We start from the raw sequence: 55825 nt of genomic DNA, 5'->3' as shown, positions 1-55825 counted from the left end.
CCGCGGATTCGTGGACCGGGCCCACGCGCTGGGCCTCAAAGTGACTCCGTGGACCGTCAATGATCCCGACGCGATGCGGGCGTTGATCGCAGACGGGGTCGACGGACTGATCACCGACTATCCGACGCGGCTGCGCGGCGTGCTGGCAGAACTGGGCCTACCGCTGCCGCCGCCGTTTCAGCGACTCAGCTGATCCACGGGTCGGATCGTTCCCACACGGTGGGCAGGTGCAGGCTCACATCATCCTGCTCGGCCAGCCGGACCAGGATCCGCATCGACACATCGAGGTCGTCACCGGCGTACGGCAGGGCGCGTAGCGGCTTGTGCAGCGGGCGGAAGAAGTCGTCCCAGTGGATCAGCACCACCCGACGGGCCCCGACCGTGCGCACGGTCTCGGCCCAATAGCTCTCGAAATACTGCTCGGACTGCAGCCCGAGTTGTCCGATCCCGAGGTACACGACCTCGGCGCGTTGCCCTTCCAACGCTCCCGGCACCGCGCCGGCACTACCGACGACCAGCAGGCGGCGGTCGCTCGGCCGGTGGTGCACCAGCGTCGACCAGGCTTCCCCGCACTTGTAGGCCGCGACCTTGACCGGCGGTATGACCGGCGCGGTGATGGTGCCGGGAAACCGGTCCGGCGGGCAGTGCTCGGACTCGAAGAGCGTCACGTCATAGGCGCCGAGCGTCACGGCTTCGCCCGGAGTGACAGTGACGATCCGATCGGTGGCCAGGCCGCCGCCGGTGCCGACCTGGGCGGTCGACGTACCACCCACCAACCGTGCGCCGGTGCGCTCGGCCACGACGGCCGAATCCATGGCGTGGTCGAAGTGGCTGTGCACCGGCAGCACCGCTTCGAGCTTGTCGATGCCGAGGCGGGCCAGACAGCCGTCGATGCGGGGCAGTGACGGCGCCAGCTTGCGGAAGACCACGCTCGGCAGCGGAGGCCGGGAGAAGAACCCGTCGGTGAGCACGGCCGACGTGCCGTCGTTCACCAGCAGGGTGCTGACCCCGGCCCAGGTGACCGTGACAGGGGATTGCGGTGTGGCCGACGGTGCGTCGAAGTACCGCGCATAGGGGGCCAGATCGGGTCTGCCGGGCTTGAGCCGCATGGCCCCACCCTAGAACCAGACCTATCCGTAGCGACGGCGGAACTTCTCCACCTGGCCGGCCGAGTCGAGGTGTCGTGCGGTGCCGGTCCAGAACGGGTGAGAATCGCTGGTGACGTCGACGACGATCAGCGGGTAGGTCTGGATCCCGTCCGGGGTCGGCCACTCGATGGTCCGCTCACTGGTGGCCGTCGATCGGGTCAGGAACTGGGTGCCGGTCGCGGCGTCCTGGAACACCACTGGGTGGTAGTCGGGGTGGATTGCGGGTTTCACTGGGATTCTCCGTCCTGGTGGGCTTCCTGATGGATGGACCCGGCGGGCTCTTCGACCGGTGGCAGACAGGGTTCTTCGTGCCAATCGCCGAACGGGTCGGGGTAATCGGCCCATTGGTCGGGTCGTGCGAGTTCGTCGTCGGTGAGCAGCGCGTCGCGCAGCGCCTCGATGACTTCGCCGGGCCGGGCGCCGCAGACCAGGACGGTCAGCGATACATGACGATCACCGAATTGGTGATGCCAGTCGATCGCCGCGATCGCCACCCGCTCCGGGTCGGTATAGGCCAGCTCGGTGGAATCCATTGCCGCCAACCATTTTCCGGCGTTGCTGAAGTGCATTCCGCCGCCCGCGGATTCGATCCACATGACGTCGGCCGGGCGGTTGGCCAGCCAAGCCCGGCCACGTGTGCGCACCACGCCGTCGAGCAGGTGGTCGACGGCGTCGTGCAGGCGCAGCGGGTGAAACGGCCGGCGCGCGGCGAATTCGACGATGATGACCTCGTCGTCGGGTTCCAGCGGTGGTTCGCCTGCCAGCAGGGGATCGTGCGGGGTGGCGGTGCGCCCGCGCCGGCTGTTCGGTTCCAGATGTGCCAGGCCGAGTTCGACCCGGTCGGGGCCCACGGTGATGCGGGCGCGGGGCGCCAGCCGGCGCAGCACGGCCAGTGTCGTGGCCTCGGGTGCGTCGAGCACCAGCATGTCGGCGAACTCGGCCTGACCGACTACCACCTGGGCGACCGTGCGCCCGTCCGGCAGTTCCTCGTCGCCGACGGACTGTTGCAGCCAGATTGACGCGTCCAGGCAGGCGATCACCGCCTCGACGGTGACGTCGCGGGCGGCAGGCCCGTCGATGTAGCCGGGCCCGACGTGGACCCGGATGGTGTTGATCGCCCAGCACACCGGCTCGGCTTCCAGCCAGGGCATCAGCTGCACGACGATGCGCTCCACGTCGCCCCGCCGGTGCAGGCGCCGCAACAGGATCAGCAGGTCGTCGCGGACCGTGCAGGACACGCAACCGTGGGCGAGCTCGAGGGCGAGCTCGGATGTCCCGCCGCTGTCGGACACGGTCCGCAGGACCACCTGGCCGTCAAAGGTGTGGCGCACCAGCACGGTTCCGGGCTGGCGGCCCAGTTCTTCCGCTACGCCGTCGCTGTCACCTTGACCGGCGATCAGCACCACAGGGGTTCGCACTGCACCTCCCGACGAAGTTGTTGTTGAAAACGATTATCATTATCGTAAGCTACCCCATCCGAAGGAGACCGATGTCTGCCCACTGCCAAGTCACCGGGCGCTCGCCCGGGTTCGGCAACACGGTGTCGCACTCGCACAAGCGCAGTCGACGCCGCTGGAACCCCAATATCCAGACCAAGACCTACTACCTCGCAGGCGAAGGGCGCCGGATCCGACTTCGGGTCAGCGCCAAGGGAATCAAGGTGATCGACCGCGACGGCATCGAGGCCGTCGTGGCCCGGCTGCGTAGCGCAGGGGAGAAGATCTGATGGCCAGCACCGATATTCGGCCGATCGTGAAGCTGAAATCGACCGCGGGGACCGGGTACACCTACGTCACCCGCAAGAACCGCCGCAACGACCCGGACCGGATCGTGTTGCGCAAGTACGACCCGGTCATCCGCCGTCACGTCGACTTCCGCGAGGAGCGCTGATGGCCAAGCGATCCAAGATCGTGAAGAACGAGCAGCGCCGGGAACTGGTCGAGCGCTACGCCGAACGACGGACCGAGCTCAAGGAGGTCATCCGCAATCCGGCCAGCACCCGTGAGCAGAGGGCGGCCGCGGTCTCGGCTCTGCAACGGCTGCCTCGTGATTCGAGCCCGGTGCGGCTGCGCAATCGAGACGCGGTCGACGGCCGCCCGCGTGGGCACCTGCGCAAGTTCGGGCTGTCGCGGGTCCGGGTGCGCGAGATGGCGCACCGCGGTGAACTGCCGGGCGTGCGGAAGTCGAGTTGGTGATGGCGACGAATTCTCGGAAGAACAACAAGAAGCGCCCGCCGGCCCCCGATCTCAAAAAGCCCAGGCGCAATCAGTTGGACGTCCTCGGGGTGACCGAGGTCGACTACAAGGACGTCCACCTGCTGCGCACCTTCATCAGTGAGCGGGGCAAGATCCGCTCCCGGCGTATCACCGGGCTCACTCCGCAGCAGCAGCGTCAGGTCGCCACGGCGATCAAGAACGCCAGGGAGATGGCGCTGCTGCCGGTGGTCGGCCCGGCTTGACCTACCATCGACGGCGATAGGGCGACTGCGGATCGTGGAAGCCGGTGTGAATCCGGCGCGGTCCCGCCACTGTGATCGACGGCCAGCATCCGCTGACCGTCGAGAGCCAGATACGCACCGCAGTCGCCACCTCGCACGTACTGGGGCGGATCTCCCCGGAGAGGATGGGTACGCCCATGGCTGCTCCTCGGCTGATCGCCGGACTGGCGTTAGCGTTACTGATATCGGGGTGCGCCTCGACCGCAGCGCCCGACACCGCAGGAGGCGCGCCACCGGGATTCCCGGTCACCGTGGACAATTGCGGCGTCAGCACCACCTATGACCGGCCGCCGGCCCGCGCGGTGGCGCTCAACCAGCATGCGATCGAAACGCTGCTGGCGCTGGGCCTGCAGCACTCCATGGTCGGCACGTCCTATCTCGACGACCGCATCCTGCCCGAATACCAGGCCGCCTACGACAGCGTCCCGGTACTGGCCAAGGAATACCCGTCGTATGAGTCGCTGCTGGCCGTCGAACCCGATTTCGTCTACGGCGGCTGGGACAGCGCGTTCGACGAGAAGGAGGGCCGCGCCAGGCAGCGGCTGACCGATGCCGGGGTGAACACCTACCTCAACATCGAGGATTGCCGTTCCGGGCCGGTCACCATGTCCACCGTGGATGACGAAATCCGCGGTATCGGAACGATCTTCGGCGTCACCGACCGGGCCGAGCGGCAGATCGACAAGCTGCATCGCGAGCTGGCGCAGTCCGAGGGCAAGCTGCGCGGAGTCCAGCCGGCGCGGGTCGCGGTCTATGACAGCGGCGAGGCGACGGTGTTCACCTCGGGCGGCAAGGGCATCGGCAACCTGATGATCGAGGCGGCGGGGGGCGTCAACGTGTTCGCCGACGTACCCAAGGTGTGGGGTGACGTGTCGTTCGAGCAGTTCGCCGAACGCGCCCCCGAGGTCATCGTGATCTACGACTACGGTGATCAGCCGGTGGCGGACAAGAAACGCTTTCTGACCGAACATCCTCTGCTGCAACATGTTCCGGCGGTCGAACACCAGCGGTTCGCGGTGCTTCCGCTGTCGTCGGTGGTGGTCGGCGTGCGGGTGGGCCGGGCGGTGGAGGCCCTGGCCCGACAGCTGCACCCGGACCGATTTTCGTGATTCCCTACCGGCTGGTCCTCGCCGGGCTCGCGGCGTTGCTGTTGACGGCGATGACCGCCGGTGTGGCCATCGGTTCGGTGTCCATCCCGCCGGGACAGGTGTGGGCCATCGTGCTGCACGCCATCCATCCGGGCCTTGCCGAGCAGAGTTGGCCTGCGGTGCGGGAATCCATCGTGCTCGACGCGCGGCTGCCCCGGGTCGTGCTGGGCGCGGTGGTCGGGGCCGGCCTGGCGGCGTGCGGCATGGCGTTGCAGGCCGTGGTGCGGAATCCGCTCGCCGATCCCATGCTCCTGGGCGTCTCTTCGGGAGCCTCGGTCGGCGCCGTCGCCATGCTGGTGTTCGGTGCCGGCGCGCTGCAGGCACTGACCTTGCCGCCGGCGGCTTTCCTCGGGGCCTTCCTCGCGCTCGTCGCGGTCTACTTTCTGGCTCGCTCGGGTGGGCGGATGACCACTGCGCGGTTGGTTCTGGCCGGCGTGGCGGTGGCCGAGGTGCTGTCGGCGCTGGCGAGCCTGATGATCGTGACCTCTGACGATCCGCACAAGACGCAGTCGGCCGTGCGGTGGATGCTCGGCGGCCTGGGTGGGACAACCTGGCGCATGGTCTGGGTGCCCGCGGCGGCGGTGGTCCTCGGCGTGGTCGTGCTGCTGGCCTTCACCAGATCGCTGAACCTGCTCTACACCGGCGAAGAGGCGGCGGCCTCGCTCGGGCTCGACGTGCACCGTTTCCGGGCGGGAATGTTCGTCGTCGTGGCCCTGATGGTCGGAACCATGGTCGCGGTCAGTGGGACGATCGGGTTTGTGGGGCTGGTCATGCCGCATGTGGTGCGCCTGTTGGTGGGTGCCGACCACCGCCGGGCGCTGCCGGCCGCAGCACTGTTGGGGGCGGCATTCCTGGTGCTGTCCGACATTGTGGCCAGGACCGTGGCCGCACCGGAGGAACTGCCCGTCGGGATTCTCACCGCGCTCGTCGGCGGACCGTTCTTCCTGTGGCTGATGCGACGAAAGACCGCGACGTGACGGCGGGGGTGTCGTTCGGCGCGGTCTCGGTGTCGGTGCGCGGTAGACCGTTGATCGCCGACGTCTCGTTGTCGGTCGCCCCGGGTGAGGTGTTGGCCGTGGTGGGTCCCAACGGTGCGGGCAAGACGACGCTGCTGCGCACGTTGTACCGGGCCCTGCGGCCGAGCGCCGGGCGGGTGCTGGTCGACGGCGCCGACATCTGGAAGCTGCCGGGCAAGCAGGCCGCACGTCGCGTCGCGGCGGTATTGCAGGAAGCAACAGGCGATTTCGAGCTCACCGTGTTCGATATGGTCGCGATGGGTCGCACACCGTACAAGCGCTCCTTCGAGTCCGACAGCCGTGAGGACCGCGAGATCATCGGCAGGGCGTTGGCGGCTCTGGACATTGCGGACCTGAGCGGGGCCGGTTACGGCCAGCTGTCCGGAGGGCAGAAGCAACGGGTGCTCATCGCTCGTGCCCTGGCCCAGCGTACCGACGTCATCGTGCTCGACGAACCCACGAACCACCTGGATCTGCGTCATCAGCACGAGGCCCTGCGCCTGCTACGGGAAACGGGAGCGACGGTGGTCGCCGCACTACACGACCTGAACCTCGCTGCGGCCTATTGCGATCGGATCTGTGTGCTCGACGGCGGAGAACTGGTTACCATCGGAACCCCCGTGGAGGTCCTCACTGTGGATTTGCTTGCCGACGTATACGGAGTCGCAGCCCGGATCACTGTCGATGCCGGCAGACCTCAGGTCACCGTCGTGCCCAAGGCGGTGGCGTCATTGTGAACATCGGTGCCCAGCTCGGCGAAATCGCCTCGTACGGGGGATTCTTCGCCATCACCGTCGGCGGGGATCCGGCCGGCTGGATGCCGGCGCAACGCTGCTATGACGAGGGCTGCGCCGGTCTCGTCGCCAAAACCACCGCCGGGTACCGCACGACGGATCTTCGCATCGGCGCCTCCCTGGTCCAGTTCAGCCACGCCTCGCGGCTGTGGTCACCGTTGCTGGCCTGTGCGCTGCAGTACGGCGTGCTGCCCGATCTGAACGATCTGCAGCGCCGCAGTACCGGTACCGAACTCCGGTTGCCGGTGCCGCTGGGAGGTCCTGTCGACGCCGGAACGGCGATGGTGCGGCAGCTGTATCGGCTGGTGATCACCGACCACCTCGAGCCGCTGGCCGCCGGGCTGCGGGTCAAGATGGCGCCGCGGCTGCTTTACGGCAATGCCGCGGCGGCGTTGGCCGCGGCGGCAGCCGAGCTGGCCCGGGCTCGGCCGGAATTGCAGGAAGACGTCCTTGATGTCACCGAATCACTGTTGGCCACGGGCGAATTGGTTGGGACGGGCAACCTGGCCGGGTTGGCGTTCCGTCGTCGCAGCTGTTGCCTCTACTACCGGGTGCCGGGCGGATCGAACTGCGGTGACTGTTCCCTCACGAGACCACGCGGATAGGTGTCAGTAGGCGTACGGGTGCGGTGGCGGATCGATGCGGGAAACGGTCAGCGCGGTCATCGTCGGAACCGATCCTCGACTCGAATCGCTTTGTCCCGCAGGGATCGTGCCCTCCACCTTGATCCAGGTGTTCTCCGGATAGCCCGCCACTTGGGCGGCGGCCTGGCCGGAGAGGCGAATGCTGGCGAGCTGAGCGTCGGCCGCGCAGCAGATGATCACCACCCGGGCCAGGTCGGTGCGGTCGCCGGCACGCACGGTGAATCCGCTGACCGTGATCCTGCGGTTGTCGAGGGTGCCGGCGGAGTCCTGCGCGACGCGGATCAACACGTCGGGTAGGGACATCTCCGGTGCGCCGCCGTCGGGCAGCGGTGGAAATGGGCGACGCAGCACATCGGTGGACACCTCGGTCACCGTCGCGGCGTCGGGGCGTATCGCCGGTGGCACCACGAAGGCCAGCAGCGCGATAGGGATCAGCAGAAGCCAGGTGACGCCGCGGGAGTGCGGATGATCATGGGCTTCGTCCGTGTCGTGATCGGTGTCGTCGCGGCCGCCGTGCCGGACATCGCGGACGATCGCAGCGAGGGCCAGGGCGATGAGCAGGACCGCGGTGGCAGCCAGGTAGGGCAGCAGTCCCGGCTTGACGTAGCGGGTGAAGGTGCCGGTGATCGCGATGATCGCGGTGCTGACCCCGATCAGCAGCAGCAGTGCGTTCTCGGTCTCGCGGCTCATCGCGGCCCCAGGATCAGCAGGCCGACGCCGGTCGCGACCAGCGTCGCCACCACGAACGTCGCGGGCGCGAAGCGAATCGCGAACGCCCGGCCGAACATTCCGGCCTGCATCGCGAACAGCTTGATATCGACGGCCGGCCCCACCACGAGGAACACCAGCCGGGGCAGCAGCGGCAGCATGGTCAGACTGGCCGCGACGAAGGCGTCCGCCTCCGAGCACAAGGCCAGCACGACCGCGAGCAGCGCCATGGTGATGACCCCGAGCACGACCTGCCCCGCCAGGTGCTCGTACACCCAGGTCGGAACCAGCACGTGCAGCGCAGCCGCGGCGGCCGCGCCGACGACGAGGTAGGACGCCGCCGACAGGAAGTCATGGCGCGCCGCCTCGGTGAAGACGGCCCACCGCGAGCCCGCACCGTGATGAGGCTTGGGCAGGTGGCGGGTGATCCATCCCGGCCTGCCAAACCGCGCCCAGAGTGCGCCCATGATGAGTGCTGTCAGCAGTGATGCCACACACCGGGCCGCCACCATCTGCGGGTGACCGGGGAAGGCGACTGCGGTCGCCACCAACACCACGGGGTTGATCGCCGGTGCCGCGAGCATGAACGTCAGTGCGGCCGCGCCCACTGCGCCACCCTGGGAGCCATCGCCGAAAAGCCGGCGCGCCACCGGTACCGAACCGCATTCGCATCCGGGCAGCGCCGCGCCGCTGACGCCCGCGGCCAGGATTGCCGCGCCGGTGCGTCGTGGCAGCCAACGGGCCAGCCGGTCGGGTGTCGCGAAGACCGCGATCAGCCCGCTGATCACCACGCCGAGGGCGAGGAACGGCAACGCCTGAACGAACACGCCGCAGAACACCGTGGCCGCTGTCGCCACGTCGGGGGTGCCCTCGACGAACGCCCGCAAGGTGTTGCCCGCCAGTGCCAGCGCGATGATCCCGAAGACGAGGATCTGCATGGAACTCGGCCGCCACCGCGTCACCGCCGGGTTCGCCACCACGGGGCCATCATGCCAGGCAAATCTGTCAGCTGAACGCCCTCAGCTCGATCCCCTCGGAGCTCAAGCGTTCGCGCACGGCCGTGGCGATCTCCACCGCGCCCGGTGAATCACCGTGCACGCAAACGGATTCCACTGTCACTCCGATGACGGAACCGTCCACCGCTGTCACCCGGCCGGCAATGGCCATCGAGGCCACCCTCTCGGCGATCTCCGAGGGATCGTGCAGCACCGCCCCAGGTTCGCGCCGCGACACCAGGGTGCCGTCGGGTTGGTAGGCGCGGTCGGCGAACGCCTCGGCGACGGTGCGTAGCCCGCGTTGCTCTGCCTCCTCGAAGAACACCGAACCGGACAGGCCCAGCACCGGCAGGCCGGCGTCGACGGCGTGCACCGCGGCCGCCACCGCGGCGGCCTGTTCCCGGTGACTGACGATTGTGTTGTACAGCGCGCCATGGGGTTTCACGTAGGTCACCGTCGTCCCTGCGGCGCGGGCGATGCCCTGCAGCGCGCCGATCTGGTAGATCACATCGGCGGTCAGGTCTTCAGGCGTGACGTCGATGAAGCGTCTGCCGAATCCGGCCAGGTCCCGATAGCTCACCTGGGCGCCGACGCGCACGCCCCGGGCCGCAGCCGCGCGGCACGTGCGCAACAACAGCGCCGGATCCCCGGCGTGGAAACCGCAGGCCACGTTGGCGCTGGTGACCAGGCCCAGCATGGCCTCGTCGTCACCGAGTTTCCACGCGCCGAAGCTCTCGCCGAGATCGGCGTTGAGGTCGACGGATGCAGCCACGCGATCAGCCTAGGACGACGCGGGGTCCGGCCAGCCGTTCTCCGACACGAATTCGGGCAGCGGCCGCGCTGTGGTCCAGTGCTCGATCTCCAGTACCGGCCGGTCCGGGAAATCGGGCACCGGGCCGAGGCACAGGATCGCCACGGGTTCGGCGCCGGCGGGCATGCCCATCAACCGGGCCAGGGGCAGGGGCTCGAAAATCGACACCCAACCCATGCCGAGGCCTTCGGCGCGGGCGGCCAGCCACATGTTCTGGATCGCGCAGGACACCGAGGCCAGGTCCATCTGGGGCAGGGTGCGGCGGCCGAAGATATGCCGGTCGCGGTTCTCGCCGAGGGCGACCACGAACAGCTCGGCGCAATCGAGGACGCCTTCGACCTTCAGGGCCAGGAATTCATCGCCACGGGCGCCGAGCGCGTCGGCAGTGTGGATGCGTTCCTCGTCGACGAGGGCGTGGATCTTGCCGCGCAGCGCGTCGTCGGTGACGCGGATGAACCGCCACGGCTGCATGAGGCCGACGCTCGGTGCCGCGTGCGCGGCGTGCAGCAACCGGCTGAGGACCTCGGGCGGCACGGTGCTGCCGGAGACGAACCGGCGCATGTCACGGCGTTCTGCGATGGCCCGGTAGACCGCGTGGCGCTCGTCGGGGTTGAAGGCGTGCTCAGACACGGATCGAGCTTAGGTGGGGCGGGAGGGGTGGCCGAACACCCGCCTTATTGAAAATGAATGTCATTAATGATAAGAGTTTGGGGTGTTGAAATCATCGAGGGCTCTCGCGCCGGTCGGCGCCCTGGCGCTGGCGGCGACGCTGGCCGGTTGCGGTGCTGGTGAGACGCAGCAGGCGGCGCGCGAACCGATACCCGATCCGCTGGTGGTCACGTACGACGGAGGGCTGTACGTGCTGGACGGAGGCAGCCTGCAGGTCAGGGTCGAGGTCCCGATGGAGGGATTCCTCCGGGTGAACCCGGCCGGTGATGATGCGCACGTGCTGGTGTCCGCCGACAAGGGCTTTCGATTGCTCGACGCGTCTGCGGGGGAGCTGACCGACACGACCTTCGTGGCCGACGAGCCCGGTCATGTTGTCGCACATGGTGAGCGCACCGTGCTGTTCGCCGATGGCTCGGGTGAGATCACCGTGCTGGACCCGCACACCATCGCCGCGGCTACGCCGCGGATCAGGACCATGAAGGCGCCGCAGGCACATCACGGTGTCGCGGTGGTACTCGATGACGGCAGTTGGGTGCGTAGCGAAGGGGTGGATCACGAAAGCAACGGTGCCGTTGCGTTCGACGCCTCTGATCGTGAGATCGCTCGCAGCCATGAGTGCCCCGGGCTTCATGGCGAGACTTTCGCCGGCATCTCCACCGTGGTCTTCGGTTGTGAGAACGGGGTTTTGGCCTACTCGGGCGGCGCCTTCACCAAGATCGCCGCCCCGGGAGAATACGGCCGGGTGGGAACGCTTCGCGGGCATGAAGATTCACCGTCGGTACTCACCGACTACAAGGTCGATCCCGATGCCGAGCTCGAGCGGCCCAATCAGTTCGCCCTCATCGACACCGCGAGTAAGCAGTTGCGACTGGTGAACCTCCCACAGTCCGTCAGCTATTCGTTCCGGTCGCTGGCCCGCGGCCCGCACGCCGAGGCGCTGATCCTGGGCACCGACGGCAACCTCCATGTCATCGACCCGGCGTCCGGCGCCACTGTAAAGACCATCGCCGTGGTCGAACCGTGGACCGAACCCGAGGACTGGGAGCAGCCCCGCCCGAGTGTGTTCGCCCGCGGTCACGACGTGTACGTCACCGACCCGGCCACGCGGCAGGTTCACGCCGTTGACGTCGAATCCGGCGAGAAAGGCGTGTCGGTGACGCTGGAGAAGGCACCGAACGAACTCAGCGGTGTGATGGGGCATGCGCATTAGTTCTTGAGTCGGCACGCTCGGGCGTCGAGAATGTCGCCATGGCGGTCGATTCCGATGAGGGTGGGCAGTACTTCGCGGCCGATTATGAGTTGGCGCAGGAGCGTGAGCGTCTGCGACTGCTCGAATCGATCGGCGATCCGCGGACCATCCGCGCTTTCGACACCGTCGGGGTGGGGCCGGGCTGGCATTGCCTTGAAGTCGGCGCGGGTGAGGGGTCGATCGCGCGGTGGCTCGGCGGCCGCGTGGGACCCACCGGCCGTGTCGTGGCCGCTGACCTGGATCCCCGGTTTCTCGATGACCTGCCCGCGTTGGGGATCGAGGTGCGTCGCTGCGACATCACGCGCGACGAGATCGAGTCGGCCGCATACGACCTCGTGCATTGTCGGGTACTGCTGGTGCACATGATCGATCCGCTCGCGGTGCTGGGCCGCATGGCGGCCGCGCTGCGGCCCGGTGGGTGGCTGGTCGTCGAGGAGCCCGACTACAGCACGGTGCAGTCACTCACCCCGGACCATCCGGCGACCGCGGGATTTCACTCATACCTGCGGGCACGTGACGAGTTCCTGGTGGCGGCACAGGTGATGGATCTGCACTACGGTGCACGCCTACCGTCCGACGTCGATGTGTTGGGGTTGGAGGCCACGGGCAGTGACATCGGCTCGACAGTGGAGCGGGGCGGAAGCGTGAAATCGGGGTTTCTCGTGCAGAGCTTCGAGCGGCTCGATGACGTCATGATCGCAGCCGGAGTGGTGACCGAAGCGGAATTGGTGGACGCCCGCCGGGCCATGGAAGACCCGGCGTTCGTCTACCAGGCACCGACGATGTACTCGGTGTGGGGCCGAAAACCGCTCAGTGTGAGTGGGTGACGTTCCAGGCAGGTAGGGGATCGCGGTAGCGGAGCCAGGCCTGCTCACCGTCGGCCAGTTCGGCGTCGGTCAGCAGCGCCCCGTCGAGTAGCCGGTGGACCTTGTCCCGGTCGAGCTTGATTCCGATGAACACGATCTCCTGGCCCGGCGCGATCTCGGTGCCCGACCAGTACTGCGCCGGCTCGATCGCCAGGTTCGGGCCGGCCTGCGACCAGATGGCGGCGATCTTCGGGCGGCTGGCGATCCAGCAGAATCCCTTGCTGCGCAACACCCTTGTCACCTGGCCGAGCGCGTCGCCGAGGCGCTGGGGGTGAAACGGCCGATCGGAGCGGAAGGTCATCGAGCTGATGCCGTACTCCTCGGTTTCGGGCGTGTGTCCGTCGGCGATCTCCTCGTCCCAGCCCGGAATCTGGGCGGCGGCCTCCGGATCGAACAGCCCGGTGCCCAGCACCTCGCCGATATCGACGACGCCGTGGTCGGTCCGGATCAGCTTGGCGGTCGGATTGAGCCTGCGCAGCAGCGTTTGGACGGTGTCGAGGGTCGCCGGGCTCACCAGGTCGGTCTTGTTGAGCAGGATCACGTCGGCGAACTCCACCTGATCGGTGAGCAGATCGGCGATGCTGCGGGCATCGCTCTCGCCGGCGGCCAGATCCCGGTCGGCCAGGCCTTCACCGCGAACGACCTCGGTCAGGAACGTGGACGCGTCGACCACCGTCACCAGGGTGTCCAATTTCGCCAGCTCGCCCAGGCTGAAGCCGTCCTCGAATTCCCAGCTGAAGGTGGCCGCGACCGGCATGGGCTCGGAGATGCCCGTCGACTCGATCACCAACTGGTCGAACCGGTTCTGGCGGGCCAGCGCGCCGACAGCCTCCACCAGGTCTTCGCGCAGAGTGCAGCAGATGCAGCCGTTGGTCAGCTCGACGAGCTTCTCCTCGGTTCGGTCGAGGTGGCCCTGTCCGGCGATGAGGGCGGCGTCGATGTTGACCTCGCTCATGTCGTTGACGATCACTGCGACGCGGCGGCCCTCGCGGTTGGCCAGGATGTGGTTGAGCAGCGTGGTCTTCCCGGCGCCGAGAAAGCCGGACAGGACGGTGACGGGCAGCAGGTCGGGCATCGGACTCCTTAATGAAAACGATTTTCAATAAATCATCATCCAGACGTGCATCGGCTAATGCAAACGGTTATCGTTATCGCCGTGCTCCCGCCCCTGAATCTCCGCGCTGTGGCCACCGCGTTGCTGCTGGCCACACCATTCGCCCTAGCCGCCTGCGGCTCCGAAGAGGCCCAACAGCCCGAATCCGCCGGCAACTGCGTGACCACGCCGGTCAACGTGGTCGTCAGCGTCGACCAGTGGGGCGACATCGTGTCCGCCCTGGGCGGTGACTGCGCGAAGGTGACCACGGTGGTCGCCGGCTCGTCGGTCGATCCGCACGACTTCGAGCCCTCGCCAGCGGACGCGGCCAAGTTCCAGGGCGCCCAGCTGGTCGTCATCAACGGCGGGCACTACGACGAGTGGGCGACCAAGCTGGCGCAGAGCACGGCACCCGATGCCATCGTGCTGCGGGCCGTCGGACAAGCCGATGAGCCCTCGGCCAACCCGCACGCCTGGTACAACCCGGCCGCGGTGACCGGCGTCGCCGATGCGGTGACCGAGGAACTGAGCCAGATGGCTCCGCAGGCAAAGGATTACTTTGCGCAGCGTCGCACCGAGTTCACCACCTCGATGCAGCCTTACCAACAGCTGATCACCGACATCAAGACCAAGGCGCCCGGTAAGCGCTACGCGGCCACCGAAACAGTGTTCGACGACATGGCGGCCGCGGTCGGCCTGGTCAATCAGACGCCCGCGGGCTTCCAGGCGGCCTCGTCCAACCACACTGACCCGTCACCGGCCGACCTGGACGCATTCCTGCGTCTGCTCGCCGATCACGGGGTCGATGTGCTGATCTACAACACCCAGACCGAGGGCTCGCTGCCCAAACAGATCCGGACCGCGGCCGAGAGCGCCGGAATTCCGGTCGTCGATGTCACCGAAACGGTGGCGCCCGGAGCGGATTCGTTCGAGGCTTGGCAGGTGAACCAACTGACCGCGCTCGCCAAAGCGCTCGGAATCCAGAGCTAGTGTCGGACACTGCCCAACCGCCTGCCCTCGTCTTCGACGACGTCAGCGCCGTGCGCGGGGGCCGGCTGATCTGGTCGGAGGGCACCTTCGAGATCCCGACCGGTGGGATCGTCGCGCTGATCGGTTCCAACGGATCGGGCAAGTCCACGATGTTGCAGGTCGTGCTCGGCCTGTTGCCGGCCGCCTCGGGGTCGGTGCGGGTGCTCGGCGGCGCGCCGGGTGAACACAACGACCTGATCGGTTACGTCCCTCAGGATTACGCGTCAGGCGCCGGGGAGGCCATCCGGGCCCGCGGTGCGGTGACCCTCGGGCTCACCGGGCGGCGGTGGGGGTTCACCCGCACCTCGGCCGCCGACCGGGCCCGGGTCGACGAGGCCCTGGAGTGGGTCGAGGCGACCGGCTTCGCGACCATGCGGCTGTCGGAGCTGTCCGGTGGTCAACGGCAGCGCATCGCTCTGGCCAATGCCCTTGTCGGACATCCGAAGATGCTCATCCTCGACGAGCCGTTGGCCGCACTCGACCTGCGCAACCAGCATGAGATCGTGCAGTTGCTGGCCAAGCTCAACAGGGACCTGGGCGTGACGATTCTCGTTGTCGCGCATGACCTCAACCCACTGCTGAGCGTGCTCGACAGCGCCATCTATCTGCTCGACGGGCACGCGCACCACGCCGCCATCGACGAGGTGGTGGACGCCGACCTGCTGACCCACCTCTACGGAACCCAGGTGCAGGTGGCCAACACCCCGATGGGGCAGATGTACATGAGGAGCGTCTGATGTCGGCGGGTCTGCTGGCGCAGGGCACATTCGCGATGGGCTATCAGCACAACTGGTGGCAGATCCTGGCTTCGGCGTTCATGCGCAACGCGTTGATCGGCGGCACGTTGGTGGCGCTGGCAGCCGGGTTGATCGGCTATTTCGTCATCGTGCGCAATACCGCGTTCGCCGCCCATGCGTTGGCCCACATCGGTCTGCCCGGTGCCACCGGCGCGGCGCTGCTCGGGCTTCCGGTCGGGCTGGGACTCGGGGCGTTCTGTGTCGGCGGAGCCCTGGTCATCGGGGCGCTGGGCAGCCGGGCCCACGATCGTGAGGTGGCCACCGGCACGGTGCTGGCCCTGGCCACCGGCTTCGGCCTGTTCTTCAACTCGCTGGCCACCAAGAATTCGTCCACGCTGACCAATGTGTTGTTCGGCAACCTGCTGGCCATCACCCACCAGCAGTTGCTGATGTTCACCGCGTTGCTGGTGGTGCTGGCCGCCACGGTCGTATTCGTCTTCCGCCCACTGCTGTTCGCGTCGGTCAACGCGCAGGTGGCCGAGGCCAAAGGGGTGCCGGTCCGGGCGTTGTCGGTGCTGTTCATGGTGCTGTTGGGGATCGCGGTGACCATGGCGGTGCTGGCCGTGGGCACGCTGCTGTTGTTCGCGCTCGTCGTCACCCCGGCCGCGACGGCGATCATGGTGACGGCCCGGCCGATTCTCGCGATGACGATCTCGACCGCGATCAGCGTGGTGTCGGTGTGGGCGGGGCTGGCGGTCTCGGCAATCTTCAACATGCCGCCGAGCTTCGTGATCGTCACGATCGCCTGCGGAATCTGGCTGACGGTGTGGACGGTTGACCGGGTGAGGAATTCGGCCATCGGCTAGCCTCAGACAGCATGCCGAGGAGTCCCCACCCGCCGCGGCGGGCCACCCTGGCTTCGTTGGCGGCCGATCTCAAGGTTTCGCGCACCACGATCTCCAACGCCTACAACCGTCCTGACCAGTTGTCCGCAGAGCTTCGCGACCGGATCTTCGATGCGGCCAAGCGCCTGGGCTATGCCGGACCGGATCCGGTGGCAAGGTCCCTGCGGACCCGTAGGGCCGGCGCGGTGGGCCTGATCATCACCGAGCCGCTCAACTACTCGTTCAGCGATCCCGCCGCACTGGATTTCGTTGCCGGACTTGCCGAATCCTGCGAGGAGGTGGGGCAGGGGCTGCTGCTGGTGGCCATCGGGCCCAACCGCAGTTTCGAGGACGGTTCGGCGGCCGTGCTCGCCGCGGGTGTCGACGGATTCGTGGTGTATTCGGCCTCCGACGACGATCCGTATCTGCAGGTGGTGCGTCAGCGGCAGTTGCCCGTCGTGGTGGTCGATCAGCCGAAGGACGTTCCCGGGGTATCGCGGGTCAGCATCGATGATCGCGGCGGCATGCGGCGACTGGCCGAGCACGTGCTGGAGCTGGGTCATCAAGACATCGGCCTGCTGACCATGCGGCTGGGTCGGGACTGGCCGCACGAGAGCACGAAATCCGCACTGGCAGATCCGGATCGGGTGCAGTCCCCGCATTTCCATGTGCAGCGCGAACGGATTCACGGCGTGTACGACGCGATGACGGCTGCCGGTCTGGCACCGGGCAGGCTGACGGTGGTGGAGAGCTACGACCATCTGCCGACGTCCGGTGGTGCGGCCGCCGAGGTGGCGCTGGACGCCAACCCCCGCATCACCGCGCTGATGTGCACCGCCGATGTACTTGCCTTGTCGGCCATGGATTACCTGCGCTCACGCGGCATCTACGTGCCGGGGGAGATGACGGTGACGGGGTTCGACGGGGTGCCGGAGGCGTTGCGTCGCGGCCTGTCCACGGTGGTGCAGTCCAGTGTGGCCAAGGGGCGGCGGGCCGGTGAGTTGCTGCACAGCCCGCCGCGGGACGGGCTGCCGGTGATCGACGTGCTGGAAACCGAGGTGGTGCGCGGGCGGACGACGGGCCCGCCGGCCTAGGTGGTCGCGCGCGCGTCGAGCAGGTATTTCAGTGCTGCCGCAACATCTTCGGGCTCGTCCACCCGGTAACCGGCCAGGGTCTGGCCGGGCCCGACCTTGACGCCGACATCGCCGTCGTGCAACCGGCGGAACGCCTTCTCGTCGGTGACGTCGTCGCCGAAGTAGATCACCGCGGACGCCTCGTGCTCGTCGCGCAGGATGTCGATCGCCTCGCCCTTGTCGGTGGTGATCACGGCGAACTCGAGGACGGCCTTGCCCTCGGTCAGCTCCGCATCCCAGGTCGTCGACGCCGCACGTGCCTGCACCAGCGCGGAGTCGGCGTCGGCAGGTTCGGCGTTGCGGACGTGCAGGGCCACGCTGGCCGGCTTCAGCTCGACGGTCACGCCGGGCCGGACAGCCGCAATCGCGTGCAGCTCACCGGCGATCGTGTCGAGGAGGGCGCGGTCGATGGGGTGGGCGAATCCGGAGTCGAACTCGGCGCCGTGGCTGCCGACGAGGTGTACCGCCGCGGGCATGCCCGACAGATCCCGCAGCACCTCGAGTGCCCGCCCGGAGATCAGGGCGGTCGCGGTGCCGGGCAGGTCGGCCAGTGCGATGAGCGTCTCGGCAGCGTCGCGCAGCGGACGCGCGTCGGCCGGGTTGTTCACGATCGGGGCGAGGGTGCCGTCGAAATCGGAGGTGATCAGCAGGCGGTCGACGCGGGCCGCAGCCGTCAGCGCTCGGGTCAGGTCGGCGGGCAGCTCGCTCACCCGTCAGATCTTAGGTTTGTCCTCGGCGCCGATCAGCAGCCGCACCGCCAGGTCCAGTCGCTTGCTGACGTCGGTGGCCGAGGCGCGCCGGGTCAGCCAGGCCAGCAGGTTGGACAGCCACACGTCCGAGATGACCCGGGCGATGTGGTACTGGTCCTCGGTCGGCTCGCCGTCGCTCATCGCGCGGGCGAACATCGAGTCCATCAGCTTGCCGACATGATCCACCTCGCCGGCAGCGGAGGCGTCGGCGAAGACGAAGGCCCGCGTCATGGCCTCGGTGAGCAGCGGGTTGCGCTGCATGGCGCGGTTCAGCTTGCCGACCATGAAGCTCAGCCGCTGGTAGGGGGTGCCACCGGCGAGTGCGGCCCGGTCGGTCTTGGCGTCGATGCGCTCGAACTCCCGGCCGAGGGCGGACACCAGCAGGTGGACCTTGGAGGGGAAGTAGCGGTAGAGCGTGCCGACGGCGACATCGGCGCGTTCGGCCACGGCACGCATCTGGACGGCCTCGTAGCCGCCTTTGGAGGCGATGGCCAGGGTTGCATCCAGGATGCGCTTGCGGCGTTCCCGCTGAGCTTCGGAGCCGAGTTCGGATTCGGCGAGGACGGCCACGGTCATGACCTCACGCGGTCGGGTGTCAGACCCGGACGATTCGCTGCCTGCCTGCTGTGGTGCGCTGGACATGCGGTGTGTGGCCCCCTCTCGTCGCGTACCTCGTCGAAAACGATACGCACGGCGATCTCCTTCTACGCACCTCCGCGCCGGTAACCACACGGACGTGTCCTGCTGTGATGCGGGTCGACTTGACGGTCGAACACTGTCACCATTAGAACACGTTCTAGTGGGAAGCACGGACTTCTCGCTTTAGGGGCTAGGAGGTCCACCATGTCCGGCGCATCTGCCACCATCACCGACGAGCAGTTTGCCGCCCGTGACCTGGTGCGTAGCTGGGCGGCCTCTGCCGCTACAGCCACCGCCGTCCGCGACGCCGAACATGATGCCGATGCGTGGCGCCGACCGTTCCAGGGTCTCGCCGAACTAGGGATCTTCAGCGTTGCCGTCCCCGAGGAGCAGGGTGGGGCCGGCGGCACGGTCGAGGACCTGTGCGCGATGGTCGACGAGGCCGCTGCTGCGCTGGTGCCCGGCCCGGTGGCCACCACGGCCCTGGCGACCCTGCTGGTGACCGATGAGGCCGTGCTGGAGGCCCTGGTATCGGGTGAGCGCACGGCCGGTGCGGCCCTGAGTGCGGACCTGTCGCTGTCCGGCGGCCCCGAAACCGGCACGGTGTCGGGCACCGCTGACTACGTCCTGGGCGCGGACGCCGCCGGCGTGCTGTTGCTGCCTGCCGGGGACCGCGTGGTGCTGGTCGACGCGAGTGCCGCAGGCGTGACCGTGGAACTGCTCACCGCCACCGACTTCTCGCTGCCACTGGCCCGGGTCGTGCTCGATTCCGCGCCCGCGCAGGTGCTCGACGTCTCGCGGCAGCGGTTCTCCGACATCACCGCGGCCGTGCTGGCCGCCGAGGCCGCCGGCCTGGCGCGCTGGACCCTGCAGACCGCCACCGAATACGCCAAGGTGCGCGAGCAGTTCGGCAAGCCGATCGGCAGTTTCCAGGCCGTCAAGCACATGTGTGCCGAGATGCTGCTGCGTTCCGAGCAGATCTCGGTGTCGGCCGCCGACGCGGCCCGCGCGGTGTCCGAATCCGATGATTCCCAGTTGTCGATCGCTGCTGCCGTGGCGGCCGCCGCGGGCATGGACGCCGCTGAGGCCAACGCCAAGGACTGCATCCAGGTGCTCGGCGGTATCGGTATCACCTGGGAGCACGAGGCGCATCTGTATCTGCGTCGCGCATACGGGATTTCGCATGCACTCGGTGGCCGGCGCCGGTGGATCCGCCGGGTCTCCGCACTGACCCAGCAGGGTGTGCGTCGTGAACTCCGGATCGATCTGGAGTCGGTGGCAGGTCTGCGTCCGGAGATCAGTGCCGCGGTGGCCGAGGTGGCGGCGCTGCCGACCGACAAGCGGCAGGTGGCCCTGGCCGAGTCCGGTCTGTTGGCCCCGCACTGGCCACGTCCCTACGGCCGCAACGCAACTCCGGCCGAGCAGCTGCTGATCGATCAGGAGCTTGCCGCGGCCGACGTGGAGCGCCCGGATCTGGTGATCGGGTGGTGGGCGGTGCCGACCATCCTGGAGCACGGCAGTGCCGAGCAGATCGACCAGTTTGTGCCCGCCACTCTCCGCGGTGACCTGGCCTGGTGCCAGCTGTTCTCCGAGCCGGGCGCCGGATCCGACCTGGCTGCGCTGCGCATGAAAGCTGTTCGCGCAGAGGGCCCGAACGGTGAGCCGGGCTGGAAGCTGACCGGGCAGAAGGTGTGGACCTCGGCGGCGCAGAAGGCGCACTGGGGTGTGTGCCTGGCACGCACCGACGCCGATGCTCCGAAGCACAAGGGCATCACCTACTTCCTGATCGACATGAAATCGCCCGGCATCCTGATCCGCCCGCTGCGTGAGATCACCGGTGACGAGCTGTTCAACGAGGTGTTCTTCGACGACGTGTTCGTGTCCGACGAGATGGTGGTGGGCACCGTCAACGACGGCTGGCGGTTGGCGCGCACCACGCTGGCCAACGAGCGCGTGGCGATGGCCGGCGGGACGGCGCTGGGCAATCCGATGGAGGAGCTGCTGCGGACCCTCGGCGCGCAGCCTGAGGTGGATCCGGCCGATCTGGACCGCCTCGGCGGGTTGATCCTGACGGCCCAGGTGGGCTCACTGCTGGACCAGCGGATCGCGCAGTTGGCGGTCGGCGGCCAGGACACCGGCGCACAGGCCAGCGCGCGCAAGCTGATCGGCGTGCGTTATCGCCAGACGCTGGCGGAGTTCCGGCTGGAACTGTCCGAGGGCGGGGGTGCGGTGCGCAACCGCGAGGTGCACGACTTCCTCAACACGCGCTGCCTGACGATTGCCGGCGGCACCGAGCAGATCCTGCTGACCGTCGCGGGCGAGCGCTTGCTCGGCCTGCCGCGCTAACCCCGTAGGTAGCCCGCCAGCATCGCGACGATGCCGTCCTCGAGTTGTTCGGCATCGGCGGGCTTTTCACACGCCAACAGTCGGTGTGTCAGCGACTCGACGGTCGCGACCACCATGCGCGCGGCGAATGCGGTGTCGGCCACTGCCACGTCGGAGTGGCTGTCCAGCAAGGCTTTTGCCGCGCTGACGGCGTCCTCTTCGGTGTGGTGCAACCGGTTCAGCAAGGCCTGTGATCGAGGAGCTTCTTCGAACAGCACGCGGTGCAGACGGGTGTCATCGCGGTGGTTGTCGATGGTCGCCCGGACGAACAGCCGAAGCAGGTCTTCGAGTGATTCGGGCAGACCTGCGTCGGTGCGCTCGTGCAGCAGCGCCGCACCGGCGTCGACGTGCGCGTCGGTGAGCGCCGACAGGATCGCGTCTTTGTTCGGGAAGTACTGATACAGCGAGCCGATCGAGAGATCGGCCGCCGCCGCAATGCGGTTGGTGGTGCCCGCGGCATACCCGTATTGGGCGAAAATGCGAGCCGCCGCGTCGAGGATGGCCTGCCGGGTTTCGACGGCACGCTGTTGTCTTGGCTGCTTGCGGGGACGAAATCGGTCGGTCGGGGTCATCGTCACCTCCGCACGAAAAGCGAGTAGTCAGCCGCTGCGCGGCCCTCGAAAATTGGTGACATGCAGCGCATCCACGTTGAAACGATTCTGCCCGCCGACACAGAACGAGTGTGGCAGGCCATGCAGCAGGTCCCGACGTTTCTCTATGTCTGCCGCGGCCTTTTCGGCGTGCCGGCTCTGGCCGGCCGCACCGAACCGTTCGAGGCCGGGGACCAGGGCGCGGGTTGGCTGTTCGCCTTCCATGTGATCCCGGCCTACCGGCACACCATCGAGGTTCTCGATGTCGACGACACCACCCGCACGATCCGCACCCACGAGTACGGCGGAGTGCTGCGGTCCTGGGACCACACCTTGCATGTCGAACCGGTCACCGATCAGTCGTGCCGGTACAGCGACACCGTCGAGATCGACGCCGGCCGACTCACTTCGGTGGTGGTGGCGCTTGCCCGCGGGATCTACGCGTACCGGCACCGCCGGTGGCGCAAGCTCGTTGACATGCATCTGCGCGCGTGAGCGCCGATCAGAACCCGGTCTGCGTGCAGGCGGTTGGCGTGATCAGGTTGACCCCGCCCCACACCACGTGGATGTCCGAGCAGATGATGAACTGATCCTTGGTGTTCGGCTGGCCGGTCCGCCACTCGGTGGGCGTCGACACGCCCTCGATGCTGAAGCGTTCGATCGGCCCGCCGCCGAAGTAGGTCGCCGAGATCTCGACCTTGTTGACCGATCGGTACAACTTCGACAGGACGTTGTCGTGGTTGGAGCCCTTGATCTCCCGCGGCATCCCGGCCGGTGCGCTGTAGGACGCTTCCTGCCAGGTGTCCTTGTTGGTGCTGCGCAGGGTGACGGTCTGACGCGCCCACGCGTCACCCGGGAATCCGGTGGGGCCGTCCGGCGTCAGCAGGTTGGCCGATGTGTTGAACGTGCACTGCGTACCCGCGCAGTCCGCGTTGACGTGCATCTCGATCGTGCCCTGCGGGCTCGGGACCGAGGTGACGGCCGAGTTTGCGGCCGCCGGGGCCGACGCGGGGAACGCCAGCGCAGCCGCGGTCAGCACTGCTGCCGTGCTCGCTGCGGAAAGCCTGTTGATCGTCATCGTCAAGAAAGGTATCCGCTCGTTACTCGTCGTAGGTGACTTCGACTGAATCCGACACCGGCGTGGCCTGGCAACCCAGGATCAGGCCCTCGTCCAGATCGGATGGTTCGAGCACGTCGTTGATCTTCATCTCGACGTCCCCGGACTTCTTGAGCACCGCGCAGGCGCCGCAATGGCCTTCGCGGCAGGAGAACGGCGCGTCCAGGCCCTTGTCCAGCAGGACGTCGAGGAGCGTGGCCGACCGTGGCCAACGGACCTCGTGGGTGGTGCCGTCCAGGGTGACGATCGCGGTGGCCGGCCCCTCGTCGCTGTCGTCTTCTTCGATCACCACGGCGGCGAACGGGTCGGAGTCCAGCGACTTGAACACCTCGATGTGGATGCGCTCGTCGGCGGCGCCGGCCTGCTTCAACGCCTGCTCGGCTGCCGCCATGAACGGTCCGGGCCCGCAGATGAAGGCCTCGCGCGCGGCAAAGGGGGCGACGAGCGCGGCGAGTGCGGCCGGGCTGGGCAGGCCTTGCACGGTCTCCAGCCAGTGCACGACGGTGAACCGGTCGGGGTACTTGGCCGCCAGTTCACGCAGGGTCGTGCCGAAGATGACCGAGTTCTCGTCGCGGTTGGCGTAGACGAGGACGACCTTGCCGGTGCCCTCGGCGAGTGCGGACTTGCAGATCGCCATCATCGGGGTGATGCCGCTGCCCGCGGCCAACAGCAGGAAGTCGGTGTTCAGGTCGCGCGGGACGAATGTGCCCGACGGGGCCAGCACGTGCATCTTCATTCCGGCATGTGCGTTGTCGCACAGCCAGTTCGAGGCGTAGCCGTCGACGGTCCGCTTGACCGTGACGGTCAGCTGATCGTCGGTCACCGGCGAGCTGGACAGCGAATAGCAACGGGCCACGGAGCCGGTGCGATCGCTGGGCACCCGCAGGGTCAGGAACTGGCCCGGGGCGTAGCGCAACCGGTCGGCGGGGATGTCCGAACCTTCGGGAATGCTGAACACCAGGGACCGCGCGTCGGCCGTCTCCTCGATGACCGCGCTCACCTGCAGTTCGAGTACATGGCTGCCCAGTGGCTCATCGGTCACGGCTGGACCCTCTCTTCACTCATAACTAGAACATGTTACAAAAACGTACTTGCCCTGGTCCAGCCCACCATTGCCAGGCGCTGCTCGACACAAATCGTAACGTGTTCTAATCTCAGTCTAGGCGGTCAGCTCGCGCTCATCCGCAGTCCGAATCTTGGGAGGCATTTCCGTGACATCCATTGAACAGCGTGACGTGCAGGCAGTTCTGGCCGGCATCGATGAACTGTTGCCGACGCTGCGTGAGCGCGCTCAGGAGACCGAGGATCTGCGCAAGTTGCCCGACGCGAACGTCAAGGCGCTGGAGGACATCGGTTTCTTCAAGCTGCTGCAGCCCGAGCAGTGGGGCGGCCTGCAGTGCGACCCGACGGTTTTCTACGAGGCGGTACGGCGGCTGGCCAGCGCCTGCGGTTCCACCGGATGGGTGGCCGGCATCATCGGTGTGCACAACTGGCACCTGGCGCTGTTCGACCAGCAGGCTCAGGAAGATGTCTGGGGCGAGGACACCTCGGTCCGGATCTCCTCGTCCTACGCCCCGATGGGTGCCGGTGTGGTGACCGAGACCGGTGACGGCTACCTCGTCAACGGCGCCTGGAACTGGTCCTCGGGTTGCGATCACGCCAGCTGGGCCTTCCTGGGCGGCCCGGTCATCAAGGACGGCCGGCCGGTCGATTTCGGCAGCTTCCTGATCCCGCGCACCGATTACCAGATCGACGACGTCTGGAACGTCGTCGGCCTGCGCGGCACCGGCAGCAACACCGTTGTGGTCAAGGACGTGTTCGTGCCCAAGCACCGCTTCCTGTCCTACAAGGCGATGAACGACGGCACCGCCGGCGGTTATGAGACCAACACCGCTCCGGTGTACAAGATGCCTTGGGGCACAATCCACCCCACCACCATCTCGGCTCCCATCGTCGGTATGGCCTACGGCGCCTACGACGCGCACGTCGAGCACCAGGGCAAGCGTGTCCGCGCGGCCTTCGCCGGTGAGAAGGCCAAGGACGATCCGTTCGCCAAGATCCGGATCGCCGAGGCGGCCAGCGACATCGACGCCGCGTGGCGTCAGCTCTCGGGCAATGTCGCCGACGAGTACGCACTGCTGGTCGCCGGTGAGGAGATCCCGTTCGAGCTGCGGGCCCGCGCCCGTCGCGATCAGGTGCGTGCCACCGGCCGTGCGATCGCCTCGATCGACCGCCTCTTCGAGGCCTCGGGTGCCACCGCGCTGTCCAATGACGCTCCGGTGCAGCGCTTCTGGCGTGACGCGCACGCCGGTCGGGTGCACGCCGCCAACGATCCCGAGCGTGCCTACCTGATCTTCGGCAACAACGAGTTCGGCCTGCCCCCGGCCGACACGATGGTCTGATACATGACTGTGTCTGTTTCAACCACTCCAAGTGCCCCTACCTTCGAATCCACCTCGCGGTACGCCCAGGTCAGAGATGACATGCGGCTGCACTACCACGAGGCCGGTGACCCGAATGCGCAGACCATCGTGCTCTTGCACGGCGGTGGCCCCGGCGCCTCGAGCTGGTCGAACTTCGGCCGCAACATCGCGGTGCTGGCCGAGCACTACCACGTGCTCGCGGTCGATCAGCCCGGTTACGGGCACTCCGACAAGCACACCGAGCACGAGCAGTACAACCGCTACAGCGCCAAGGCGTTGCTCGGGCTGTTCGACCACCTCGGTCTGCAGGGCCGTATCCCGCTGCTGGGCAACTCGCTCGGCGGCGGCACCGCGGTGCGCTTCGCGCTGGATTACCCGGACCGTGCGGGCAAGCTGATCCTGATGGGCCCGGGCGGCCTGAGCGTCAACTTGTTCGCGCCGGACCCGACCGAGGGCGTCAAGGCCCTGGCCAAGTTCAACTTCGAACCGACGCGCGAGAACCTCGAAGCCTTCATCCGGATCATGGTGTTCGACCAGAAGCTGGTCACCCCGGAGCTGGTCGACGAGCGGTTCGCGATCGCCAGCACGCCCGAATCGCTGGCTGCCACCCGCGCGATGGGTAAGTCGTTCGCGGGTGCGGATTTCGAGCTCGGCATGATGTGGCGCGAGGTCTACAAGCTGCGCCAGCCGGTGCTGCTGATCTGGGGCCGTGAGGACCGGGTCAATCCGCTCGACGGCGCACTGGTCGCGCTCAAGCAGATTCCGCGGGTACAGCTGCACGTCTTCGGGCAGTGTGGACACTGGGCTCAGGTCGAGAAGTTCGACGAGTTCAACAAGCTCACTGTGGATTTCCTGTCAGACATTCCTGGAAGGGGCTGACCGATGAGCATCAAGGCACTCGGCTACATGCGCATCGAGGCCACCGATGTGGCTGCATGGCGGCAGTTCGGTGTGAAAGTGCTCGGCATGGTGGAGGGCGAGGGTTCCATCCCTGACGCGCTCTACCTGCGGATGGATGACTTCGCGGCTCGTCTGGTGATCGTGCCCGGCGACCAGGACCGGCTGCTGATCTCCGGCTGGGAGGTCGCCGATGCTCCCGCGCTGCAGGGTGTGCGCGAGAGCCTGTCCAAGGCCGGCGTCGATTTCGTCGAGGGCACCAAGGACGAGATCCGCGAGCGTCGGGTCGAGGGCTTCATCCGGTTCTCCGATCCCGCCGGCAATGTCCTCGAGGCGTTCTACGGTGCGCAGTACCTGGGCCGCCGGTTCGTCAGCCCCTACGGTCACAAGTTCGTGACTGCCGAGCAGGGCCTCGGGCACGTGGTGCTGACCTGCAATGACGATGCCGCAGCGCAGGCGTTCTACCAGGATGTGCTGGGCTTCAAGCTGCGTGACTCGATGCAGCTGCCCCCGCAGCTCGCGGGTCGCCCGGCTGACGGAGATCCGGTGTGGCTGCGCTTCTACGGCTGCAACCCGCGCCACCACGCACTGGCCTTCATGCCGATGCCCAACCCGACCGGCATCGTGCACCTGATGGTCGAGGTGGAGAACTCCGACGACGTCGGCTTGTGCCTGGATCGTGCCAACCGCCGGAACGTGAAGATGTCGGCGACGCTGGGCCGGCACATCAACGACAAGATGCTGTCCTTCTACATGAAGACCCCGGGTGGGTTCGACATGGAATTCGGTTGTGAGGGACTGGAAGTCGAGGACGAGAGCTGGATCGCCCGCGAGAGCGTGGGGATCAGTCTCTGGGGCCACGACTTCTCCGTCGGATTCAAGTGACGCGGGCCTTCTCATGACCCAGGCTCAGCCGCTCGACCCGCGCACATTCCGAAATGTGCTCGGCCAGTTCTGTACTGGCGTCACGGTGATCACCACCCTGCACGATGACGCGCCGGTCGGCTTTGCCTGCCAGTCATTCGCGGCGCTGTCGCTCGACCCGCCGTTGGTGTTGTTCTGCCCCACCAAGCAGTCGCGGGCGTGGCAGGCGATCGAGGCCAGCGGGAAGTTCTGCGTGAACATGCTGCACGAGAATCAGCAGCATGTGTCCGCCCAGTTCGGCTCCAAGGCGCCGGACAAGTTCGCCGGGATCGACTGGTCCCCTTCGGAACTCGGCTCTCCGGTGATCGACGGGAGCCTCGCGCACATCGACTGCAATGTGCATTCCGTGCACGACGGCGGGGACCACTTCGTGGTGTTCGGCTCGGTGCATTCGCTGTCCGAAGTCCCCAAACGCAAGCCTCGGCCGCTGCTGTTCTACCGCGGCGAGTACACCGGGATCGAGCCGGACAAGAACACCCCGGCGCAGTGGCGCGATGATCTGGATGCGTTCCTGACGGCGACCACGCCCGATACCTGGCTCTGACTTTTCGTCGTTGACACAACTGGGCCCCCTCCCACGGGAGGGGGCCCAGTTCGTGTCTCAGCACATATTTACGTGCCAGAAAGTCAGGGTAGGCATACCTATTGATATTTAGGGAAACCTAAGCTAATTTTTGGTCGTTCCTCAGTCAATTATCAGTTTCAGGAGTTTCCGTGCCCCTACCTGCCCTCTCCTCCGGCGACACCCTCGCGGTGAGCCGGAAGGATCGGTTCCTTCTCGCCGGTGTCGCCATGGTGGGCGTCGGCGCCATCGCGGTGACCCCGGTTGCCCAGAACACGACGCTCATTCAGCAGGCGCAGAGCTTCGCCTACGACCTGACGGCGGCGACGATGGACGCCACTGCCTCGCCGGTCGACGTCTACGGGACGCTGGTCGGCAACACGTTCAGCAACCTCGAGCTTCTGGGTAAGGCGCTCGCAGCCAATCCGGCACCGTTGCTGAGTCAGGTGTTGGAGAACCAGCAGGGTTACGCGGGGAAGTTCGGCGCGGCGTTCGAGGCCATCCCCACCAACCTGCAGAACTGGTACAACGGCCCCAACGGGCAGGAGCGGTTGGCCCAGGCGCAGGCCGCACTCGAGGCCGGCGACATCGGCGAGGCGTACCGGTGGTTCAACCACTCCATGCTGTACGCGTTCCAGGGCGCCTTCGGTTCGCTGATCGCTCCCGGGTTCATCCTCTCGGGCGTTCCGCGTGGCGGCACCGAGTACCTGGCCGGGATCCCGGAGCAGATGGCACAGAACTTCACGAATCTGATCGCCGCGACCTTCACCTCGAGCGTCGTCGTGAGTGCCGTGTTCCAGGGTGCCTTCGCGACCGTCAGTGGCCCGGCGTTCGAGCTCGCTCGAGTTGCTGAGGCGATCAGCACCAGCGTGGCCGCCGGAGATGCGCAGGGGGCCTTCAACGCCGTCGTGAACACGCCGGGCATCCTCGTCAACGCTGCGCTCAACGGATTCAAGTACTCCGACCCCGACCCCGAGACGGGTACCGGGGGCTACACCGAGTGGCCGGCCCTCCTCACCTGGGCCGATCCCGGCGAGCAGGGTGGCGCCCGGATTGTCGCGGGTCTTCTGCAGAACCTGCTGGTGAACATCCCCAAGAGCCTGGCCGACGCCATCGACAACACCCCGGAGGCGCCCGCCCCGACGTCGGCGCCGTCGTCGGTGCCCGCGAGCGTCGCTGCTCAGCTGGTTTCCGCGGTTTCGCCCAAGGCGGCGTTGACCGAGTCGGTCGTCGAGTCCACGAAGGAAGCCGCCCCGGCTATCGAGGCTCCGAAGGCCGAGACTGTGGCTGTCGAGACTCCGAAGGCCGTAACCCCGGCTGTCGAGACTCCGAAGGTCGAAACCCCGGCTGTCGAGGCCGTGAAGGTTGAGACGCCGGTTGCCAGTGCCGTTCCGGCGGCGACGGATGAGGCTGCGAGCGAGTCTGCCACCACGCCGGCGACCGGCAAGTCGGTCAGTACCGATGCCAATGCCGATGCCAAGGCCACCGGCAAGACCAAGATCGCGGACCGGATCAAGGCCAAGGTCAACGAGGCCAAGGAAGCCAGGCAGGCCAAGACCAAGGAAGCCAAGGAAGCCAAGGTCAAGGCGAAGGAAACCAAGGCCAAGGCCAAGGAGACCAAGGCTGACAAGTCCAACGACTCCAAGGGGAGTTCGGGCTCCGAGTCCTAGTAAGTAGCACGGTGTGTAGCTGGGCCCCATCCGCCAGGGTGGGGCCCAGTTTCGTCCATGGTCATGACCGAATCTGATCAATCGATCAAGGCAATCCTTGACAGTACTGGTTATGTGATGCCAAGGTTTGATCAATTGATCAAATCGTTGACGAGAGGACACACATGACTGGTCGGGTGGAGGGCAGGGTTGCCCTCGTTACCGGTGCGGCGCGCGGACAGGGGCGCAGCCATGCGCTGCGGCTGGCGCAAGAGGGTGCTGACATCATCGCGGTCGACGTCTGCGCCCCGGTCACCGACACCAGTGCGATTCCGGCGTCCACCCCGGATGACCTGGCCGAAACGGCGGATCTCATCAAGGGTCTCAACCGCCGCATCGTCACCGCGGAACTGGATGTGCGTGACTTCGATGCGCTCAAGGAGGCCGTCGACAGCGGTGTCGAGCAGCTGGGCCGCCTCGACATCGTGGTGGCCAACGCCGGCATCGGCAACGGTGGCGATGTCCTGCACGAGACCAAGCAGTCCGACTGGGACGACATGATCGGCGTCAATCTGTCCGGCGTCTGGAAGACGGTGAAAGCCGCAGTGCCGCACATTCTTTCAGGTGGCCGCGGGGGTTCGATCATCCTGACCAGCTCGGTCGGCGGGCTCAAGGCCTATCCGCATACCGGTCACTACATCGCGGCCAAGCACGGTGTCATCGGTCTGATGCGCAGCTTCGCGGTGGAGTTGGGTCAGCACTCGATCCGGGTGAACTCGGTCTGTCCGACGAACGTGAACACCCCGATGTTCATGAACGAGGGCACGATGAAGCTGTTCCGTCCCGACCTGGAGAACCCGGGTCCCGACGACATGGCCGTGGTCGCCCAGTTGATGCACGTCCTGCCGGTCGGCTGGGTGGAGCCCGTCGACATCAGCAATGCGGTGCTGTTCCTGGCTTCCGACGAGGCCCGCTACATCACCGGTCTGCCGGTCACCGTAGACGCGGGCAGCATGCTCAAGTAGCGGCCGACTCGCTGCCGAACCGGCGCAGAAACCGTTCGACGAAGGCGCGGAACTCGGCGTGGCCCTCGGTCACGCCGACCGCCTCCTCGTTGCACAGGCTGCGGGCGGACTGGGTGAGCAGCATCGACATCACGACGGGCGGGAACTCCTCCATGTCCACGCCGTGAGCGCGTAGTACGCCGGCCATGGCCGCTGCCTCGATGTCGCGGACCCGCTCGGAGTAGGCCTTGAGTTCGACACCGATCTCCTTGCGGTGATTGGCAAGCGCCATGAACTCGGTGTTGAGCCCGGTCACCCGCGAGTCGGAGTTGATCAGCCACAGGGCCCGGAGCGGATCGTCGGTGGTGATGGCCTCGCGCAGCCGGGCCAGTGCAGCGTCGGCACCGCTGCGCAGCACCGAGATGAACAGGTCGTCGAGGGTGTCGAAGTAGTAGTAGACCAGCGCCGACCGGACACCGGCCACGGCCGCGATCCGCCGGGTGGTGGCGGCGGCGTACCCCTCGTCCCGGATGACCTGGGCGGTTGCCTCGATCAGGCGCTTGCGGGTGCCCGCGTCCTTCTCCTTGGCGGCGCGTGCGGCCGGCATCAGCTCAGCCTCCGAAAACCATTGCCCGACAACGGATGTTTCTGGCCATGTGATTTCCTTGACCGCCGAAGGTCGGGGGTGGTAAGCATGAGCCATCCTAACGGTTTGATCGATTGATCAAATTTAGAACTGAGGAAACAGATGCCCGAAGACATGAGCACGACCCAGGTCCGGGTCGATGCCGGCCTGTGCGAGGGCCATGCGCTGTGCATCCAACTTGCCCCTGAGGTGTTCGACCTGTCTGACGACGAGGTGGCCAGCTCCGCCCCGGTGGACGGACGGTGGGATCAAGGTACCTGGGACAACGTCAAATCCGCCGTCGACGCCTGCCCGCGCCAGGCGATCAGCCTGCTCAACACCAGCACGAAAGGCCAGTGAGCCATGACCGATCTCGCGTCAGTCGACTACTTCGCCGACCCGGCCGTCGCCCAGGATCCGTACGAGTACTACGAATACCTGCGCAGCAACGGGCCGGTGTTCGCCGAGCCGCATCACGGCGTGGTGGCGGTGACCGGCTACCAGGAAGTCATGGCGGCCTTCAAAGATCATGCGTCGTTCTCAGCCGTGAACGCCATAGGCGGCCTGTTCCCGCCGTTGCCTTTCGAACCCGAGGGCGACGACATCAGCGAGCAGATCGAGGCGCATCGCCACCTGTTCCCGATCCACGAGCACATGGTGGTCATGGACCCGCCGCAGCATGAGCGCGCCCGGTCGCTGCTGAGCAAGCTGCTCACGCCTCGTCGCCTCAAGGAGAACGAGGACTACATGTGGCAGCTGGTCGATCACCAGCTCGACCAGTTCATGGACCCCTCTGGTGCGGCTGGAAAATGCGAGTTCCTGTCCGAGTACGCCAAACCCTTCGCCACCTCGGCGATCATCGACCTCTTGGGCGTTCCTGAGGAAGACCGACCCGAATTCCTTGCCGCACTTGGTGCCGAGCGGCCGGAGGGCAACCGGGTCGGGGCGCTCGACGGTGAGCCGGTGGGGCTGGACCCGCTGCAGTACCTGGACGGCAAGTTCGCCGGATACCTCGCCGAGCGCCGGCGCGAGCCGCGCGGTGATGTGCTCTCCGGCATGGCCACCGCCACCTATCCCGACGGCTCGACGCCGGAACTGCTGGAGGTCGTCAAGCCGGCCACCTTCCTGTTCGCCGCCGGGCAGGAGACCGTCACCAAGCTGCTTACCGCCGCGGTGCAGACCCTTGGGGACCACCCCGAATACCAGCAGATGCTGCGTGAGAACCCGGACGGTATCCCGACTTTCATCGAGGAAGCGCTGCGGATGCACTCACCTACGAAGATCGACTTCCGCTTGGTCCGTAAGACCACCACGCTCGGCGGCGTCCACCTCAAGGCCGGGACCATCGTGATGCTGTGCCTCGGCGCGGCCAACCGAGATCCCCGCAAGTTCGACGATCCCCAGACGTTCCGTCCGGATCGCAAGAACGTCCGCGAGCACATCGCTTTCGGTCGCGGCATCCACACGTGCGCCGGCGCTCCCTTGGCGCGGGTCGAGGGGCAGATCACCGTCCGCCGCCTGTTGGACCGTATGCGGGACATCAGGATCGATGAATCCGTGCACGGTCCGGTCGGACGACGGAACTACGCCTACGAGCCGACATTCCTGTTGCGTGGTCTCACCGAACTGAACATCGAGTTCACCCCAGCGAAAGGCTGACGGGCCCGCCGTGGTGATCAACCCCGTCGAGAATGCTCGACGGGACCCGGAACACGCGGCCCGGTGAGGCCGGCCACGGCAGCGTCTTGCGGCCGATGACCTTGCCATCCTGGCGCGCAACGACTTTCGGTATACGCACCAGGGTGTCGGTCCACAACAGCAGTCGGTGACGCGCGGGCGCGGGGTCGCCGGGACGCAGCAGGCCGGGCGCGACCCATCGCAGTGGGGCTGCGGCCTCGATGCGGATCGCCTCGTCCGGGATGGCCGCACCATCGAGGTAGCGACGCACCTGGGCTGCCACATGCCGGCCGTCGAGTGCGGCGATGTCGGCGGTGTCCACCGGGTGCAGCAGGTTGCCGATCGCGAAAACGCCGTCCCGGCTGGTCCTCAGTGCGGTGTCGACGACGGGTCCCAGGCTGCTCGGGTCCATGTCGAGACCGGCGGAGCGGACCAGCTCGTGGTCGGGAATCCAGTCGCCGGTGAACACCACGGTGTCGCATGCCACGATGCGGCGCTGCCCGGTCCGCGTATTCTCGATCTCCACGCCTACGACCACGCCCTTGCCGATGATGCGGGTCACGCGGGTGGTGGTGGCCACCTTGACGCCCATGAACGGGGTGCGGCCGGCGAGGTTGAACACTGCGTAGGACTCGGGCGACGGGTATTCGCTTGTCATCAAAGCGGTTTCGCACCCGACATGCTTGAGGGTGAGCACTGCCGAGTAGCTGACCAGTTCGGCTCCGACGATGACGGCGCGCTTGCCCACGCTGCGGTGCTGCAGGTGCACGGTGTTCTGTAGCTGCCCGGTGGTGTAGATGCCAGAGGGCCGGTCGCCGGGGATCATCCGGGCCGGACGGGCCCGTTCGCGGGCGCCGGTGGCCAGGACGATCGCGCGCGCGTCGAGGCATTCGCGGCCGGCGGGCGAGGTGAGTTCCAGGGATTTATCGCCGGCCCAGCCGGTCACCATGGTGGAGGTACGGATCTCGGCTCCGGCCTCCGCTGCCTCGCGGACCAGACGACGTGCGTACGCCGGCCCGCTGATGGAGGTCTTCATATCGCGGATGCCGTAGCCGGGATGGTCGCTGTGGCGTGGAATGCCTCCAGCCTCGGATTCGCGTTCCAGCACAACCACATTGAGGCTTGAGTCGCGGGCCAGCTCGGTGGCGGCGGTCAGGCCGGCGGGCCCGCCGCCGATGATCGCGACGTCGTAGGTGCTCATCGATTCGTCTCCTGAGATTCGCGCTCGAACACCGACTGCACCTCGGCGCCGCAGAAGAATGCTTGGCAGCGGCCATTCATCACGCGGGTGCGTCGTCGCAGGCCTTCCAGGGCCGCGGGTGGGATGACGGAATGGCAGGCATCGCGCAGTTCACCTTCGGTGACCCGTTCGCAGAAGCACACGATCCGGCCGTAGGCAGGGTCGGCGGCGATCTTCTCGGCCTGCTGATAGGGACGGGGGAATGCCTCGCCGAGGTTGGGCATCTGCGGCGGGGCCGGCGGCCGCTCGGCCGGGGTGAGCTCAAGTCCTGCCGAGATCAGTTGATCGCGGGCGTATTCGGCGATCGCCATGCCCCCGGTCAGGCCGGTGGACCGGATCCCGCCGACCAGCAGGTAGTGCTGCGCCGGATCGGCCTCGATCAGGTAGTCGCCGTGGTCGATCGCGGCCCGCAACCCGGCATAGGTCGCGGTGACCTCTTCGGCAAGGAGCCGGGGCATCAGCGCGCGACCCTTTTCCAGGAGGAACTCGAATCCGGTTTCCGAAGTGCCGGTTGCGCTGCGGTCGGTGAGGTCCTCGGAGGTGGGGCCGAGCATGACGTTGCCGTAGATGGTGGGGCTCACCAGAACCCCCTTCCCGCGTGAGGTGGGCACCGGCAGCACGATCTTGTCGACCAACGGCCGTGCCAGCTTGTCGTAGACGATGAGCTCGCCACGGCGCGGCGTCACGTTGAATCGCGAGAAGCCGAAGAGGTTGTCGATGACATCGGCTCCCAGGCCGGCCGCGTTGACCACCCACCGGGTACGAACAGCGCCCGCGGAGGTGTGCAGTGTGGTCACCTCGTCACCGGTCTCGACGCGTTCCACCCGGTGATCGGTCAGCAAGGTGGTGCCCCGGTTGACAGCATCGGTGGCCAGCGCGAGGTTCACCGTCCAGGTGCAGATGATCGATTCGTCGGGCACGGTGAGGCCGCCGAGTGCGCCCGGTCCCAGCGCGGGAACCGCGGCGTAGACGGCGGCGGAATCGACGATCTCGCACCGTTGATACCCGTTTGCCTCGGCCTTCTCCTTCAATCCCGGTAGGGCATCGAGCTGCTCGTCGTCCCACGCCACCAGGATGGCTCCGGTGTGCTCGACCGGGATGCCGGTTCGGCTCGCGTAGTCGGACAGCAGCTCGTAACCGCGGCTGACCATCCTGGATTCCAGCGTTCCGGGTTTGGCGTCGAACCCGGTGTGCAGGATTGCCGTGTTGGCCTTGCTGGTTCCGTCGCCGACATCGTCGCGGGCTTCGAGCAGGGCAACGGACAGTTGGTATCCCGACAGCTCACGCGCTATGGCTGAGCCGACGATTCCGGCTCCGATGACCACGACGTCGAACACGTCGGGCCTACTCGGGGTGTTCATGAAATCTCCTGGTTGTACGTGTTCTCGGCGAGTTCGCGCCAGGCCGAGCGGAATTCGGCGGCGCGTGGCGGACTCCAGCGGGGTTCGTAACTCGCCGACGGGGTCCAGTCGGTGACGACGTCGGCCATCGACTTCTCAGGTGCCAGGCTGAGTCGGGCGAGCGCGGCGGCGCCCAAGGCAGTGGCGTGCGCCGAGGGATACACGTCGACGGGCACCTGCAGGATGTCGGCGCAGGCCTGCATCAGCACCGTGGACTGGGTGAGCCCGCCGTCGGCGCGCAGCCGGGTCAGTGGTGGTGCGTCGGCGTCGATAGCCGACACCAGCTCGGCGACCTGGGCGGCGATACCCTGCAGTACCGCCAGCACGATGTGCCCGCGTCCGGTGGACAGTGTCATGCCCGAGATCGTTGCGGTGGCTTGCGATTTCCACCATGGAGCGGCCAGGCCGGCCAACGCCGGAACGCAGAGCACCCCGGCGTTGTCGGATTCGGCAACGCCGTCCATCTCGGCGGCCCCGTTGATCACGCCGAGTGAGGTGAGCCATTTGACGGCTGAGGCCGCGGTATAGACCTGGCCGTCGATGCAGAACGAGTCGACACCGCCGACGCGCCAGGCCACCGAGGAGGTCAGGCCGGTCGTGGAGCGCACCGGCGTGGTGCCGGTGTTGGACAGCAGGAAGGCGCCGGTTCCGAACGTGCACTTGGCCATACCGGATTCGAGGCAGGCTTCGGCCAGCAGCGCGGCCTGCTGGTCCACCACAATGCCACCGACCGGGATAGCGGAACCGAAAGCCGATGTGGTGCCAATGATCTCGTCGTTGGAGGCGATCCGGGGCAGGCGCTCGCCGTCCAGACCGAACACAGCCAGTAACTCAGGGCTCCAGTCCTGGGTGCCCAGCTCCACGGCTGCCGACCGGCTGGCCGTGGTGGCATCGGTGACGAACTCGCCGGTGAGCTGGTGCAGCAGCCAGGTGTCGGATGTAGTTATGACGCTGCCGGCCACTCCGCCCATGTTGCGCCGTAGCCAGGCCATCTTCGGCGCCGAGAAGTACGGGTCGAGCACCAATCCAGTTCGGGCGGCGAGCATGTCGGCGTGTTCGGCCAGGCCGGCGCACAGCGATTCGGCGCGCCGGTCCTGCCACACGATGGCCTGGGTCAGGGGCTCGCCGGTGGCGGGATCCCAGGCCAGCACGGTCTCACCCTGATTCGCCAGCGACACCGCGTCCACCGGTCGCCCGGCCTGTTCGAGTGCGGCGCGCCCGGCGCCGAGCACGGACTCCAGCAGTTCTGCCGGGTCCTGCTCGACGCCGCCGCCGTCGAGGTAGCGCGGGTGGACAGCGACCTCGGCAATGCCTACAACACCCTCTTCGGGATCGACAACGATCGCCTTGGTGCCCGAGGTGCCTTGGTCGATGGCCAGTACCGTCATTTCACGGCATCCTCGGTATCGCCTGCGACATGGTCCAGTTCGGCGTCGATCGAGGCCATCGCGGGCATCTTCAGCCCATCCTTGCCGCGGGTGATCAGCAGGTAGCCGAGGTACACCGCACCGATGGCCACCATCACCAACACGTACAGCCAGGGGTCCTTGAAGGACGCGTCGCGGAACAGGGAGAGAACGAACACCAGCCACACCACCGCGACAGCCAAAACCGGGATCTCCCAGCGGCCCAGTTTGAAGCCGGCGCTCGGGGGCAGCTTCTTGCGGGTCGCGATGTAGAGGGCGACGGTGATCGCGTAGATGGTGGCGGGGAGCAGCGTCGCCGCGGAGAACAGCTTGAACAGCGCGTCGGTGCTGGTGGAGAAGATTCCGAGGATCACGGCCGAGGTGGCCGCCATGAAGACGGTGGCGTTCGCCGGGGTGCGGAATCGCGGTGAAACCTTGTGCAGTACCTGCCATCCCGGAAAGCGCTGATCGCGCGACATCGCCCAGACCAGACGCACACCGCTCATCAGGATCACCAGCCCGCAGGCGAAGATCGCGATGGCCACCAGGATGAGAAGCGCGGTGCCGACGAAGGAGCCCAGGATGTCGCGGATCACGTCGGCGATCGGGGTACCCGACTGGGCCAGCGTGGTCGGATCGTTGACCGCAGCGGTCACCACCAACAGGAAAAGGAAGCCGAGCACGCCCGAGGCCAGCACGGCCTGCCACATCGCACGTGGCACAACGATTTCGGGGTTCTTGGTCTCTTCGGCGAGGTTGGCGGCCGACTCGAAACCGACGATGGTGAAGGCGCCGAGCAGGAAGCCGAGCATCCACGGGCCCACCGAAGTGGCGGTGCCGAAGCTCCAGTAACCCTCGGCCGGGATATCTCCGCGGGAGAACAGATTGCCGACCGAGAGCTTGTGCGCGATCACGCCGACGATGAACAGCAATACGACCAGGGCGACCATCCCGATCAGCTCGGCGGTGACGGCGAAGTTGTTTACCCGCTCGGTCCACTTGGTCGACAACCCGACCAGCAATGCTTGCAGCAGCAGCACTCCGGCGGTGATCAGGAATGAGGTCGCGGGGGTGCCGGTGAAATCGAACAGTGCGGGTACCACGGTGGCGGCGACGGTGTAGTCCACCGCGACCACCACGATCGCCAAAAAGGTGAAGGAGATCCAGCCGGTGATCCAGCCCAGGATGGGATTGGCCAGCCGTGACACCCACTGGTAGGCGTAGCCGGTCACCGGGATGCGGGCGGCCAGCGAGCCGAGCAGCAGCGCCACCGCGACCTGTCCGACGATGACGAACGGCCAGGTCCAGATGCCCATGGGGCCGGAGCTGTTGAGCACGCTGCCATAGGTGGTGAAGATTCCGGTGGCGATCGAGACGAACGCGAAGGCCACGGCGAACGAGGCGAACTTGCCGGTGCCGCGTTCCAGGGTCTCGGTGTAGCCGTACGCGGAGACGTTTTTCGGTGTGGGCGGTGTGGAAGAATTGGGCATCGATCGGGCTTTCTGACGGAATTTGACTGTTTCGCGAAGGTTGAGCTCGGTCCGCGGGCGACGCTGCAACGTCGCCCGCACCCGTTTCAGGCGCTTGCCGGCCGCGCCGGCATGACCACACCCCCCGTCTCCTCGAAAGCCGCTGCAACGGCTGGGTCGGTGCTCTGGTCGGTGATCAGTCCGTTGACCGCACTCAGATCGCAGACCCGGTAGGGCGCGACCTGCCCGAGCTTGGAGGAGTCGGCCAGGATGTAGCTGCGGGCACTGTTGGCGATGATCGTGCGACGGACATCGATCTCGTCGAGATGGAAGTCAGTGAGCCCGGCCGCCGCGTCCACGCCGCCGGACCCGAGCAGTGCGATGTCGGCGTAGATGTCGTTGAAGAAGGCCTTGGTGTGTGCGTTCGAGCAAGCCAGGTCGCCGGCCCGGACGCGTCCGCCGGCCAGCAGTAGCTGGATTCCGGGCCGGTCGGCCAGTTCCACCGCGACGGGCAGGGATGGGGTGATTACGGTGCCGGTGAAACCCCGGGGGATGGCGTGCGCGACGGCCACGGCCGTCGTCCCGATGTCGATGATCACGGTCTGCCCGTTTTCGAGCAGACCCGCTGCGACCCGGGCCAGCTGGGCCTTGGCCTGGTGGCGGATCATCGTGCGCTCGGTGTAGGACGGCTCGATGGGGCGGTGGTCAGCGACTGCGGCCGCGCCGCCGTGGACGCGGCGCAGCGCACCGCGTTCCTCGAGAAGGGCCAGGTCACGGCGGACCGTCTCGGCCGATACCCCGAGGCGGCGGACCAGTTCGTCCGTGCTGATCGTCTGGGCGGTGTCTACCGCATCGACGATCGCCTCATGACGTTCAACCGGCAGCATGGCTGACCGTCGTTGTGGATTTCTGACCGGACATGACGGTTATTGTGGGGTGTTGCCTGGCTCACGTCAACCGGAACCGGGAAATCAGTCGAGGGGGTATCCGTACTCGCTCATCATGTCGCGCAGGTGGGTATCGCCGACGCGCGCGATAAACCTCAGTACCGCCGGCCCCTTACCGTCATCGATGGTTGGGTCGGCCCCAGCCGCCATCAACACCGCCACGATCTCGGCCCGTTTCCCGGTCGTGTTGCGCACGGCTTGATAGAGCGGTGTGCAGCCGTCTTCGGCGATTGCGTTCACCTCGGCGTGCGCCTCGAGGAGGATCTTCACGATGTCGACGCTGTCGCTCTGGGCGGCGAAGTGCAGCGGCGTCATCCCGACGTTCTCGACCGCGTTGACGTCGGCGCCCAGCGCCAACAGTCGCGTGGTGTTCTCGATCCGAAACTTGTTGCCGATCCGGAAGTTCTCGGCCGCGAGCTGCGGGTCCTTCAGGGCAGCGGTGTAGTTCAAGCCGACCGGATCATTTGTCACGGCGTAATGCAGGGCCGTGCGGCCTGCGCGGTCGGTACCGACCGGATCATCGCGCGGCACGACAGTGCGGTCGTTTCGGCGGCCAGGGGTGAACCTGAACTTCACCGGGAAACCGTATCAACGCACGGCGATCCGGATGTTCTTCACCTGCTGGAACTCGTTGAGGCCTTCCACACCCCCGGTGCGTCCTGAGCCGCTCTGCTTGTAGCCGCCGTAGGGGCCCTGCGGAGAGATGTCGCTGAACTGGTTGATCCACACGGACCCGGACTCCAGCCGACGGGCCACCCGGTGGGCGCGATTGAGATCCGTCGTCTGGACGAACGCGTTCAGACCGTAGGGGGTGTCGTTGGCGATCCGCACGGCCTCGTCCTCGTCGCGGAATCGCATCACCGACACCACCGGCCCGAAGGTCTCCAGTTGCGCGAGTTCCGAGGTGTTGTCCACGCCACCGAACACGGTCGGCTCGACGTAGTAGCCGTCGGCGAGGTCGCCGCCGATTCGCTTGCCGCCCAGCAGCAATTCACCGGTCCCGCTCGAGACCGCGGCGTCGACCACGGCCAGGATCCGGTCGGCGGCGGCCTGGCTGATCACCGGGCCGAACGTGGTCGCCGGATTCATCGGGTCGCCGACGTTGGCCGAACCGACCACACCCAGAAACCTCTCCAGGAATTCGTCGTAGACCGCGTCGTGGACCAGTATCCGGCTCGCGCACGCGCAGCTCTGCCCTGATTGCATGAGCGGGCCCTGATGCGCCGACAGCGTGGCAGCGAGGTCGAGATCGGCATCGGCGAAGATGAGGTTGGCAGACTTGCCGCCCAGCTCGGTCACCACAGGGGTGAGATTCGTTGCGGCGGCCTGCAATACCTTGCGTGCAGTGGCGCCGCCGCCGGTGAAGGCGATCTTGCCGATGCCGGGATGACGCACCAGCGCCTCGCCGCCTTCGGCGTCGGCGGGGACGACGGTGACCAGGCCCTCGGGGAGTCCGGCTTCGAGGCACAGCTCGCCGAAGCGCAGCGCCGCGAAGGGTGCCAGCTCCGAGGGTTTGAGGACGACGGCATTGCCGGCGGCCAGTGCCGGGGCGACGCAGGATCCGGTGACGACGAGCGCGCCGTTCCACGGGGTGATGACGCCGACGACGCCGTAGGGCTCACGCTCGACGAGGTTGATGTCGAACGACCCGTTGACCGGCGTGCTCAACCCGTGCGGTTTATCGGCGTAACCCGCGAAATGCCGCAGGAACCGTTCGAGAAGCATTGCGGTGCCGGCGAACGAGATCGGCACCGCGTAATCGGCCACGTTGAGTTCGGCGAGCTCTCCGAGGTGCTCGTGCACCACGTCGGCCAGGCCGATCAGCACGTCACGGCGCCGGTCGACGGTCAGCGAGACCCATTCCCGCTGCGCTTTGGTCGCTGCCTGGACCGCGTCGTCGATCTCGGCGGCACCGGCCAGGTCCACGGTCCCGTTCGGCCGGCCGGTCGCCGGGTAGATGTGCTCGAATTTCATGCCTCGCTGCGCCATTCTTCGAGCACCCGCTGCTTCTGTTCGCCGATCACTTGGTTGAGGTTCGACGCCTTGGGCCATCCGTAGTATGCCGCGAAATGCAGTGCCAGCTCATCCATTTCCTCGAACGAGACGTCGCGGCTCTTCAGCGCGGCGTAGACGTGGCTCAGGATCGGCAGCGGCGCATCCTGGAATGCCACGCAGGCCACCGTCACCAGACGCCGTTCCTTCATGCCGAGTCCGGGACGCAGCCACATCTCCCCGAACACGAAGTTGAGGATGCCTGCCCCGGAGTACGGGTTGTCGCGGGTCGGGGCGAACGGGATGCGGTTGATGTCCCGGAATGACTGCTCACCGCAGAGCAACCGGTCCTCCGGATCGCTGGGCGTGGTGAGCGGCAGCAGCGGCTCGGGTGCGGGCGGTGTCAGCCCCCGCTCGCGATGAATCCGGTCCCATTGCTCGTCGACCATGATGTTGAACCGCGAGGCCTTGGGCCACCCGGCGTACACCGCGAAATGCAGAACGGTTTCGCGCATTTCGACGATGGACACGTCGCCGCTGTTGAGCGCGGCGTAGACGTGGTCGCGCAGTGGCCCTTCGGCGTCGGCCGCCGCGACGCACGGCAGCGTGACGAACCGTCGGTCCCGGCGGGAGAGCGCGGTGCGGGGCCACACCTCGGCGAACACGAAGTCGATGAGGTTCGACGCGGCCGGGGAACCATCCGCGGGTGCCTCGAACGTCATCACCTCGGCGAACTCGCGCCTGCCGCGCTCGGTCCGGGTATCGGATGCGGTCATCGGATCGTCGCCCCGGCGTCGACCTTGAACTCCAGCCCGGTGACGTGCCGGGCCTCGTCGGAGATCAGGAACAGCACCGCATTGCTGATGTCCAGTGCCTCGGTCATCTGGATCGGCAGCGCATTCTGGAAAATCGACCCCAGGTCTTGACGGGTCTCGTGGATCAGGGTGTGCAGGGTGTCGGGCCGCAGCCCGGTGGCGACTCCGGTGGGATGCACCGTGTTGACCCGAACATTGACCGCGGCAAGCTCATTGGCCAGGGCGCGGCTGAGACCGACCACGCCGTGTTTGGATGCGGTGTAGGGCGTGTGCAGCGGTGAGCCCTTGATCCCCGCCACCGAACTGACATTGATCAGGCTGCCGCCGTGTTCCACCAGATGCGGCAGTGCGGCCGCGCAGGTGTTCCACGTGCCGATCAGGTTCACGTCTACGACGGTGCGCCACTGCTCCGCGGTGGTGGTGTCCCAGGTGCCCGCGGTCAGAACCCCGGCGTTGGCCACCGAGGCCTCCAGACCGCCGAGCTCAGCCACACCCTCGGCGACTGCGGCGCTCAATGCCGCACCGTCGCGCACGTCGACCACGTAGGGCAGGGCCTGACGGCCGAGTTCCCTGACGAGGCGGGCGGTTTCGTCCAGATCGTCGCGGGTGGCCAGGGGATACTCCACCTCCGGCAGCGATTCGCAGATGTCGACGAGGATCAGGTCGGCGCCCTCCTCGGCCAGGCGTACCGCGTGGCTTCGGCCCATACCGCGTGCTGCTCCGGTAATCAGCACGCGCTTGCCGGCGACCCGCCCCATCAGAGTTTGTTCGTGAAGCCGGCGTCGACAGGGAGGGTGACCCCGGTGACGTACTTGGCAGCGTCGGACACCAGATAGCTGATGGCCGCGCTGATGTCTTGAGGCTCCAGTAGCGACACCGGCATCGGGTTCTGCAGGTGCGGACCGCCGTCGGGGTAGTTCTCCAGGAACGCCGTCATCGCCGGGTTGACCGCCATCATGGTGTTGACCGCGGTCGGGTGCACGGAGTTGACCCGGATGCTTTGCGGGGCAAGGGCATTGGACAGGGTACGCATCAGCCCGACGATGCCGTGCTTGGATGCGGCGTAGCCCAGCCCGCCGCCCTGCAGGCCGCCGAAGCCGCGCAGCCCGGCAGTGGAACTGGTGAAGACGATCGACCCACCGCGCCCGCCCTCGATCAGGTGGGGGATCGCGGCCTTGGCGGTGTGGAACGACCCGACGAGGTTGACGTCGAGCACGTCGGTCCACATCTCCAGGTCTTCTTCGATGGTCAGCTCACGGAACGCCATCGTGGCGATGCCGGCGTTGGCGAGCACGATGTCCAGCCGTCCGAACTGCTCGACGCCCGCGTCGAGTGCGGCTTTGAGTGCGTGGAAGTCACGCACATCGGCGACCGAGGCGATCATCTTGCCGCCCGCGGCCTCGACCAGCGCGACGGTCTCGTCGAGCTCCTCGCGGCTGGCCATCGGATAGCCGTTGGATGGGATGTCGGCGCAGATGTCCACACCGATGATGGCGGCGCCTTCACCGGCAAGCGCCACCGCGTGACTGCGGCCCTGACCCCGGGCTACCCCGGTGATGAAGGCGACTTTTCCGTCCAGATTTCCCATTGATCCTCGCTTCGCCGAATGGCTGTAACCGTGTTACAGCGGTACGGTAACGTGGTTACTCTCCGGCGGCAAGGGTGTTCTCGAAGTGGCAGATGAGCGTGATCGGATCCTCGACATCGTCGTGGAGATCCTCGAGACCGAGGGCTATGAGGCCGTGCAACTGCGTGAGGTGGCGCGCCGGGCCAAGACCTCACTGGCCACGATCTACAAGCGCTACTCCACCCGCGATGAGTTGATCCTGGCCGCGCTCGATACCTGGATGGCCGAGAACCGGTATTCGGGAGTGGCCGGACAGGTGCGCGCGCCGGGGGAGTCCCTGTACGAGGCACTGATGCGGATGTTCCGCACCATCTTCGAGCCGTGGGAGAAGCACCCGGACATGCTGCGGGCCTACTCGCGGGCCAGGGCGGCCCCGGGTGGGGACCGTCTGGTGCGCCGCGGCCTCGACGCGGTGGTGCCCGCGGGCCTGTCCATCCTGGCCGGAGTGGATGAAGCATTCGTGCACGATCTCGACAACATCGCGACCAGCCTGGTGTTCGGACTGGTCGGCCGCTTCACCGCGGGCGAGATCGCCATCACCGAGATCCTGCCGAGCCTCGACCGGACTATCTACTGGCTCACGGCGGGCTACGACGCGGGGCGTTAGACGATCTGCGCGTCGATGAACTCAACGATGTCGGCGGCGACCTCGCGGTGCACGGACTCGTTCAGGATGTCGTGGCGGCCGCCGTCAAACTCCTTGAACTGCAAGGGTTCTATCTGTTCGGCATAGGCCTTGACCGCGCCGGCCGGGGCGATGACGTCGGCCGACCCGTGCAGGGCCAGGGTGGGCACGGCGAGCTTGGGCAGTTCCGCGCCGAATCGGTCCCAGGCTCGGTCCAGCTCGCGGGTGAGCGCGGCTCCGTCGGCGTCGACGAAGGCCAGTGGGTCGTTCTCCATGGCATCGAGGTAGAACGGGTCGGACGAGAGCCAGTTCGGATCCAGGTCCAATGAGGTGTCCGGATCGAGCATTTCGGGGATCGGAACCAGCGGGGCACCGGAGATGATGCCGGCCCGGTACCGGCGGGGTTCACCGAGCAGCCGGAACAGGGTCACCACCGAACCGAACGAATGTCCTTGTGCCACCAGAGGTATGCCCGGGGTCGCATGCTCGGCGAGGGCGGTCAGCGCCTCGGCCAGCGATGAACTGTCCTCGATGCTGCCGAAATCCCCTCGGGTGCCCGGGGTCAGACCGTGCCCGAACTGGTCGACCGCCCACAGGTCGAAGCCCGCGGCATTGAGCGCGAATCCGTAGCGGTGGTAGACCCCGGTGTGTTCACCGAACCCGTGCAGGAAGACGACGGCCGCGCGGGGTTCGGGGGCGGCCCAGTGCCGGTAGTAGGCCCGCCCGCGGTCGTGCTCGAGGAATGGCATGCCCCTACTTTGCATCAGCGAATGCCGAGCAGCACGTCGTGTTGGCCGGCCATCCGTTCTTGGATCGCCTCGACCACGGCGGCCACCACCGGGCGGCGCAACGTCTCGGCCCGGGCCACCAGCCAGTAGCTCAACCGAACCGTCATTTCTGCGGGCAGCACCCGCACCAGGTCCTCGTGCCGGTCGGCCATGAAACAGGGCAGCAGTCCCAGGCCCGCCGCGGCGCGGGTGGCCTCGACATGGACGAACACGTTGGTGGACGTGACCGATTCGCGCATGGCGGGCGCAAAGCTGGTGGCCATGTCGAGGTCGTCGACCTGCAGCATGGAGTCGATGAAATAGACCAATGGAAACCGGGACAGGTCCGCGACGTCGGCCGGTGTCCCGTGCTCGGCCAAGTAGTCACGTGCGCCGTACAGGCCGAGGCAGTAGTCGCCGAGTCGGATCGCCTCGGCCCGTCGCACCTGGGGTGCGCCGACGACGATCTCGACGTCCAGGCTCGAACGCTGTTGGGACGCCCGTCGGGTGGCGGTCACGATCTCGACGGTCAGGCGGGGATGGTGACGTTGCACCTTGGCGGCCGCGGGCGCGGCGATGTAGGCGCTGAAACCGTCGGTCGCCGAGATGCGGACCACGCCCGCGAGTTGCCGGGCGCCGGTGGTCCCCAGGGCGGACACCGCGGACTCGACAGCTTCGGCGGCCGCCAGCGCCTCGCGGCCGAGGTCGGTGAGTTCCCATCCGCCGCCCGCGCGGGTCAGCACCCGGCCCCCGATGGCCTGCTCCAACGCGGCGATGCGCCGCGAGATCGTGGTGTGGTTGATGCCCAGCTCATCGGCCGCTGCGGTGTAGCGGCCGGAGCGGCCGACGGCCAGCAGAACGAGCAGATCGTCCGCACTGGGGCGGCCAGGCCTTTGCGCACCGTCCATTTCTGCATTTTTGCAGACTGTTGGTGCGGTTTTACCCATTGCGGCGGGTTCGGCGTGCATGAATACTCACGAAAGCTGTCAGGCACATCACAGTCACGTCATAAGGAGAGCCGCGGATGAGCGCGCCCAATACGACCGGTCTGCGCCGCGTCGTCGCCGCCTCGATGGCGGGCACGGTGGTCGAGTGGTACGAGTTCTTCCTTTTCGGAACCGCTGCCACGCTGGTGTTCAACAAGTTGTTCTTCGACCAGGGGTCGAGCGATTTCGACAACATCCTCAAGGCCTTCCTGATTTACGCCGTCGGTTTCCTCGCACGCCCCATCGGCGGCATCGTGTTCGGCCATTACGGCGACAAGCTCGGCCGCAAGAAACTGCTGCAGTTCAGCCTGATCCTCGTCGGCCTGGCCACCTTCCTGATGGGCTGCCTACCGACCTTCGGGCAGGTCGGCTACCTGGCCCCCATCCTGCTGGTGGCGCTGCGCTTCCTCCAGGGATTCGCGGTCGGCGGCGAGTGGGGTGGCGCGGTGCTGCTGGTGGCCGAGCACAGCCCGAACCGTTCGCGCGGTTTCTGGGCCAGTTGGCCGCAGGCCGGTGTTCCGGTGGGCAACATGCTGGCCACGGTGGTGTTGCTGGTCCTCTACGGCTGGCTGAGCGACGCGGCGTTCCTGTCCTGGGGTTGGCGCGTGGCGTTCTGGCTGTCGGCCGTGGTGGTACTGGTCGGCTACTACATCCGCACCAAGGTCACCGACGCCCCGATCTTCGTTGCGGCCCAACAGGAAGCCGAACAGATCAAGGCCAGCTCGTTCAGCGCGATCGAGGTGCTCAAGCGCTACCCGCGTGGGGTGTTCACCGCGATGGGTCTCCGATTCGGCGAGAACATCATGTACTACCTGGTGGTCACGTTCTCGATCACCTATCTCAAGGAGCACGTGCACTCCGACACCAGCGACATCCTGTGGTGGCTGCTCATCGCGCACACGGTGCACCTCGTAGCCATCCCGATGGTCGGGGCGCTGTCGGACCGGTATGGCCGCCGCCCGGTGTATTTCATCGGCGCCGTCGGCGCCGCCTGCTGGGGCTTCTTCGCCTACCCGATGATGGACAGCGGCCAGTATCTGCCCGTGATCGCGGCCATCACGCTGGGCCTGGTGATCCATGCCCTCATGTACGCGCCACAGCCCGCACTGATGTCCGAGATGTTCCCGACCCGGATGCGCTATTCCGGTGTCTCCCTTGGTTATCAGGTCACCTCGATCGTCGCCGGATCGCTGGCGCCGATCATCGCGGTGTGGCTGTTGAAGACCTATGGCTCCTCGGTGCCCATCGCGGTGTACCTCGCGCTGGCCGCGTTGGTGACGCTGATCGCGTTGGCGTTCACCCGTGAGACCAAGGGGGTCGACCTGGCCGAGATCGACGCCGCCGACTTGCAACGGGTGACGGCATGAGCGATCTGGCCGGCCGCACGGCCCTGGTCACCGGCGCCGCCAGCGGTATCGGTGCGGCCTGTGCCCGTGAGCTCGCGTCTCGCGGGGCCGTGGTGACGGTGGCCGACATCAACGGGCCTGCTGCCGCCTCCGTGGCCCGTGAAATCAGTGGAAAGCCTTGGGCTGTCGATCTTCTCGACGTATCGGCGCTGGAGGCGCTGCAGCTGGACTGCGACATCCTGGTGAACAACGCCGGGGTGCAGAGCATCCACCCGATCCAGGAATTCCCGCCCGAGCGGTTCCGGATGCTGCTGACGTTGATGGTCGAGGTGCCGTTCCTGTTGATCCGCGCCGCGTTGCCGCACATGTACGCACAAGGGTTCGGTCGCGTCGTCAACATCTCGTCGGTGCACGGCTTGCGGGCCTCGGAGTTCAAGTCCGGTTACGTCACCGCCAAGCATGCGCTGGAAGGGTTGTCGAAGGTGACCGCACTGGAGGGCGGCCCGCACGGGGTGACCAGCAACTGCGTCAACCCCGGTTATGTGCGCACACCGTTGGTGACGAAGCAGATCGCCGATCAGGCCCACATCCACGGCATTCCAGAGCAGGACGTGCTGGCCGAGGTGCTGTTGAAGGAAAGCGCGATCAAGCAGCTGGTGGAGCCGGAAGAGGTAGGCGCGTTGGTAGGTTGGCTGGCGTCGCCGAGCGCCCGGATGGTGACCGGGGCGTCGTACACGATGGATGGTGGGTGGAGCGCACGATGACGTCAACAGCTCAATGGGAACCGACACCGGAAGGCATTGAGGCCGCCCGGGTCACCGACTTCGCCCGGTTCGTCGAGTCCCGCACCGGAATCAGCGCGCCGGACTATCAGAGCCTGTGGCAGTGGTCCGTCGATGATCCAGCCGCGTTCTGGGGCGCGCTGTGGGATTACTTCGAGTTGGGTGAGCGGCCGGAGCACGTGCTCGTCGGCGACACGATGCCGGGTGTGAGGTGGTTCCCCGGTGCCCGGCTCAACTACGTCGACCAGGTGGTCCGCCAGGCCCGCACCGACCGTCCGGCCATCCTCAGCGTTGCCGAAGGCGGCGCGGTCACCGAGCTGTCCTGGGCCGAATTGCTGCGCCGTACGGCGGCTTTCGCGCACACCCTGCGATCAATTGGGGTGCAGCCGGAGGACCGGGTCGTCGGCTACCTGCCCAACATCGCCGAGGCCATCATCGCGTTCCTGGCCACCGCGAGCATCGGCGCGATCTGGAGTGCCTGCGGACAGGACTACACCGCCAAGGCGGCCCTGGACCGGCTCGGCCAGTTGGAGCCGACCGTGCTCGTGACCGCCGACGGCTACCAGTTCGGAGGCAAGTCCCACGACAAGAGCGCCGACATCGCCGCGGTGCGCGACGGCCTGCCGACGCTGAAGGCCTCGGTGCTCGTGTCGCGGCTGGGTGCGGCCCGGGAGGATTGGCTGGACTGGGAATCCGCGACTGCCGGCAGGGCCGAATTGGCCACGACACCGGTCGATTTCGATCACCCGCTGTGGGTTCTGTACTCGTCGGGCACCACCGGCCTGCCCAAGGGCATCATGCACGGCCACGGTGGCGTCCTGCTCGAACACCTCAAGGCGGTGGCGCTGCAGTCCGACATCGGTGGTGACGACACGTTCTTCTGGTACACCAGCCCGAGCTGGATGATGTGGAACTTCCAGGTGGCCGGTCTATTGGTCGGGGCCACCATCGTCTGCTACGAGGGCAGCCCCACCTATCCGACGGCCGACGCGCTGTGGCACATCGCCGCCACCGTCCGGGCGACTGTGCTCGGTACGAGCCCCGGTTATGTGCTGGCCTGCGCGAAAGCCGGCGCGGTACCCCGCGAACAGCATGATTTGTCGGCACTGAAAACCGTGGGCATCACCGGATCGTCGCTGCCGCCGTCGTCGGCGCTGTGGCTTCGGGACAACGTCGGCGAGCGGGTGCAGGTGTCGTCGCTCAGCGGGGGCACCGACGTGGTGTCGGCCTTCATCGGCGGCGCACCGACCGTCCCGGTATGGCCGGGCGAACTCTCGACGCGCTACCTCGGGGCCGCGGTGGATTCCTGGGACGAATCCGGCAATCCCGTCCGCGGGGAGGTCGGCGAGCTGGTGATCACCAAGCCGCTGCCCTCGATGCCCATCGCATTCTGGAACGACGCCGACGGATCCCGTTACCGCGACGCCTATTTCGAGATGTTCCCCGGAGTGTGGCGCCACGGCGACTGGATCACCATCACCGACCACGACAGCATCGTCGTGCACGGGCGGTCGGACTCCACGCTGAACCGCAACGGCATCCGGATGGGCAGCGCCGACATCTACCAGTCGGTGGAACGGTTACCCGAGATCGCCGAGGCCCTGGTCATCGGGGCCGAACAACCCGACGGCGGATACTGGATGCCGTTGTTCGTGGTGCTCGCCGAGGGCGTCGATCTCACCGATACATTGCGGGACAAGATCATTCAGACGATCCGCACCGAGGTGTCACCGCGACACGTGCCTGACGACATCCTGCTCGCCCCGGGTATCCCGCACACTCGCACGGGCAAGAAGCTCGAGGTCCCGATCAAGAAGCTGTTCCAGGGAGCCGATGCGGCCAAGGTGGTCGAGCGCAGCGCGGTCGACGATCCGGACCTGCTGGACTGGTACGCCTCGATCAAGCGCTAGGTGGCACGTGCGGCGCGTGCCAAATTCGGCGGACTCACCCATGTGTCCGAGCGTCGTGGCATAATCGAACACGTGTTCGAACTTGATTCCGGCGCGGAGCTGATCGACAGGATCAGTGCTGCGGCGCGGGCGGAGTCGACGGCGATCGCGGGCCGGCTGTCGGCGATCGGGGAGCTGGACACGTTGCGGGAACGGGAGTTGGCCGAGACGATCTTTTGGACCACCGATCCGTTCGAAGCGGTGGCTGCGGAGGTGTCAGCGGCGTTGAACATCAGTCGGGGCCGGGCCGGCACCCAGATCCACCATGCCCGGGTGCTGCGCGACAAGTTGCCGTTGGTGGCCGCCCGGTTCGCTGTCGGGGATATCGACCACCGGGTGGTGCGGATGATCATCGCCCGCACCGGCATCGTGGACCCGGCGGTGTGGGCGGGGTTGGATGAAGAACTGGCCACCCGCGCCCACAAATGGATGCGGCTCTCGGAACGGCAGCTGCGGGATCGGGTGGATCAATGGATCGCCAAACTCGACCCGAACGGGGTGCGGGTCCCGCCCAATGTGGATGAGGAGCGGTTCGTTCAGATCGAACCGAGCAGCCCGGGTATGGCCTCGGTGTGGGCCAATGTCCACGCTGCCGACGGTGTGGCGCTGAGTCAGCGTCTGGATGCGGTGGCCGACACGGTGTGTGAGCACGATCCGCGGACCCGTGAGCAGCGCCGCGCTGATGCGGTCGGGCCGGTGGCTCGGTTGGAATCGCAGTTGCCGTGCCTGTGTGGTCGTGAGGATTGCCCGGCCACACAGAAGCGGGCCGCGGCCGATGCTGCGTTGGTCCATGTGCTGGCAGGCCAAGCCACCGTGGACGGCACCTCCGATGATCCGGGGTATCTGGCCGGCCATGGCATCTTGCCCGCCGAGTCAGTACGCGACCTGGCCGCCACCGCCAAGATCAAACCCGTGCGCATGCCCACCGAGCCTGGCGAGCCCAGCGATCCGACCGAGCCCGCTGAGCCAGAGAACTCTGAGCCGCAGTACCGGCCGTCTGTGGCGTTGAGTGAGTTCATTCGGTGGCGGGATTTGACGTGTCGGTTCCCGGGCTGTGACGCCCCCGCCGAACGTTGCGATATCGACCACACCGCACCCTGGCCTGCAGGCCCGACGCATCCGTCGAACACCAAATTGTATTGCCGGGCACACCATTTGGTGAAAACGTTCTGTCCCGGTTGGACGGATCGCCAATTACCCGATGGCACCGTGGTTTTCACCGCGCCGACCGGGCACACCCACATCACCGAACCCCACGGCGCCGGCATGTTCCCGACGCTGGGCCAATCCACCGGGGACTTGAAGCTCCCCGAACCGCAAGCCCCGCATCCCGACCGCGCCGCGATGATGCCCAAACGCACACGGACCCGGGAACAAGACCGCCAGGACCGCATCGCCGAGGAACGGCGCCTCCGCGCCGAAATCAACAACGACCTAGACGTCGAACGCCAATACCAAGCCTGGCTCAACACCGACGCCGAACCCCCACCCTTCTGAGCGGCAGGGCGTCAGCCCAACCAGGAACCGATGCGGCGCAACGCCTCTTCGATATCGGTGGTCGGGCCGGCGAAGGACAGCCGCACATAGGAGCCGCCCCGCACGGTGTCGAAGTCGATGCCGGGTGCGATGGCGACGCCGGTGTCGGCCAACAGCTTTGAGCACCAGGCCAGAGAGTCGTCGGTGTAATCGCTGACATCGGCGTACACGTAGAAGGCGCCGTCGGTCGGGGCCAGCCGATCGATGCCGATACCGCGCAACCCGTCGAGCAGCAGCCTGCGGTTGTCGCCGTAGTGCGAGAGCAGGCCGTCGGCCTCGGCCAGCGACTCCGACGTGAACGCGGCCACCGCGGCATGCTGTGCCAGCGCAGGCGGGCAGATGGTGAAGTTGCCGGTGAGCCGGTCCACCGCGCGCTGCAGTTGTCCCGGCACCAGCAGCCAGCCCAGTCGCCAGCCGGTCATCGCGAAGTACTTGGAGAAGCTGTTGACCACCACGGCATTCCGCGAGGTCTCCCACGCGCAGCTGGTCTCGGGGGCGCCGGGATAGACCAGGCCGTGGTAGACCTCGTCGCTGATCAACCGAACACCAGTCTGGTCACACCAGCGAGCGATCGCGGCCAATTCGGCGGGCGGGATGACGGTGCCGGTCGGGTTGGCCGGGCTGGCCACGATCACGCCGGCCACCGGGGGATCGAGCGCCTCGAGCATGGCGACGGTCGGCTGGAACCGGGTCTCGGGGCCGCACGGGATATCGACCACTTCGCAGCCCAGCGCGGTCAGGATGTTGCGGTAGCAGGGGTAGCCCGGGCTGGCGATCGCGACCCGATCGCCGGCGTCGAAACAGGCCAGGAAGGTCAGCAGGAATCCGCCCGAGGATCCGGTGGTGAGCACCACCTCGTCAACGCTCACCTCGACGTCGTATTTGCGGTACGACGCGGCGATCTCGGCGCGTAATTCGGGGAGACCCAGCGCGACGGTGTAACCGAGCGAGCCCTGGTTCAGCGCGGCGACGGCGGCGTCGCGCACCGCCGTCGGCGCCCCGGCACTGGGCTGTCCGGCAGACAAGTTGACCAGGTCGCCGTGCGTGCGTTGCCGTTCATCGGCGGCCAGCCACACGTCCATCACGTGGAACGGCGGGATCCCTGCTCTGAGCGAGACGTCCATCCCAGCCAGGCTAGAACACCTTCTGGGAATACTGTCTGGCCGGCTGCCGGCGGCGTGCACAATCAGCGGATGGCACAGGTTGTGGTGGGTGTCGGGCCGGTCAGCGCCGACGATGTTGTGCAGGTGGCCCGGGCCGACGCCCCGGTGGTCATCGCCGACGACGCACTCGAGGCCATCGCAGCAAGCCGGGCCCGGATCGAAGCCCTCGCTGGCGATCCATCTCCGGCATACGGCATCTCGACGGGGTTCGGAGCTCTGGCCACCCGTCACATTCCCCACGAGCTCCGGACCAAACTGCAACGCGGTCTTATTCGTTCGCATGCCGCAGGGTCGGGACCCGAGGTGGAACGCGAGGTCGTCCGGGCGATGATGCTGCTGAGACTGTCGACGCTGGCCACCGGTCGCACCGGGGTGCGCACCGAAGTCGCGCAGTTGTACGCAGGGTTGCTCTGCGCGGGTCTGACTCCGGTGGTGCACGAATACGGCAGCCTGGGCTGTTCCGGTGATCTCGCTCCGCTCGCCCACGTCGCGCTCACGATCATCGGGGAAGGTGCCGTGCGCACCGGCGACGGCGCCCTGGTACCGGCCGCGGAAGCTCTCCGAGCAACTGGACTCACACCGGTCGACCTCGCCGAGAAGGAGGGGCTTGCCCTCATCAACGGCACCGACGGCATGCTCGGGCACCTGGTGCTCGCCCTGTCCGATCTCGACCGCCTGCTGGTGCTCGCCGACATCGCGGCGGCGATGAGCGTGGAAGGGCTGCTCGGCACCGACCGGGTTTTCGCGGCGCATCTGCAAGCCCTGCGTCCCCAGCCGGGCCAGGGGATCGCCGCGGCGAATATGACCCGAATCCTGGCCGGGTCACCGATCGTGGCCAGCCACAGTGGACCGGAATGCCCCCTGGTCCAGGACGCGTACTCGCTGCGGTGTGCCCCGCAGGTCGCCGGCGCGGCCCGCGACACCGTGGCGCACGCCCGTACCGTCGCGACCTGGGAACTGGCCAGCACCATCGACAATCCGGTCGTCACCGACCTCGGCACCGTCGAATCGAACGGAAACTTCCATGGCGCGCCCGTCGCCTATGTGCTGGACTTCCTGGCCATCGTCGTCGCGGATGTCGCGAGTATCAGCGAGCGTCGCACCGACCGCTTCCTCGACGCAGCCCGCAACCATGGCCTCCACCCGTTCCTCGCCGACGACCCCGGCGTCGACAGCGGCCACATGATCGCACAATACACCCAGGCTGCGATCGTGTCGGAGCTCAAGCGCCTGGCCAACCCGGCCAGCGTCGACTCGATCCCGTCCTCGGCGATGCAGGAAGACCACGTGTCGATGGGCTGGTCGGCGGCCCGTAAGCTGCGCCGGGCGATAGACGGGCTGACGCGGGTGCTGGCCATCGAAGTCCTCACCGCGGCAAGGGGAATCGACATGCGGGCACCGCTGGTGCCGGCCCCGGCGACTGGGGCGGTCATCGCGGCAGTTCGCGAGCGGGTCGAGGGGCCCGGACCGGACCGGTTCCTCGCACCCGACATCGAGGCGGTCGTCGGGCTCGCGCGTGACGGATCATTGGTCGGCGCCGCCGAGTCGGTTACCGGGCGTCTCGGCTGAGGTCATCGGTGCCGGGTACCAGCCGGCCGATGTCGTCGAGGAGCAACTGGGCCGCCGCGAGGTCGCCGCGGAGGTCGCGATCCTCGTCGTTCCAGGGCAGGTCCGCGGACAGCGCCATGGCTTCCCCGGCCACACCGGTGAAGCGGTCGTGAAGGCCCCGTTGGCGCAGTAGCCGTACTGCGCCAACCAGTTCGCAGCACAGCAGCACCCGGTAGGCGGCCACTGACCGTTCGAGTTGCAATGCGCTCTGGGAGGCGAAGGTGGCGTCCTCCTCCATGCCTCTCGACAGCACCAATGTCCCGACAGATGCCGGTTGAGCCGCGGCGCGGATCTCGGCGATCGCGCCAGCGGCGACGTACTCGACCATCATCAGTCCGGATGATCCGTCTTCGCTGACCGCGAGAAAAGCATTGCGGCCGTTGGTTTCCGGATCGTTGAGCATCCTGATCCGCGAATGCGTGATGGGCGCGGTCAACGCCATCGCCAGGGTGGCCCCGTCGAGTTCGAGTGACAACGACGCCTGGTAGAAGGCGCCGTGATGGATCACCTGATCGCCCTCGATGTCGAACAGCGGGTTCTCCTGCGCGGTGTTCAATGTCCGCTCCAGTTGCCCTACAAGGGAACCCAGCGATGCGACGGTGCTCGCCTGCGCTACCGGGTATACCCGTAGGCCGTACGGGTCCTGGATGCGTGCGGGGGTGTGGTCGGGCTGTCCGGCGCCCGCGAAAAGGGACCGCAATCGGGTGGCGACGGCCTCCACTTGTGGGGCGGCGGCCGCCCGGGCGGCCGCCGCCGAGAACGCCGACGGATTGCCGTTGAGCGCAAGGAAACTGAGCAGGTAGATGACGCTCGAAGCGCGTTCGAGCCGGGCCAGCTCGGACACCGCGAGGCAGCTGCGACCGACGGTCAGTGCGCTGCTGCTCATGAACGGCAGTGCGCTGTCCGCCCCCCAGGGTGGCATCGCAGCCAACGGCCCAGTGGCGCGCCGCTCGCCGATCAAGGTCAGCGCGGTACCCGCGAGCGCCGCGAGGTCGCCGGTGCCGATCGACGCGTAGTGCAGGAGTTCGGGCAGGGCATCGGTGTTGAGCATGCGTTCCAGGCCGGTCAGGATTTCCGGATCCAGCCCCGCCCCGGGGATGCACAGTTGCACGAGTCGGACCGCGAGCATCGCCCGTACCGTGCGCGGATCGAGTGGGTCACCTGCGTCGGTGGCGTGGCTGCGCAGTAGGCGCATCCCATAGTCGTGGTCGCCGGGAAGCACCGGCGTGCTGCGGTTGGCGCCGACTCCGGTGGTTCGTCCGTAGGTGGCGAAACGGCTGCTGAGGTCGTCTGCCTGCTCGTATGCCCGGCTGACGGCTGCGAACACCTCGGGTGAGATCGCGACCTGTTCGCGCCGGTCGGCAAGCGCCACCACGTCAGCAATCGTGCCCATCCCGTTCAGCACAATCATGTAATTCTCCTCAATCCCTACCGCTGGCGCGTGGCAGAACCTATCATCGCCGAATACGGATAATTCCGCTAGATGGAAATGAAATTCCGTCTAG

General features: G+C 67.0%; 59 protein-coding genes and 1 riboswitch (1 of these 60 running past the window's edge). Of the genes, 31 read left to right on the top strand and 28 right to left on the bottom strand.

Annotated elements, in window-relative coordinates:
* Positions 1 to 193: the final stretch of a glycerophosphodiester phosphodiesterase gene (locus AB0I14_RS21610; RefSeq protein WP_358025784.1), read on the top strand. Its footprint begins 785 nt before the window's first position; only the last 193 of its 978 coding nucleotides appear in the window; the start codon falls outside the window, past its left edge; the stop codon is at positions 191 to 193.
* On the opposite strand, the gene AB0I14_RS21605 is transcribed toward AB0I14_RS21610, so the two are convergent.
* From AB0I14_RS21605 to AB0I14_RS21595, 3 genes are read right to left on the bottom strand one after another with little or no spacing between them, the layout of a single operon-like run.
* Positions 186 to 1109 (bottom strand): MBL fold metallo-hydrolase, encoded by a 924-nt coding sequence (locus AB0I14_RS21605; protein ID WP_358025782.1) that lies wholly within the window; start codon positions 1107 to 1109, stop codon positions 186 to 188. The genes AB0I14_RS21610 and AB0I14_RS21605 overlap by 8 nt on opposite strands.
* Before the next feature lie 21 nt (positions 1110 to 1130).
* Entirely contained in the window at positions 1131 to 1379 is a 249-nt protein-coding gene (locus AB0I14_RS21600) for a type B 50S ribosomal protein L31 (protein ID WP_358025780.1), read from the bottom strand.
* Positions 1376 to 2566 (bottom strand): GTP-binding protein, encoded by a 1191-nt coding sequence (locus tag AB0I14_RS21595; protein ID WP_358025778.1) that lies wholly within the window; start codon positions 2564 to 2566, stop codon positions 1376 to 1378. The genes AB0I14_RS21600 and AB0I14_RS21595 overlap by 4 nt, the downstream gene beginning before the upstream one ends.
* A gap of 71 nt (positions 2567 to 2637) precedes the next feature.
* Here AB0I14_RS21595 and rpmB point away from each other — a divergent pair, with 71 nt between their 5' ends.
* From rpmB to AB0I14_RS21555, 8 genes are all read left to right on the top strand, one after another.
* Entirely contained in the window at positions 2638 to 2874 is a 237-nt protein-coding gene (gene rpmB / locus AB0I14_RS21590; RefSeq protein ID WP_358025776.1) for a 50S ribosomal protein L28, read from the top strand.
* Complete coding sequence (gene rpmG, locus AB0I14_RS21585; protein WP_019343887.1) at positions 2874 to 3038, top strand: 50S ribosomal protein L33; 165 nt, start codon at positions 2874 to 2876, stop codon at positions 3036 to 3038. The genes rpmB and rpmG overlap by 1 nt, the downstream gene beginning before the upstream one ends.
* Positions 3038 to 3343 (top strand): 30S ribosomal protein S14, encoded by a 306-nt coding sequence (gene rpsN, locus AB0I14_RS21580; RefSeq protein ID WP_358025774.1) that lies wholly within the window; start codon positions 3038 to 3040, stop codon positions 3341 to 3343. The genes rpmG and rpsN overlap by 1 nt, the downstream gene beginning before the upstream one ends.
* A complete protein-coding gene (rpsR, locus tag AB0I14_RS21575; RefSeq protein ID WP_358025772.1) occupies positions 3343 to 3606 on the top strand; it encodes a 30S ribosomal protein S18 in 264 nt (87 codons plus the stop codon). Before rpsN ends, rpsR begins: the two co-directional genes overlap by 1 nt.
* Before the next feature lie 36 nt (positions 3607 to 3642).
* Positions 3643 to 3720: riboswitch (cobalamin riboswitch) on the top strand.
* Between the two features lie 62 nt (positions 3721 to 3782).
* Positions 3783 to 4754, top strand: a complete 972-nt coding sequence (locus tag AB0I14_RS21570) for an ABC transporter substrate-binding protein (protein ID WP_358025770.1) — start codon at positions 3783 to 3785, stop codon at positions 4752 to 4754.
* The gene (locus AB0I14_RS21565) at positions 4751 to 5770 is read left to right on the top strand and encodes an iron ABC transporter permease (RefSeq protein WP_358025768.1); all 1020 of its coding nucleotides are present in this window, start codon (positions 4751 to 4753) and stop codon (positions 5768 to 5770) included. The genes AB0I14_RS21570 and AB0I14_RS21565 overlap by 4 nt, the downstream gene beginning before the upstream one ends.
* A complete protein-coding gene (locus tag AB0I14_RS21560; protein WP_358025766.1) occupies positions 5740 to 6546 on the top strand; it encodes an ABC transporter ATP-binding protein in 807 nt (268 codons plus the stop codon). Before AB0I14_RS21565 ends, AB0I14_RS21560 begins: the two co-directional genes overlap by 31 nt.
* On the top strand, positions 6543 to 7208 hold the full coding sequence (locus tag AB0I14_RS21555; RefSeq protein WP_358025764.1) for a (2Fe-2S)-binding protein: 666 nt from the start codon (positions 6543 to 6545) through the stop codon (positions 7206 to 7208). Before AB0I14_RS21560 ends, AB0I14_RS21555 begins: the two co-directional genes overlap by 4 nt.
* A gap of 3 nt (positions 7209 to 7211) precedes the next feature.
* Here AB0I14_RS21555 and AB0I14_RS21550 read toward each other — a convergent pair whose 3' ends face one another.
* From AB0I14_RS21550 to bluB, 4 genes are all read right to left on the bottom strand, one after another.
* A complete protein-coding gene (locus AB0I14_RS21550) occupies positions 7212 to 7937 on the bottom strand; it encodes a TIGR03943 family protein (RefSeq protein WP_358025762.1) in 726 nt (241 codons plus the stop codon).
* A complete protein-coding gene (locus AB0I14_RS21545; RefSeq protein WP_358026376.1) occupies positions 7934 to 8893 on the bottom strand; it encodes a permease in 960 nt (319 codons plus the stop codon). Before AB0I14_RS21545 ends, AB0I14_RS21550 begins: the two co-directional genes overlap by 4 nt.
* Positions 8894 to 8960: 67 nt before the next feature.
* Complete coding sequence (locus tag AB0I14_RS21540; RefSeq protein WP_358025760.1) at positions 8961 to 9722, bottom strand: 5-oxoprolinase subunit PxpA; 762 nt, start codon at positions 9720 to 9722, stop codon at positions 8961 to 8963.
* Positions 9723 to 9731: 9 nt separating this feature from the next.
* Positions 9732 to 10391 (bottom strand): 5,6-dimethylbenzimidazole synthase, encoded by a 660-nt coding sequence (gene bluB, locus AB0I14_RS21535; RefSeq protein WP_358025758.1) that lies wholly within the window; start codon positions 10389 to 10391, stop codon positions 9732 to 9734.
* An 82-nt stretch (positions 10392 to 10473) separates the two neighbouring features.
* Between bluB and aztD the strand changes: the two genes are divergently transcribed.
* A complete protein-coding gene (gene aztD, locus AB0I14_RS21530) occupies positions 10474 to 11640 on the top strand; it encodes a zinc metallochaperone AztD (protein ID WP_358025756.1) in 1167 nt (388 codons plus the stop codon).
* Between the two features lie 38 nt (positions 11641 to 11678).
* Entirely contained in the window at positions 11679 to 12506 is an 828-nt protein-coding gene (locus AB0I14_RS21525; protein ID WP_358025754.1) for a methyltransferase domain-containing protein, read from the top strand.
* On the opposite strand, the gene AB0I14_RS21520 is transcribed toward AB0I14_RS21525, so the two are convergent.
* Positions 12490 to 13620 carry a GTP-binding protein gene (locus tag AB0I14_RS21520; RefSeq protein ID WP_358025752.1) on the bottom strand — a complete coding sequence of 377 codons (1131 nt, stop codon included), beginning with the start codon at positions 13618 to 13620 and terminating at the stop codon, positions 12490 to 12492. The two genes, AB0I14_RS21525 and AB0I14_RS21520, sit on opposite strands and share 17 nt — an antisense overlap.
* A 57-nt stretch (positions 13621 to 13677) precedes the next feature.
* Here AB0I14_RS21520 and AB0I14_RS21515 point away from each other — a divergent pair, with 57 nt between their 5' ends.
* The 4 genes from AB0I14_RS21515 to AB0I14_RS21500 are packed head-to-tail and all read left to right on the top strand — an operon-like array spanning position 13678 to position 17382.
* Entirely contained in the window at positions 13678 to 14628 is a 951-nt protein-coding gene (locus tag AB0I14_RS21515; RefSeq protein ID WP_358025750.1) for a zinc ABC transporter substrate-binding protein, read from the top strand.
* Complete coding sequence (locus AB0I14_RS21510) at positions 14628 to 15404, top strand: ATP-binding cassette domain-containing protein (protein ID WP_358025748.1); 777 nt, start codon at positions 14628 to 14630, stop codon at positions 15402 to 15404. Before AB0I14_RS21515 ends, AB0I14_RS21510 begins: the two co-directional genes overlap by 1 nt.
* Positions 15404 to 16270 carry a metal ABC transporter permease gene (locus AB0I14_RS21505; RefSeq protein ID WP_358025746.1) on the top strand — a complete coding sequence of 289 codons (867 nt, stop codon included), beginning with the start codon at positions 15404 to 15406 and terminating at the stop codon, positions 16268 to 16270. Before AB0I14_RS21510 ends, AB0I14_RS21505 begins: the two co-directional genes overlap by 1 nt.
* An 11-nt stretch (positions 16271 to 16281) precedes the next feature.
* Positions 16282 to 17382, top strand: a complete 1101-nt coding sequence (locus AB0I14_RS21500) for a LacI family DNA-binding transcriptional regulator (RefSeq protein ID WP_358025744.1) — start codon at positions 16282 to 16284, stop codon at positions 17380 to 17382.
* On the opposite strand, the gene otsB is transcribed toward AB0I14_RS21500, so the two are convergent.
* Positions 17379 to 18131, bottom strand: a complete 753-nt coding sequence (otsB, locus tag AB0I14_RS21495; protein WP_358025742.1) for a trehalose-phosphatase — start codon at positions 18129 to 18131, stop codon at positions 17379 to 17381. The genes AB0I14_RS21500 and otsB overlap by 4 nt on opposite strands.
* 3 nt (positions 18132 to 18134) lie before the next feature.
* Complete coding sequence (gene kstR, locus AB0I14_RS21490) at positions 18135 to 18740, bottom strand: cholesterol catabolism transcriptional regulator KstR (RefSeq protein WP_164480958.1); 606 nt, start codon at positions 18738 to 18740, stop codon at positions 18135 to 18137.
* 273 nt (positions 18741 to 19013) lie between these two features.
* Here kstR and AB0I14_RS21485 point away from each other — a divergent pair, with 273 nt between their 5' ends.
* Positions 19014 to 21155 carry an acyl-CoA dehydrogenase gene (locus AB0I14_RS21485; RefSeq protein WP_358025740.1) on the top strand — a complete coding sequence of 714 codons (2142 nt, stop codon included), beginning with the start codon at positions 19014 to 19016 and terminating at the stop codon, positions 21153 to 21155.
* On the opposite strand, the gene AB0I14_RS21480 is transcribed toward AB0I14_RS21485, so the two are convergent.
* Positions 21152 to 21766: a TetR/AcrR family transcriptional regulator gene (locus AB0I14_RS21480; RefSeq protein WP_358025738.1), complete on the bottom strand. Its 615-nt coding sequence runs from the start codon at positions 21764 to 21766 to the stop codon at positions 21152 to 21154. The genes AB0I14_RS21485 and AB0I14_RS21480 overlap by 4 nt on opposite strands.
* Before the next feature lie 60 nt (positions 21767 to 21826).
* Here AB0I14_RS21480 and AB0I14_RS21475 point away from each other — a divergent pair, with 60 nt between their 5' ends.
* Positions 21827 to 22279 (top strand): hypothetical protein, encoded by a 453-nt coding sequence (locus AB0I14_RS21475; protein WP_358025736.1) that lies wholly within the window; start codon positions 21827 to 21829, stop codon positions 22277 to 22279.
* Positions 22280 to 22286: 7 nt separating this feature from the next.
* Here the strand turns inward: AB0I14_RS21475 and AB0I14_RS21470 are convergent, their stop codons facing one another.
* Positions 22287 to 22856, bottom strand: coding sequence for a hypothetical protein (locus AB0I14_RS21470; RefSeq protein WP_358026372.1), 570 nt, complete (start codon positions 22854 to 22856; stop codon positions 22287 to 22289).
* Positions 22857 to 22884: 28 nt separating this feature from the next.
* On the bottom strand, positions 22885 to 23943 hold the full coding sequence (locus AB0I14_RS21465) for a ferredoxin--NADP reductase (protein WP_358025734.1): 1059 nt from the start codon (positions 23941 to 23943) through the stop codon (positions 22885 to 22887).
* 169 nt (positions 23944 to 24112) lie between these two features.
* Here AB0I14_RS21465 and hsaA point away from each other — a divergent pair, with 169 nt between their 5' ends.
* From hsaA to AB0I14_RS21435, 6 genes are all read left to right on the top strand, one after another.
* On the top strand, positions 24113 to 25303 hold the full coding sequence (hsaA, locus tag AB0I14_RS21460; RefSeq protein WP_064883807.1) for a 3-hydroxy-9,10-secoandrosta-1,3,5(10)-triene-9,17-dione monooxygenase oxygenase subunit: 1191 nt from the start codon (positions 24113 to 24115) through the stop codon (positions 25301 to 25303).
* Positions 25304 to 25306: 3 nt separating this feature from the next.
* Complete coding sequence (gene hsaD, locus AB0I14_RS21455) at positions 25307 to 26203, top strand: 4,5:9,10-diseco-3-hydroxy-5,9,17-trioxoandrosta-1(10),2-diene-4-oate hydrolase (RefSeq protein WP_358025732.1); 897 nt, start codon at positions 25307 to 25309, stop codon at positions 26201 to 26203.
* 3 nt (positions 26204 to 26206) lie between these two features.
* Positions 26207 to 27106: an iron-dependent extradiol dioxygenase HsaC gene (gene hsaC, locus AB0I14_RS21450; RefSeq protein WP_358025730.1), complete on the top strand. Its 900-nt coding sequence runs from the start codon at positions 26207 to 26209 to the stop codon at positions 27104 to 27106.
* Between the two features lie 13 nt (positions 27107 to 27119).
* On the top strand, positions 27120 to 27689 hold the full coding sequence (gene hsaB / locus AB0I14_RS21445; protein ID WP_358025728.1) for a 3-hydroxy-9,10-secoandrosta-1,3,5(10)-triene-9,17-dione monooxygenase reductase subunit: 570 nt from the start codon (positions 27120 to 27122) through the stop codon (positions 27687 to 27689).
* Positions 27690 to 27859: 170 nt separating this feature from the next.
* A complete protein-coding gene (locus tag AB0I14_RS21440; RefSeq protein ID WP_358025726.1) occupies positions 27860 to 29377 on the top strand; it encodes a hypothetical protein in 1518 nt (505 codons plus the stop codon).
* Between the two features lie 164 nt (positions 29378 to 29541).
* Entirely contained in the window at positions 29542 to 30381 is an 840-nt protein-coding gene (locus AB0I14_RS21435) for a mycofactocin-coupled SDR family oxidoreductase (protein ID WP_358025724.1), read from the top strand.
* Here the strand turns inward: AB0I14_RS21435 and AB0I14_RS21430 are convergent.
* On the bottom strand, positions 30374 to 30967 hold the full coding sequence (locus tag AB0I14_RS21430) for a TetR/AcrR family transcriptional regulator (protein WP_358025722.1): 594 nt from the start codon (positions 30965 to 30967) through the stop codon (positions 30374 to 30376). The genes AB0I14_RS21435 and AB0I14_RS21430 overlap by 8 nt on opposite strands.
* Positions 30968 to 31120: 153 nt before the next feature.
* Here AB0I14_RS21430 and AB0I14_RS21425 point away from each other — a divergent pair, with 153 nt between their 5' ends.
* Positions 31121 to 31345: a ferredoxin gene (locus AB0I14_RS21425; protein ID WP_358025720.1), complete on the top strand. Its 225-nt coding sequence runs from the start codon at positions 31121 to 31123 to the stop codon at positions 31343 to 31345.
* Positions 31346 to 31348: 3 nt separating this feature from the next.
* Positions 31349 to 32644, top strand: a complete 1296-nt coding sequence (locus AB0I14_RS21420; RefSeq protein ID WP_358025718.1) for a cytochrome P450 — start codon at positions 31349 to 31351, stop codon at positions 32642 to 32644.
* Here AB0I14_RS21420 and AB0I14_RS21415 read toward each other — a convergent pair.
* The 10 genes from AB0I14_RS21415 to AB0I14_RS21370 all read right to left on the bottom strand — a co-directional run bounded on the left by AB0I14_RS21415 (position 32625) and on the right by AB0I14_RS21370 (position 43519).
* On the bottom strand, positions 32625 to 33863 hold the full coding sequence (locus AB0I14_RS21415) for an NAD(P)/FAD-dependent oxidoreductase (protein ID WP_358025716.1): 1239 nt from the start codon (positions 33861 to 33863) through the stop codon (positions 32625 to 32627). The genes AB0I14_RS21420 and AB0I14_RS21415 overlap by 20 nt on opposite strands.
* Positions 33860 to 35263 carry an NAD(P)/FAD-dependent oxidoreductase gene (locus AB0I14_RS21410; RefSeq protein WP_358025714.1) on the bottom strand — a complete coding sequence of 468 codons (1404 nt, stop codon included), beginning with the start codon at positions 35261 to 35263 and terminating at the stop codon, positions 33860 to 33862. Before AB0I14_RS21410 ends, AB0I14_RS21415 begins: the two co-directional genes overlap by 4 nt.
* Entirely contained in the window at positions 35260 to 36690 is a 1431-nt protein-coding gene (locus tag AB0I14_RS21405) for an FGGY family carbohydrate kinase (RefSeq protein WP_358025712.1), read from the bottom strand. Before AB0I14_RS21405 ends, AB0I14_RS21410 begins: the two co-directional genes overlap by 4 nt.
* Complete coding sequence (locus AB0I14_RS21400; RefSeq protein ID WP_358025710.1) at positions 36687 to 38198, bottom strand: amino acid permease; 1512 nt, start codon at positions 38196 to 38198, stop codon at positions 36687 to 36689. The genes AB0I14_RS21405 and AB0I14_RS21400 overlap by 4 nt, the downstream gene beginning before the upstream one ends.
* A gap of 86 nt (positions 38199 to 38284) precedes the next feature.
* On the bottom strand, positions 38285 to 39064 hold the full coding sequence (locus AB0I14_RS21395; protein ID WP_358025708.1) for a DeoR/GlpR family DNA-binding transcription regulator: 780 nt from the start codon (positions 39062 to 39064) through the stop codon (positions 38285 to 38287).
* Between the two features lie 84 nt (positions 39065 to 39148).
* Positions 39149 to 39700, bottom strand: coding sequence for an ankyrin repeat domain-containing protein (locus AB0I14_RS21390; RefSeq protein WP_358025706.1), 552 nt, complete (start codon positions 39698 to 39700; stop codon positions 39149 to 39151).
* A gap of 12 nt (positions 39701 to 39712) precedes the next feature.
* Positions 39713 to 41098 carry an aldehyde dehydrogenase family protein gene (locus tag AB0I14_RS21385; protein WP_358025704.1) on the bottom strand — a complete coding sequence of 462 codons (1386 nt, stop codon included), beginning with the start codon at positions 41096 to 41098 and terminating at the stop codon, positions 39713 to 39715.
* Positions 41095 to 41892 (bottom strand): carboxymuconolactone decarboxylase family protein, encoded by a 798-nt coding sequence (locus AB0I14_RS21380; protein WP_358025702.1) that lies wholly within the window; start codon positions 41890 to 41892, stop codon positions 41095 to 41097. The genes AB0I14_RS21385 and AB0I14_RS21380 overlap by 4 nt, the downstream gene beginning before the upstream one ends.
* Positions 41889 to 42689 carry a mycofactocin-coupled SDR family oxidoreductase gene (locus tag AB0I14_RS21375; protein ID WP_358025700.1) on the bottom strand — a complete coding sequence of 267 codons (801 nt, stop codon included), beginning with the start codon at positions 42687 to 42689 and terminating at the stop codon, positions 41889 to 41891. The genes AB0I14_RS21380 and AB0I14_RS21375 overlap by 4 nt, the downstream gene beginning before the upstream one ends.
* A complete protein-coding gene (locus AB0I14_RS21370; protein WP_358025698.1) occupies positions 42689 to 43519 on the bottom strand; it encodes a mycofactocin-coupled SDR family oxidoreductase in 831 nt (276 codons plus the stop codon). Before AB0I14_RS21370 ends, AB0I14_RS21375 begins: the two co-directional genes overlap by 1 nt.
* Positions 43520 to 43604: 85 nt before the next feature.
* Here AB0I14_RS21370 and AB0I14_RS21365 point away from each other — a divergent pair, with 85 nt between their 5' ends.
* A complete protein-coding gene (locus tag AB0I14_RS21365; RefSeq protein WP_358025696.1) occupies positions 43605 to 44165 on the top strand; it encodes a TetR family transcriptional regulator in 561 nt (186 codons plus the stop codon).
* On the opposite strand, the gene AB0I14_RS21360 is transcribed toward AB0I14_RS21365, so the two are convergent.
* Entirely contained in the window at positions 44162 to 44932 is a 771-nt protein-coding gene (locus tag AB0I14_RS21360) for an alpha/beta fold hydrolase (RefSeq protein WP_358025694.1), read from the bottom strand. The two genes, AB0I14_RS21365 and AB0I14_RS21360, sit on opposite strands and share 4 nt — an antisense overlap.
* A 14-nt stretch (positions 44933 to 44946) precedes the next feature.
* Positions 44947 to 45858 (bottom strand): LysR family transcriptional regulator, encoded by a 912-nt coding sequence (locus AB0I14_RS21355; protein ID WP_358025692.1) that lies wholly within the window; start codon positions 45856 to 45858, stop codon positions 44947 to 44949.
* 116 nt (positions 45859 to 45974) lie between these two features.
* On the opposite strand from AB0I14_RS21355, the gene AB0I14_RS21350 reads away from it, so the two are divergent.
* From AB0I14_RS21350 to AB0I14_RS21335, 4 genes are all read left to right on the top strand, one after another.
* Positions 45975 to 47303, top strand: a complete 1329-nt coding sequence (locus tag AB0I14_RS21350) for an MFS transporter (RefSeq protein WP_358025690.1) — start codon at positions 45975 to 45977, stop codon at positions 47301 to 47303.
* Positions 47300 to 48046, top strand: a complete 747-nt coding sequence (locus AB0I14_RS21345; RefSeq protein WP_358025688.1) for a 3-hydroxybutyrate dehydrogenase — start codon at positions 47300 to 47302, stop codon at positions 48044 to 48046. The genes AB0I14_RS21350 and AB0I14_RS21345 overlap by 4 nt, the downstream gene beginning before the upstream one ends.
* Positions 48043 to 49974: an acetoacetate--CoA ligase gene (locus AB0I14_RS21340; RefSeq protein ID WP_358025686.1), complete on the top strand. Its 1932-nt coding sequence runs from the start codon at positions 48043 to 48045 to the stop codon at positions 49972 to 49974. Before AB0I14_RS21345 ends, AB0I14_RS21340 begins: the two co-directional genes overlap by 4 nt.
* Positions 49975 to 50046: 72 nt before the next feature.
* Positions 50047 to 51510, top strand: coding sequence for an HNH endonuclease signature motif containing protein (locus AB0I14_RS21335; RefSeq protein WP_358025684.1), 1464 nt, complete (start codon positions 50047 to 50049; stop codon positions 51508 to 51510).
* Positions 51511 to 51521: 11 nt separating this feature from the next.
* On the opposite strand, the gene AB0I14_RS21330 is transcribed toward AB0I14_RS21335, so the two are convergent.
* A complete protein-coding gene (locus tag AB0I14_RS21330; RefSeq protein WP_358025682.1) occupies positions 51522 to 52673 on the bottom strand; it encodes a pyridoxal phosphate-dependent aminotransferase in 1152 nt (383 codons plus the stop codon).
* 69 nt (positions 52674 to 52742) lie between these two features.
* On the opposite strand from AB0I14_RS21330, the gene hutH reads away from it, so the two are divergent.
* On the top strand, positions 52743 to 54281 hold the full coding sequence (hutH, locus tag AB0I14_RS21325; protein WP_358025680.1) for a histidine ammonia-lyase: 1539 nt from the start codon (positions 52743 to 52745) through the stop codon (positions 54279 to 54281).
* Here hutH and AB0I14_RS21320 read toward each other — a convergent pair.
* Positions 54262 to 55731, bottom strand: a complete 1470-nt coding sequence (locus tag AB0I14_RS21320) for an aromatic amino acid lyase (protein ID WP_358025678.1) — start codon at positions 55729 to 55731, stop codon at positions 54262 to 54264. The two genes, hutH and AB0I14_RS21320, sit on opposite strands and share 20 nt — an antisense overlap.
* Positions 55732 to 55825: the final 94 nt, after the last annotated feature.

The sequence above is a fragment of the Mycobacterium sp. NPDC050441 genome, from assembly GCF_040655355.1.
Classification (GTDB): Bacteria; Actinomycetota; Actinomycetes; order Mycobacteriales; family Mycobacteriaceae; genus Mycobacterium.
This window is presented reverse-complemented; position numbering and strand designations above follow the sequence as displayed.

Coding starts and splice junctions, on each gene's coding strand:
- AB0I14_RS21370 (WP_358025698.1), bottom strand. CDS start 43,519: ATGGGAAATCTGGACGGAAAAGTCGCCTTCATCACCGGGGTAGCCCGG.
- AB0I14_RS21415 (WP_358025716.1), bottom strand. CDS start 33,863: ATGAGCACCTACGACGTCGCGATCATCGGCGGCGGGCCCGCCGGCCTG.
- hsaC (WP_358025730.1), top strand. CDS start 26,207: ATGAGCATCAAGGCACTCGGCTACATGCGCATCGAGGCCACCGATGTG.
- rpmG (WP_019343887.1), top strand. CDS start 2,874: ATGGCCAGCACCGATATTCGGCCGATCGTGAAGCTGAAATCGACCGCG.
- AB0I14_RS21545 (WP_358026376.1), bottom strand. CDS start 8,893: ATGCAGATCCTCGTCTTCGGGATCATCGCGCTGGCACTGGCGGGCAAC.
- AB0I14_RS21430 (WP_358025722.1), bottom strand. CDS start 30,967: ATGCCGGCCGCACGCGCCGCCAAGGAGAAGGACGCGGGCACCCGCAAG.
- AB0I14_RS21500 (WP_358025744.1), top strand. CDS start 16,282: ATGCCGAGGAGTCCCCACCCGCCGCGGCGGGCCACCCTGGCTTCGTTG.
- AB0I14_RS21605 (WP_358025782.1), bottom strand. CDS start 1,109: ATGCGGCTCAAGCCCGGCAGACCCGATCTGGCCCCCTATGCGCGGTAC.
- AB0I14_RS21340 (WP_358025686.1), top strand. CDS start 48,043: ATGACGTCAACAGCTCAATGGGAACCGACACCGGAAGGCATTGAGGCC.
- AB0I14_RS21420 (WP_358025718.1), top strand. CDS start 31,349: ATGACCGATCTCGCGTCAGTCGACTACTTCGCCGACCCGGCCGTCGCC.
- AB0I14_RS21480 (WP_358025738.1), bottom strand. CDS start 21,766: ATGACCCCGACCGACCGATTTCGTCCCCGCAAGCAGCCAAGACAACAG.
- AB0I14_RS21395 (WP_358025708.1), bottom strand. CDS start 39,064: ATGCTGCCGGTTGAACGTCATGAGGCGATCGTCGATGCGGTAGACACC.
- AB0I14_RS21350 (WP_358025690.1), top strand. CDS start 45,975: ATGAGCGCGCCCAATACGACCGGTCTGCGCCGCGTCGTCGCCGCCTCG.
- AB0I14_RS21380 (WP_358025702.1), bottom strand. CDS start 41,892: ATGACCGCATCCGATACCCGGACCGAGCGCGGCAGGCGCGAGTTCGCC.
- AB0I14_RS21435 (WP_358025724.1), top strand. CDS start 29,542: ATGACTGGTCGGGTGGAGGGCAGGGTTGCCCTCGTTACCGGTGCGGCG.
- AB0I14_RS21475 (WP_358025736.1), top strand. CDS start 21,827: ATGCAGCGCATCCACGTTGAAACGATTCTGCCCGCCGACACAGAACGA.
- AB0I14_RS21355 (WP_358025692.1), bottom strand. CDS start 45,858: ATGGACGGTGCGCAAAGGCCTGGCCGCCCCAGTGCGGACGATCTGCTC.
- hsaB (WP_358025728.1), top strand. CDS start 27,120: ATGACCCAGGCTCAGCCGCTCGACCCGCGCACATTCCGAAATGTGCTC.
- AB0I14_RS21485 (WP_358025740.1), top strand. CDS start 19,014: ATGTCCGGCGCATCTGCCACCATCACCGACGAGCAGTTTGCCGCCCGT.
- AB0I14_RS21345 (WP_358025688.1), top strand. CDS start 47,300: ATGAGCGATCTGGCCGGCCGCACGGCCCTGGTCACCGGCGCCGCCAGC.
- AB0I14_RS21375 (WP_358025700.1), bottom strand. CDS start 42,689: ATGGGGCGGGTCGCCGGCAAGCGCGTGCTGATTACCGGAGCAGCACGC.
- AB0I14_RS21360 (WP_358025694.1), bottom strand. CDS start 44,932: ATGCCATTCCTCGAGCACGACCGCGGGCGGGCCTACTACCGGCACTGG.
- AB0I14_RS21520 (WP_358025752.1), bottom strand. CDS start 13,620: ATGCCCGACCTGCTGCCCGTCACCGTCCTGTCCGGCTTTCTCGGCGCC.
- rpsN (WP_358025774.1), top strand. CDS start 3,038: ATGGCCAAGCGATCCAAGATCGTGAAGAACGAGCAGCGCCGGGAACTG.
- rpmB (WP_358025776.1), top strand. CDS start 2,638: ATGTCTGCCCACTGCCAAGTCACCGGGCGCTCGCCCGGGTTCGGCAAC.
- AB0I14_RS21505 (WP_358025746.1), top strand. CDS start 15,404: ATGTCGGCGGGTCTGCTGGCGCAGGGCACATTCGCGATGGGCTATCAG.
- AB0I14_RS21570 (WP_358025770.1), top strand. CDS start 3,783: ATGGCTGCTCCTCGGCTGATCGCCGGACTGGCGTTAGCGTTACTGATA.
- AB0I14_RS21550 (WP_358025762.1), bottom strand. CDS start 7,937: ATGAGCCGCGAGACCGAGAACGCACTGCTGCTGCTGATCGGGGTCAGC.
- AB0I14_RS21405 (WP_358025712.1), bottom strand. CDS start 36,690: ATGACGGTACTGGCCATCGACCAAGGCACCTCGGGCACCAAGGCGATC.
- AB0I14_RS21410 (WP_358025714.1), bottom strand. CDS start 35,263: ATGAACACCCCGAGTAGGCCCGACGTGTTCGACGTCGTGGTCATCGGA.
- hsaD (WP_358025732.1), top strand. CDS start 25,307: ATGACTGTGTCTGTTTCAACCACTCCAAGTGCCCCTACCTTCGAATCC.
- AB0I14_RS21400 (WP_358025710.1), bottom strand. CDS start 38,198: ATGCCCAATTCTTCCACACCGCCCACACCGAAAAACGTCTCCGCGTAC.
- AB0I14_RS21425 (WP_358025720.1), top strand. CDS start 31,121: ATGAGCACGACCCAGGTCCGGGTCGATGCCGGCCTGTGCGAGGGCCAT.
- AB0I14_RS21385 (WP_358025704.1), bottom strand. CDS start 41,098: ATGAAATTCGAGCACATCTACCCGGCGACCGGCCGGCCGAACGGGACC.
- AB0I14_RS21320 (WP_358025678.1), bottom strand. CDS start 55,731: ATGATTGTGCTGAACGGGATGGGCACGATTGCTGACGTGGTGGCGCTT.
- hutH (WP_358025680.1), top strand. CDS start 52,743: ATGGCACAGGTTGTGGTGGGTGTCGGGCCGGTCAGCGCCGACGATGTT.
- AB0I14_RS21525 (WP_358025754.1), top strand. CDS start 11,679: ATGGCGGTCGATTCCGATGAGGGTGGGCAGTACTTCGCGGCCGATTAT.
- rpsR (WP_358025772.1), top strand. CDS start 3,343: ATGGCGACGAATTCTCGGAAGAACAACAAGAAGCGCCCGCCGGCCCCC.
- AB0I14_RS21515 (WP_358025750.1), top strand. CDS start 13,678: ATGCAAACGGTTATCGTTATCGCCGTGCTCCCGCCCCTGAATCTCCGC.
- AB0I14_RS21330 (WP_358025682.1), bottom strand. CDS start 52,673: ATGGACGTCTCGCTCAGAGCAGGGATCCCGCCGTTCCACGTGATGGAC.